This window comes from Agromyces sp. NPDC058110 (genome assembly GCF_042884735.1).
Taxonomy (GTDB): domain Bacteria; phylum Actinomycetota; class Actinomycetes; order Actinomycetales; family Microbacteriaceae; genus Agromyces.
The window spans coordinates 340348-396644 of the sequence record NZ_JBHVTI010000006.1 but is presented as its reverse complement, the minus strand read 5'-3'; the positions used below and the strand labels follow the sequence as shown (position 1 = coordinate 396644).

Annotated in this window: 53 protein-coding genes (2 of these 53 only partly in view); 25 read left to right on the top strand and 28 right to left on the bottom strand. The window is 71.5% G+C overall.

Annotated features, from left to right (window positions below; translation table 11 throughout):
* Window positions 1-614 carry the 5' portion of a Fe2+-enterobactin ABC transporter substrate-binding protein gene (gene fepB / locus ACFVS8_RS16900; RefSeq protein WP_387064827.1) on the bottom strand. It extends 379 nt beyond the left edge of the window, so 614 of the gene's 993 nt are visible here — the first part of the coding sequence; the start codon lies at window positions 612-614; the stop codon falls past the left edge of the window.
* A 60-nt stretch (window positions 615-674) separates the two neighbouring features.
* A complete protein-coding gene (locus ACFVS8_RS16895) occupies window positions 675-1481 on the bottom strand; it encodes a siderophore-interacting protein (protein WP_387064824.1) in 807 nt (268 codons plus the stop codon).
* A 127-nt stretch (window positions 1482-1608) separates the two neighbouring features.
* Here ACFVS8_RS16895 and ACFVS8_RS16890 point away from each other — a divergent pair, with 127 nt between their 5' ends.
* The 4 genes from ACFVS8_RS16890 to ACFVS8_RS16875 all read left to right on the top strand — a co-directional run bounded on the left by ACFVS8_RS16890 (window position 1609) and on the right by ACFVS8_RS16875 (window position 7225).
* Window positions 1609-2364 (top strand): helix-turn-helix domain-containing protein, encoded by a 756-nt coding sequence (locus ACFVS8_RS16890; RefSeq protein WP_387064821.1) that lies wholly within the window; start codon window positions 1609-1611, stop codon window positions 2362-2364.
* 126 nt (window positions 2365-2490) lie between these two features.
* The gene (locus ACFVS8_RS16885; protein ID WP_387064818.1) at window positions 2491-3195 is read left to right on the top strand and encodes a YceI family protein; all 705 of its coding nucleotides are present in this window, start codon (window positions 2491-2493) and stop codon (window positions 3193-3195) included.
* Window positions 3196-3407: 212 nt separating this feature from the next.
* Window positions 3408-6734 (top strand): hypothetical protein, encoded by a 3327-nt coding sequence (locus ACFVS8_RS16880; RefSeq protein ID WP_387064815.1) that lies wholly within the window; start codon window positions 3408-3410, stop codon window positions 6732-6734.
* A gap of 47 nt (window positions 6735-6781) precedes the next feature.
* Entirely contained in the window at window positions 6782-7225 is a 444-nt protein-coding gene (locus ACFVS8_RS16875) for a nitroreductase family deazaflavin-dependent oxidoreductase (RefSeq protein ID WP_387064812.1), read from the top strand.
* 6 nt (window positions 7226-7231) lie between these two features.
* Here ACFVS8_RS16875 and ACFVS8_RS16870 read toward each other — a convergent pair whose 3' ends face one another.
* From ACFVS8_RS16870 to ACFVS8_RS16845, 6 genes are all read right to left on the bottom strand, one after another.
* Window positions 7232-8401: an FAD-dependent oxidoreductase gene (locus ACFVS8_RS16870; RefSeq protein WP_387064810.1), complete on the bottom strand. Its 1170-nt coding sequence runs from the start codon at window positions 8399-8401 to the stop codon at window positions 7232-7234.
* Window positions 8394-9128 (bottom strand): methyltransferase domain-containing protein, encoded by a 735-nt coding sequence (locus ACFVS8_RS16865; protein ID WP_387064807.1) that lies wholly within the window; start codon window positions 9126-9128, stop codon window positions 8394-8396. Before ACFVS8_RS16865 ends, ACFVS8_RS16870 begins: the two co-directional genes overlap by 8 nt.
* Window positions 9125-10267, bottom strand: coding sequence for a type III polyketide synthase (locus ACFVS8_RS16860; protein WP_387064804.1), 1143 nt, complete (start codon window positions 10265-10267; stop codon window positions 9125-9127). The genes ACFVS8_RS16865 and ACFVS8_RS16860 overlap by 4 nt, the downstream gene beginning before the upstream one ends.
* 139 nt (window positions 10268-10406) lie before the next feature.
* Window positions 10407-10778 (bottom strand): SHOCT domain-containing protein, encoded by a 372-nt coding sequence (locus tag ACFVS8_RS16855; protein ID WP_387064801.1) that lies wholly within the window; start codon window positions 10776-10778, stop codon window positions 10407-10409.
* Window positions 10775-11209 (bottom strand): DUF6325 family protein, encoded by a 435-nt coding sequence (locus ACFVS8_RS16850; protein ID WP_387064798.1) that lies wholly within the window; start codon window positions 11207-11209, stop codon window positions 10775-10777. Before ACFVS8_RS16850 ends, ACFVS8_RS16855 begins: the two co-directional genes overlap by 4 nt.
* A gap of 33 nt (window positions 11210-11242) precedes the next feature.
* Window positions 11243-12409, bottom strand: a complete 1167-nt coding sequence (locus ACFVS8_RS16845) for an AI-2E family transporter (RefSeq protein WP_387064796.1) — start codon at window positions 12407-12409, stop codon at window positions 11243-11245.
* Window positions 12410-12560: 151 nt separating this feature from the next.
* Between ACFVS8_RS16845 and ACFVS8_RS16840 the strand changes: the two genes are divergently transcribed.
* Window positions 12561-12956 carry an SHOCT domain-containing protein gene (locus tag ACFVS8_RS16840; RefSeq protein WP_387064793.1) on the top strand — a complete coding sequence of 132 codons (396 nt, stop codon included), beginning with the start codon at window positions 12561-12563 and terminating at the stop codon, window positions 12954-12956.
* A 68-nt stretch (window positions 12957-13024) separates the two neighbouring features.
* On the opposite strand, the gene ACFVS8_RS16835 is transcribed toward ACFVS8_RS16840, so the two are convergent.
* From ACFVS8_RS16835 to ACFVS8_RS16815, 5 genes are all read right to left on the bottom strand, one after another.
* On the bottom strand, window positions 13025-14170 hold the full coding sequence (locus ACFVS8_RS16835) for a DUF998 domain-containing protein (protein WP_387064790.1): 1146 nt from the start codon (window positions 14168-14170) through the stop codon (window positions 13025-13027).
* 114 nt (window positions 14171-14284) lie between these two features.
* Entirely contained in the window at window positions 14285-14776 is a 492-nt protein-coding gene (locus ACFVS8_RS16830) for a DUF2017 family protein (RefSeq protein ID WP_387064787.1), read from the bottom strand.
* Window positions 14773-15063 (bottom strand): ATP-dependent Clp protease adapter ClpS, encoded by a 291-nt coding sequence (clpS, locus tag ACFVS8_RS16825; protein WP_387064785.1) that lies wholly within the window; start codon window positions 15061-15063, stop codon window positions 14773-14775. Before clpS ends, ACFVS8_RS16830 begins: the two co-directional genes overlap by 4 nt.
* A 42-nt stretch (window positions 15064-15105) precedes the next feature.
* Window positions 15106-16236, bottom strand: coding sequence for a class I SAM-dependent methyltransferase (locus ACFVS8_RS16820; RefSeq protein ID WP_387064782.1), 1131 nt, complete (start codon window positions 16234-16236; stop codon window positions 15106-15108).
* 9 nt (window positions 16237-16245) lie between these two features.
* Window positions 16246-17952, bottom strand: coding sequence for a SulP family inorganic anion transporter (locus tag ACFVS8_RS16815; RefSeq protein ID WP_387064779.1), 1707 nt, complete (start codon window positions 17950-17952; stop codon window positions 16246-16248).
* Window positions 17953-18099: 147 nt separating this feature from the next.
* On the opposite strand from ACFVS8_RS16815, the gene ACFVS8_RS16810 reads away from it, so the two are divergent.
* Window positions 18100-18810, top strand: a complete 711-nt coding sequence (locus ACFVS8_RS16810; RefSeq protein ID WP_387064776.1) for a hypothetical protein — start codon at window positions 18100-18102, stop codon at window positions 18808-18810.
* A 12-nt stretch (window positions 18811-18822) separates the two neighbouring features.
* Here ACFVS8_RS16810 and ACFVS8_RS16805 read toward each other — a convergent pair whose 3' ends face one another.
* The 4 genes from ACFVS8_RS16805 to dnaK all read right to left on the bottom strand — a co-directional run bounded on the left by ACFVS8_RS16805 (window position 18823) and on the right by dnaK (window position 22798).
* Entirely contained in the window at window positions 18823-19239 is a 417-nt protein-coding gene (locus ACFVS8_RS16805) for a heat shock protein transcriptional repressor HspR (RefSeq protein ID WP_387064773.1), read from the bottom strand.
* 13 nt (window positions 19240-19252) lie between these two features.
* On the bottom strand, window positions 19253-20251 hold the full coding sequence (locus ACFVS8_RS16800) for a DnaJ C-terminal domain-containing protein (RefSeq protein ID WP_387064770.1): 999 nt from the start codon (window positions 20249-20251) through the stop codon (window positions 19253-19255).
* A gap of 84 nt (window positions 20252-20335) precedes the next feature.
* Complete coding sequence (locus tag ACFVS8_RS16795) at window positions 20336-20920, bottom strand: nucleotide exchange factor GrpE (protein ID WP_387064767.1); 585 nt, start codon at window positions 20918-20920, stop codon at window positions 20336-20338.
* A 9-nt stretch (window positions 20921-20929) separates the two neighbouring features.
* Window positions 20930-22798, bottom strand: a complete 1869-nt coding sequence (gene dnaK, locus ACFVS8_RS16790; protein ID WP_387064764.1) for a molecular chaperone DnaK — start codon at window positions 22796-22798, stop codon at window positions 20930-20932.
* A gap of 265 nt (window positions 22799-23063) precedes the next feature.
* Between dnaK and ACFVS8_RS16785 the strand changes: the two genes are divergently transcribed.
* The 4 genes from ACFVS8_RS16785 (at window position 23064) to ACFVS8_RS16770 (ending at window position 27717) form a co-directional block, all read left to right on the top strand.
* A complete protein-coding gene (locus ACFVS8_RS16785; RefSeq protein ID WP_387064761.1) occupies window positions 23064-24311 on the top strand; it encodes a GTP pyrophosphokinase family protein in 1248 nt (415 codons plus the stop codon).
* A 77-nt stretch (window positions 24312-24388) separates the two neighbouring features.
* Window positions 24389-25435, top strand: coding sequence for a permease (locus tag ACFVS8_RS16780; protein WP_387064758.1), 1047 nt, complete (start codon window positions 24389-24391; stop codon window positions 25433-25435).
* Window positions 25425-26255 (top strand): TIGR03943 family putative permease subunit, encoded by an 831-nt coding sequence (locus ACFVS8_RS16775; RefSeq protein ID WP_387064755.1) that lies wholly within the window; start codon window positions 25425-25427, stop codon window positions 26253-26255. Before ACFVS8_RS16780 ends, ACFVS8_RS16775 begins: the two co-directional genes overlap by 11 nt.
* Window positions 26245-27717, top strand: coding sequence for a hypothetical protein (locus ACFVS8_RS16770; RefSeq protein ID WP_387064752.1), 1473 nt, complete (start codon window positions 26245-26247; stop codon window positions 27715-27717). The genes ACFVS8_RS16775 and ACFVS8_RS16770 overlap by 11 nt, the downstream gene beginning before the upstream one ends.
* A gap of 6 nt (window positions 27718-27723) precedes the next feature.
* On the opposite strand, the gene ACFVS8_RS16765 is transcribed toward ACFVS8_RS16770, so the two are convergent.
* From ACFVS8_RS16765 to ACFVS8_RS16750, 4 genes are read right to left on the bottom strand one after another with little or no spacing between them, the layout of a single operon-like run.
* Window positions 27724-28275: a hypothetical protein gene (locus tag ACFVS8_RS16765; protein WP_387064750.1), complete on the bottom strand. Its 552-nt coding sequence runs from the start codon at window positions 28273-28275 to the stop codon at window positions 27724-27726.
* Window positions 28272-29591 carry a signal peptidase I gene (locus ACFVS8_RS16760; protein ID WP_387064747.1) on the bottom strand — a complete coding sequence of 440 codons (1320 nt, stop codon included), beginning with the start codon at window positions 29589-29591 and terminating at the stop codon, window positions 28272-28274. The genes ACFVS8_RS16765 and ACFVS8_RS16760 overlap by 4 nt, the downstream gene beginning before the upstream one ends.
* Before the next feature lie 10 nt (window positions 29592-29601).
* Window positions 29602-30234 (bottom strand): SipW-dependent-type signal peptide-containing protein, encoded by a 633-nt coding sequence (locus ACFVS8_RS16755; RefSeq protein WP_387064744.1) that lies wholly within the window; start codon window positions 30232-30234, stop codon window positions 29602-29604.
* A gap of 6 nt (window positions 30235-30240) precedes the next feature.
* A complete protein-coding gene (locus tag ACFVS8_RS16750) occupies window positions 30241-30837 on the bottom strand; it encodes a SipW-dependent-type signal peptide-containing protein (protein ID WP_387064741.1) in 597 nt (198 codons plus the stop codon).
* Between the two features lie 232 nt (window positions 30838-31069).
* On the opposite strand from ACFVS8_RS16750, the gene ACFVS8_RS16745 reads away from it, so the two are divergent.
* Window positions 31070-31828, top strand: a complete 759-nt coding sequence (locus ACFVS8_RS16745; RefSeq protein ID WP_387064739.1) for a sulfite exporter TauE/SafE family protein — start codon at window positions 31070-31072, stop codon at window positions 31826-31828.
* 33 nt (window positions 31829-31861) lie between these two features.
* On the opposite strand, the gene ACFVS8_RS16740 is transcribed toward ACFVS8_RS16745, so the two are convergent.
* A complete protein-coding gene (locus tag ACFVS8_RS16740; protein WP_387064737.1) occupies window positions 31862-33445 on the bottom strand; it encodes an MFS transporter in 1584 nt (527 codons plus the stop codon).
* A 263-nt stretch (window positions 33446-33708) separates the two neighbouring features.
* Between ACFVS8_RS16740 and ACFVS8_RS16735 the strand changes: the two genes are divergently transcribed.
* Window positions 33709-34587, top strand: a complete 879-nt coding sequence (locus ACFVS8_RS16735; protein WP_387064735.1) for a serine protein kinase RIO — start codon at window positions 33709-33711, stop codon at window positions 34585-34587.
* 103 nt (window positions 34588-34690) lie between these two features.
* Entirely contained in the window at window positions 34691-35248 is a 558-nt protein-coding gene (locus tag ACFVS8_RS16730) for a hypothetical protein (RefSeq protein WP_387064733.1), read from the top strand.
* 16 nt (window positions 35249-35264) lie between these two features.
* Here ACFVS8_RS16730 and ACFVS8_RS16725 read toward each other — a convergent pair whose 3' ends face one another.
* On the bottom strand, window positions 35265-36848 hold the full coding sequence (locus ACFVS8_RS16725) for a hypothetical protein (protein ID WP_387064730.1): 1584 nt from the start codon (window positions 36846-36848) through the stop codon (window positions 35265-35267).
* Between the two features lie 177 nt (window positions 36849-37025).
* Here ACFVS8_RS16725 and ACFVS8_RS16720 point away from each other — a divergent pair, with 177 nt between their 5' ends.
* Window positions 37026-38429, top strand: a complete 1404-nt coding sequence (locus ACFVS8_RS16720) for an MFS transporter (protein WP_387064728.1) — start codon at window positions 37026-37028, stop codon at window positions 38427-38429.
* A gap of 31 nt (window positions 38430-38460) precedes the next feature.
* On the opposite strand, the gene ACFVS8_RS16715 is transcribed toward ACFVS8_RS16720, so the two are convergent.
* The gene (locus tag ACFVS8_RS16715) at window positions 38461-39120 is read right to left on the bottom strand and encodes a TetR/AcrR family transcriptional regulator (RefSeq protein ID WP_387064725.1); all 660 of its coding nucleotides are present in this window, start codon (window positions 39118-39120) and stop codon (window positions 38461-38463) included.
* A 219-nt stretch (window positions 39121-39339) separates the two neighbouring features.
* Here ACFVS8_RS16715 and ACFVS8_RS16710 point away from each other — a divergent pair, with 219 nt between their 5' ends.
* The 7 genes from ACFVS8_RS16710 to ACFVS8_RS16680 all read left to right on the top strand — a co-directional run bounded on the left by ACFVS8_RS16710 (window position 39340) and on the right by ACFVS8_RS16680 (window position 48863).
* Window positions 39340-41934, top strand: coding sequence for a beta-glucosidase (locus ACFVS8_RS16710; RefSeq protein WP_387064723.1), 2595 nt, complete (start codon window positions 39340-39342; stop codon window positions 41932-41934).
* Between the two features lie 48 nt (window positions 41935-41982).
* Window positions 41983-43644, top strand: coding sequence for an ABC transporter substrate-binding protein (locus tag ACFVS8_RS16705; protein ID WP_387064720.1), 1662 nt, complete (start codon window positions 41983-41985; stop codon window positions 43642-43644).
* A gap of 138 nt (window positions 43645-43782) precedes the next feature.
* On the top strand, window positions 43783-44844 hold the full coding sequence (locus ACFVS8_RS16700; protein WP_387064718.1) for an ABC transporter ATP-binding protein: 1062 nt from the start codon (window positions 43783-43785) through the stop codon (window positions 44842-44844).
* Window positions 44841-45821, top strand: coding sequence for an ABC transporter permease (locus ACFVS8_RS16695; protein WP_387064716.1), 981 nt, complete (start codon window positions 44841-44843; stop codon window positions 45819-45821). The genes ACFVS8_RS16700 and ACFVS8_RS16695 overlap by 4 nt, the downstream gene beginning before the upstream one ends.
* Window position 45822: 1 nt before the next feature.
* Complete coding sequence (locus ACFVS8_RS16690; RefSeq protein ID WP_387064713.1) at window positions 45823-46860, top strand: ABC transporter permease; 1038 nt, start codon at window positions 45823-45825, stop codon at window positions 46858-46860.
* Window positions 46857-47957, top strand: a complete 1101-nt coding sequence (locus ACFVS8_RS16685; protein WP_387064711.1) for an ABC transporter ATP-binding protein — start codon at window positions 46857-46859, stop codon at window positions 47955-47957. The genes ACFVS8_RS16690 and ACFVS8_RS16685 overlap by 4 nt, the downstream gene beginning before the upstream one ends.
* Window positions 47958-47996: 39 nt before the next feature.
* Entirely contained in the window at window positions 47997-48863 is an 867-nt protein-coding gene (locus tag ACFVS8_RS16680) for a sirohydrochlorin chelatase (RefSeq protein WP_387064708.1), read from the top strand.
* A 10-nt stretch (window positions 48864-48873) separates the two neighbouring features.
* On the opposite strand, the gene ACFVS8_RS16675 is transcribed toward ACFVS8_RS16680, so the two are convergent.
* The 4 genes from ACFVS8_RS16675 to ACFVS8_RS16660 are packed head-to-tail and all read right to left on the bottom strand — an operon-like array spanning window position 48874 to window position 52146.
* Window positions 48874-49377 (bottom strand): hypothetical protein, encoded by a 504-nt coding sequence (locus ACFVS8_RS16675; RefSeq protein ID WP_387064706.1) that lies wholly within the window; start codon window positions 49375-49377, stop codon window positions 48874-48876.
* A complete protein-coding gene (locus ACFVS8_RS16670) occupies window positions 49361-50176 on the bottom strand; it encodes a prolipoprotein diacylglyceryl transferase (RefSeq protein ID WP_387064703.1) in 816 nt (271 codons plus the stop codon). Before ACFVS8_RS16670 ends, ACFVS8_RS16675 begins: the two co-directional genes overlap by 17 nt.
* Before the next feature lie 4 nt (window positions 50177-50180).
* Complete coding sequence (locus ACFVS8_RS16665; RefSeq protein WP_387064700.1) at window positions 50181-50537, bottom strand: hypothetical protein; 357 nt, start codon at window positions 50535-50537, stop codon at window positions 50181-50183.
* Between the two features lie 4 nt (window positions 50538-50541).
* Window positions 50542-52146, bottom strand: coding sequence for a radical SAM protein (locus ACFVS8_RS16660; RefSeq protein ID WP_387064697.1), 1605 nt, complete (start codon window positions 52144-52146; stop codon window positions 50542-50544).
* A 245-nt stretch (window positions 52147-52391) separates the two neighbouring features.
* Here ACFVS8_RS16660 and ACFVS8_RS16655 point away from each other — a divergent pair, with 245 nt between their 5' ends.
* The 4 genes in view from ACFVS8_RS16655 to ACFVS8_RS16640 are tightly spaced (each overlapping or abutting the next) and all read left to right on the top strand, a layout consistent with a single transcriptional unit that may run on beyond the window.
* Entirely contained in the window at window positions 52392-54167 is a 1776-nt protein-coding gene (locus ACFVS8_RS16655) for a nitrite/sulfite reductase (RefSeq protein ID WP_387064695.1), read from the top strand.
* Complete coding sequence (locus tag ACFVS8_RS16650; protein ID WP_387064693.1) at window positions 54164-54907, top strand: phosphoadenylyl-sulfate reductase; 744 nt, start codon at window positions 54164-54166, stop codon at window positions 54905-54907. Before ACFVS8_RS16655 ends, ACFVS8_RS16650 begins: the two co-directional genes overlap by 4 nt.
* Window positions 54904-55869, top strand: coding sequence for a sulfate adenylyltransferase subunit CysD (cysD, locus tag ACFVS8_RS16645; RefSeq protein WP_387064690.1), 966 nt, complete (start codon window positions 54904-54906; stop codon window positions 55867-55869). The genes ACFVS8_RS16650 and cysD overlap by 4 nt, the downstream gene beginning before the upstream one ends.
* On the top strand, window positions 55869-56297 hold the start of the coding sequence (locus ACFVS8_RS16640; RefSeq protein ID WP_387064687.1) for a sulfate adenylyltransferase subunit 1. The gene runs 924 nt beyond the window's last position; only the first 429 of its 1353 coding nucleotides appear in the window; it begins with the start codon at window positions 55869-55871; its stop codon lies off the right edge, out of view. Before cysD ends, ACFVS8_RS16640 begins: the two co-directional genes overlap by 1 nt.

The following is a 56297-nucleotide window of genomic DNA, read 5'->3' as shown; positions in this document are numbered from 1 at the left end:
CCCTCGGGCACGGTGATCGCGTCGGCGACCTCGGCGACGTGCGCGTCGAAGTCGGCCACCACGTCGACGGCCTCCTGCTCGTGGCCGGTCGCCTCGCCGAGCACTCCGGCGAGGTCCTGCCAGGTGTCCGCGCCGTAGTCGAGCACGATCGTCGGGGCGATCTCGGAGAGCGCGTCGACCTCGGCGAGCGCCGAGTCGGCACCGAGCGAGGAGACCACGATGAGGTCGGGAGCGGCCGCGATGACGGCCTCCTCGTCGAACTCGAGGTTCGGGTAGAGCACCTCGACGCCGCGGTCGACGGCGACATCGGCCCACTGGCTGAAGAAGCCGTTCTCGTCGGTGATGTCGCTGACGCTCGTGGCGGCGGTCGCGACGACGGGCGCATCGATCGCGAGCAGCGTGCCCGTGAGCGTCACCGAGGTGGAGACGATGCGCTCGGGCTTCGCGGTGATCTCGGTCGTGCCGCCCTCGTGCTCGATCGTGCGCGGCCACTCGCCGCCCGATGCGGCGGTGTCGGTCGCCTCGTCGGCGGCGGACGAGGCCGCGCAGCCGGTGAGGAGGAGTGCGACGGCGGCGACGCCCGCGGCGGTCGCGAGCTTCCAGGGTCTGGGCATGGTTCTGCTCTCTGTTTCGGTGGATGGTGGTCGTGCTCGCCGGATGCCGGCGGCCGCGGTTCAGTCGTCGTCGTCTGTCGCGTGGTGGTCGAGGCCGGCGACGCCCTGCCGCCAGTAGCCGTCGATGTCGATGCGTCCGCGGGGCACGCCCGCCTCGCGGAGGCGGCGGCGGAACGGCTTCAGCGAGAGGGACTCGCCCGCCGCCCAGACGAAGGCGTCGCCGAGGGCGAGCACGCGTTCGGCGATCGCGGCGAGCACGTCGGCGCGGCCGGGTCCGCTCGGCGCGGCGATCCAGTGCACGCGGGTGCGAGGGCGGTCGGGCAGCGGGTACTCGTGCGGTTCGGCCACGACGGCGAACACCTCGAGGTCGGCGGCGAGGCCGGGCTCGTCGAGCCAACGCCCGACGGCCGGCAGCGCGGTCTCGTCGGCGACGAGCGCGTACCGGTCGAACCCGGTCGGGTAGACGTGCGACCCGCGCGGGCCGAGCACGCCGATCGGGTCGCCGACCTGCGCGTTCGCTCCCCATCGCCCGGCCGGGCCGTGGTCGTGGCGCACGAAGTCGACCACGAGCCCCTCCGGCACGACGGCGCGCACCGTGTAGTCGCGGAGCACCGGACGCTCGCCGTCGGGCATCGCGAGTCGGTCGTCGCGCACCTCGGGCAGCGCGATGCGCCCGGCGCCGTCGGGGATGACGAGCTTCACGTGGTCGGAGGGCGCCATCGCGGGCAGCGGGAACGCGTCGAGGTCGCCGCCGAGCGTGATGCGCTGCATGCGGGGTCCGATGCGCACGGTCGCGACGACGCGGAGCAGTCGCGCCCGGAGCGGATACATCACGGTGCGGGTTTCGAGGGAGGCGAGATCGGTCATCCCGAGAAGATTAGGTTTCCCTAACCTAACTTTGTTTCTAGAATCGGACAGGGGATACCGCCGAACGGACGACTTCCCCGCCTGGGCTGCCGATCGACGGCCCTCGCGCACGACTCCCCGGACGGACATGACCACGACGAACAGCGCGCTGCACGAGGTGCGACTCCGCGACCACACCTCCCATGTGCACGACGTCGACGAACTGACGTGGGTGATCTCCGGCTCCTGCTCGGTCGACATCGCCGGCCGACGATGGACCGTCGACACCCGCCAGGCCCTCGTGATCCCGAGCGGCGTCGAGCATGTCGTGATCCCCCGGCCTGACTCGCTCGTGTTCCCGGTGATGTTCCCCGACGGCATCGTCGACCAGGCGGATGCCACGACCGAACCGTTCCTCGTCGCCCGCACCCCCGCGCTGGAGCTCTGCGCCCGTGCCCTCCTGCAGCCCGGCCTCGCCGACCCCGAGGCGCTCGACGCCGCACGGATCGCCGCCCGCGCCCTCGTCGCCGAGGCCGCATCCTCCGACATGCCCGCGATGCCGACCGACGGCCGCGCCCGCACCGTCGCGCGCGGGATCCTCGACCACCCGGCGACGCAGGAGTCCATCGACGACTGGGCGGTGCGCGTGCACACGAGCGGTCGCACGCTGCAGCGCTGGTTCGTGAAGGACACGGGCATGGGCTTCCAGCGTTGGCGCGTGTGCGCGCGCCTCGCCCTCGCCCGCCGACGCATCGAGCACGGCGAGAGCGTGCTGGCTGCCGCCCGCGCCGTCGGCTATGCGACCCCGAGCTCGTTCATCACCGCGTTCCGCGATCGCTACGGCGTGACGCCGGGATCGCTCATGACGCGAGACGCCGACGCGTCGATGCGCATCGCGGGCTGAGGGCGGTGGGGCCGGGCCGCAACGGCGCCACGCCGCACCGCCGACATCCTCGGCGCATTCAATGCGAATTCATACGTTCGTGCGTCAGGCTCGAACTCCGACCACGACGAACCCCGGGGGCCCGCCATGCAGAAGCGCACCAAGATCATCACCGCCTCGATCGTCGCGGGGGTGCTCGTGCTCGGCGCGACCGCCGCGATCGCAGGCCCGATCATCTATCGCGACCTCATCGTCGGTCCGGCCGCAGACGCACCGACCGTCACGGTGACCCCGAACCCCGACGCCGGCGAGGGCGACGCCGCGGCATCCGACCTCACCGGTTCGTGGACCGTCGCCGACGGGTCGTTCGCGGGCTACCGCGTCGACGAGGTGCTGAACGGCACGGATGTCACCGTCGTGGGCCGCACCGACCAGGTCACCGGCACCCTCGCGGTCGACGACCTGACGCTCGACACGGCCGAGATCACCGTCGACGTCGCCTCCATCGCGACCGACAGCTCGAACCGCGACGACTACTTCCGCCAGAACGCGATGAACGTCGCCGCGCACCCCACCGCGACCTTCGTGCTCACCGACGCCGTCGTGAGCGACGGGCAGCCCGCGGTCGGCGAGGTGCAGACCGTCCAGGCGACCGGCGAGCTCACCCTCGCCGGCGTCACGCAGACCGTGACGGTCGAGCTCGAGGCCGTGCTCGACGGCGAGACCGGGCAGGTCGCGGGCAGCATCCCGATCACCTTCGCCGACTACGGCGTCGAGGCGCCGAACCTCGGATTCGTCTCGGTCGAGCCCGACGGCTTCGTGGAGTTCTCGCTCCAGCTCGAACGCGCCTGACCCCCGCGCGCCAACGCACGAGACGCCCCGTCTCACCCGCCTCGATGCACGGATGCATGCGTGCGCCCGGTCTGGCGCGCCAGAAACCCCCGGGTTAGCGTGGACGATACGGCGTGATCCGCGCACGGGACTTGGGGGAGTCGATGGTTCGGCGTTCGGTGTTCGTTCGGGTTCTGGCGGCCGTGGGCGCTGCCGCGATCGTCGGCGCAGGGATGGTCGCCTCCGCGCCGCCCGCCGAGGCGGCGGGCACCTCGACGCTGTCGCTGTTCAAGCGGATCGAGAACCTCGACACGGGCGCGAGCTTCGGCGACCGGGGAGCCTGGGACGTGCAGGCCGTCAACGTCGACACCGGTGAGGTGATCCGCGGCCAGGGCCTGAACGGCGTGCAGAGCGTCACCGTGCCGTCGGGGTCGTACGTGATCTCCGAGATCGAGACCGCGGCCACGCCGCCCGGCTACCGCTTCGAGCAGTGGGAGTGCGGCGGACAGGTCACCACCGATCCCACGCGCACCATCACGCTCACCGAGGGCTCGTCGCTCACCTGCACCGTGGAGAACGTGGCCATCAAGCCCAACCTCACCCTGGAGAAGATCGTCGACGGCGGCGGCGCCGACCCCGCGCTCTGGACGCTGACCGCGCAGGGGCCGAGCAGCATCTCAGGGCCGACCGGTGTCACGGGCGACGTTCGGATCGGCCAGTACACGTTGTCGGAGTCGGGCGGTCCGACCGGCTACACCGCCGGCCCCTGGCTGTGCACCGACGAGGTCACGGGTGCGAGCGTGCCGGTCGACGGCAACTCCTCGATCCAGGTCGACCTGGGCCAGTCCATCCGCTGCGCGATCACGAACACCGGGATGCTGCCCCAGCTGACCCTCGTGAAGGAGGTCGCGGGTCCCGCCGGCGTGCCGCTCGACCCGGCGACGGACTGGACCCTGACCGCCTCGGGGCCCACCACCATCTCGGGACCGACCGGCGCGACCGACGTGACTCACGCGGGCGTGGAGGCCGGCGACTACCAGTTCGACGAGACCGGACCCGCCGGCTACTCGGCCGGTGAATGGACCTGCGTCGACGAGACGACCGGCCAGACCGCGCAGGCGCCGGGCGGAGCACTGACGATCACCGACTCGTCGGACCTCGAGTGCACGATCGTGAACACGTTCGCGGGCGCGTGGCTCACGCTCGTGAAGACCGTCGACGGGGACCAGCCTCCGGAGGACTGGGAACTCAGCGCCACCAGCGCCGACGACGAGGTGCGGGGCCCGACCGGGTCAGCCGAGGTCACGCACACCGTGGTGACCCCGGGAACCTTCGACCTCGCCGAGTCCGGCCCGACGATCGGGTACCGCACCGACGGCTGGCAGTGCTCGAACGCCGACGGGTTCGTCACGACCGTGACCCTCGCGGCGGGCGACGACGTGACGTGCACGATCGAGAACGTCGCCGTCGCCTCGAAGCTGACCCTCGCCAAGCAGGTCGTCAACCGTGGCGGCGGCCCGCTCGAGGCGGGCGACTGGACGCTCACCGCGGCCGGGCCGGTCGAGACGGTGCGCGGCCCGGCCGGCAGCGACGCCGTGCGTTTCGCGAGCGTCGTGCAGGGCACGTACGACCTGAGTGAATCGAGTGCCGCGCCCGACACCGACCTGTACGAGGCGAGCGAGTGGGTCTGCGTCGACGATGCGACCGGCGAGCCGTACGCCGACTCCACGGGCGACTCGGTCACCTTCACGGATGCCGAGTCATCCGTCACGTGCACGATCACGAACACGTGGACGCAGGCGGAGCTGACCCTCGTGAAGCGCGCCGTCGCGGTCGTCGGCACACCGCCGCCGGCCACCGCGTGGCAGCTCACCGGGACCTCGGGCGGCACCACGGTCACGGGCGCCACGGGAGACCCCGCGATCACGAACGCGCGGGTGGCCGCCGGTTCGACCTGGGATCTCGCGGAGTCGGGGCCCGACGGCTTCGACCAGCTCGGATGGACGTGCCAAGGTGCGCAGCTGGACGATGCCGACACGGTGACGGTCCCCGGGGGAGCGTCCGTCGTCTGCACGGTGACGAACGTCGGCGTCATCCCGAGCATCACGCTCGTGAAGGACCTCGTCGAGGCCGCCGGCGCCACCGCGACAATCGACGACTTCACCCTCAAGACGCGCGGCCCGGGCAACGCGGCATTCGCCGGGGTCTCGGGCAGCGAGGGCGTGACGGATCGCTTCACGCCGACCGGCGAGTACGTGTTCAGCGAGGACGGACCGGCGGGGTACGAGGTGTCGTGGTCGTGCACCGGTGCGGCCTTCGACCCCGCGACCGAGACGGCCACGCTCGACTTCGGCGACGACGCGGTGTGCACGGCCACGAACACGCCGATCCCTCCGACGCTCGCGCTCGAGAAGTCGGTGGCCGGCGGCGACGCCGACCCGACGGACTGGACGCTCACCGCGACGGGTCCCTCGACGATCACGGGCAGCGGAACGGTCGGACCCGAGACGGTCGACGCGGGCGTCTACACGCTCACGGAGTCGAGCAGCGCGACCGGCAGCCCCGACTACGTGCCCGACTTCTGGGTCTGCTCGGGCGAGGGCTACGACTCCGAGTGGCTGGTGCAGACCGGCGACGGCACGGCCGAGCTGACCCTGCCCCTCGCCGTCGACGTCTCGTGCTCGCTCGTGAACGCGTACACGCCGCCCACCCTGACGCTCGTCAAGGTCGTCGACGACGGCCCCGACGGACCGGGCGGCCTGCCCGGCGACTGGGTGCTCACCGCGAGCGGCACCGGGCCGGCGAGCAGCACCGTCGTGACGGGAGCGGGCGGCAGCCCCGAGATCGTGTCGCAGGTCGTCACGACGGGCGTGTACGAGCTCTCCGAAGCACCGAACCCCGACTCGGCGCCGCCGTCGACCGACTACGGCGCGAGCGCCTGGAACTGCGTCGGCGCGGGCTTCGAGCCGGCCGACCTCGACGGCGCATCCCTCGCGCTCGGGGCCGGCGACGACGTGACCTGCACGATCACGAACATCTTCGACCCGCCCAGGCTGACGCTCGTGAAGGAGGTCGTCGGCGGCGCCCTCGTGCCCGCCGACTGGACGCTCAGCTGGACCGAGGTCGACGACCCCTCCCGTACCGGATCCGGAGTCACCGGAGACGCGGCGATCACGGACGCCCCGGTGCAGGACGGCACCTTCCGGCTGGCCGAGACCTCCACGGTCGACCTCGCCGCTGCGTACACCGCCTCCCCATGGCAGTGCACGGGAGGCGAGTTCGAGGCTCCCGACACCATCACGCTCGTCGCCGCCGATGTCGCGGTGACCTGCACGATCACGAACACGTTCTGGGACCCGGGCGAGCCCATGCCCCCGGTGCCGCCCACGACCGCGCCGGTGCCGCCGGCCGACGGAGGCGGGGCGACCGGAGGCGCCGCCGCCGGCGGCATGGCCGCGACCGGAACGGATGCAGCGGGCCGGCTCGCCGCAGCAGGGGCGCTGCTGCTCGCGGGCGCCGCCGCACTCGCGCTCGCCTCCCGGCGACGCGCGGTACGCTGACCACCCGCCGCGCAGGCGGCGGAACGACCCGATCGAAGGAGCACGTCATGCCGCTCGAAGGCGAATACGCACCCAGCACGTCGGGCTGGGCGCGCAGGCAGGCCGAGGCCTACGAGGCCAGCGGCGGCACCGAGGCGAACCTGCTCCGGGGGCGACCGGTGATCGTGGTCACGAGCGTGGGCGCCAAGACCGGCAAGCTCCGCAAGACGGCCCTCATGCGCGTCGAGCACGAGGGCGTCTACGCCGTGGTCGCGTCGAAGGGCGGTGAGCCGCAGCATCCGGTCTGGTACTGGAACCTGACCGCGCACCCGCACGTCGAGCTCCAGGACGGCGCCGAGAAGCACGACTACCTCGCGCGCGAGGTCAGCGGCGCCGAGCGCGACGTCTGGTGGGCCAGGGCCGTCGAGAACTGGCCCGACTACGAGAACTACCAGAAGAAGACCGACCGGGTGATCCCGGTGTTCGTGCTCGAACGCGCCACCGTGCTCTGACGGCGTTCACAGCCATCGCATCGTGAACGCCCGGGCGAGCACCGCCCGGAGCGGCGGCACCGCGAGCGCACGCACGGTCGCGTTGCGGAGGCGCAGCCGCCCGCCCGAGGCCGGCGCCCCCATCCGCATGTTGAACGCCGCCTGCCGGATCGCGCGAGCCGCCGACGCCCGCCGGTCACGGTCGTACCGCTCGAACGCGTCGTAGGGGGCACCCGTCTCGAGCGCGTGCTCGAGTTCGCGTTCGAGCGCGAGCGCGTCGAGCCAGCCGAGGTTCATGCCCTGCCCGCCGATCGGGCTGATCTCGTGCGCGGCATCGCCCGCGAGGGCGACCCGGCCGCGATGCATCCGCTCGGCGAGGTGCTGGCGGGCCTCGAACGCGCTCGGTCCCCCCGCGACGTCGGCACCGGCGTCGAACCGCGCTCCGTCGACCCGCGACCCGACGATCGCCGCGACCCGGTCGGCGCGCAGGTCGGGCAGCGGTCGGCGCACCCGCGCGACCCATCGGCGCCGCCCGCCCGGCATCGGGAACGACTCGACCACGCCGGCTGGCTCGAAGTGCAGCAGCGCCGTCGCGGGTTCGCCGGTGTCGTCGCGGGTGTCGCACATCACGTAGTGCGCCCGGCCCGGCTTCGCGACCCAGTCGATCTGGAGCAGGTTCCGGATGCCGCTGCGCACCCCGTCGGCCCCGACGACGTACCTGGCGAGCACCGTCGTCGGCTCGCTCGCGAACTCGCCGTCGCCCGCGAGCTCGGCGCCGAGCGCGACGTGCGTGCCGCGGTCGTGGAGCTCGTGCACCGCGATCCCGGCGCGGAGCGCTCCCGGCGCGAGCTCCCTGAGGCGGCGGCGCAGCAGTTCCTCGGTCTCGAGCTGCGGCAGCGACCACACCGAGCCGGCCCTCGCGAAGGACATCGCGCCGAGCACGCGACCGTCGCAGGTAACCCGTCCGTCGCGGATCTCGACGGCCGCCGCTCGCACCTCGGAATCGAGGCCGACCCGGGCGAGCGCGCGCAGCCCCGGCGGGTGGATGCCGATCGCCCTCGACCCGCCCGACCGCTGCCGGCGTCGCTCGAGCACGACGACGTCGCGTCCGCGCTGGGCGAGCAGGCACGCGAGGAGCAGGCCGACGGGCCCGCCGCCGACGACGGCGACCTCGTGCATCGCGGCGGACTCAGGCATCCGCCCTCCGGATCGCCTCGAGGCGCGAGGGGATGGCCCGACGCACGACCCACGCGTCGGGAAGCACCCGCGAGAGCTCGGCCGCGGTGTGGCTCCGGCGGATCGAGGTGAGCCCGTCGGGCCGGATGTACGACCCCGCGAGCAGGGTGGCGGCGAACGGCAGCGTGCCGAGCCAGAACCCGGCGTAGCCGAGCCGCGAGCGCTCGATGTCGCCGTGCACCGCGACGCCGCCGGGCGCGAGCAGCGCCTCGGTGTCGCGCAGCAGCGCGCCGAGCTCGCGCCCGTCGAGGTGGTGCAGCACGTGGTTCGACAGCACGACGTCGTACCGCTCGCCGGCGGCCACGAGGTCGCCGCTCGAGGCGCGGCGCAGCTCGAGTCCGGGAGTCGGCGGGCGCTCGGTCGCCCACGCCATCGCCCTGGCGTCGGGATCGATCGCGGTGATCTCGAGCCGCAGGCCATCGCGGTCTGCCCACCGCAGCAGCCGGCGAGGCAGGTCGGCACTGCCGGTGCCGATGTCGAGCGCGCGCGTTGGGCGCACGGGCGACAGTCGCGGACGCAGCCATCGGCGGTACACCGCACGCTCGCCGGAGACGACGGCGTTCACCAGCCGGAACCGCTCGTAGGTCTTCGCGAGCATCGCCGGGTCGGCGTCGGGCGCGTCCATGAGCTCGGCGACGCGGTCGTCGCGCTCGGCGAGCCAGGCGGACCGCGAACGGCTCACGGTCACCCGCGCACGGTCAGGAGCGCCGACTCGACCGTGAGGCCCGGCCCGAACGCCATCGCCGCGACCCGGTCGCCGTCGGCCGCGGCATCGGAGGCGAGGATGTTCGCGAGCACGAACAGCACGGTCGCGCTCGACATGTTGCCGTAGTCGCGCAGCGTCTCGCGGGCCGGCACGAGCTGCGCCTCGGTGAGCGCGAGCCTCGCCTCGACCTTGTCGAGGATGCTGCGCCCGCCGGGGTGGATGGCCCAGTGCTCGATCGCCGCGCTCGAGGTGTCGTTCGCGAGCGCCTCGGCGAGCGCGGCGTCGGGCTCGAACAACGGTTCGAGGGCGCCCGTGATGTGCGCGTCGATGATCGCCGGCACGGCGTTGGAGAGCACCATCTCGAAGCCGTGGTCGCCGATCTTCCACGCCATGTCGCCTTCGCCGACGGGCGTGATGCGCGTGGCGAACCTGTCGAGGTCGAATGCCCGCTCGCCGGGCTCGGGCTCGCGCGTGCTCACGATGCCGGCGCCCGCTCCGTCGGAGAAGAGCGACGACGCCACGATGGTGTCAGGGTCGTTCGACGACCGCAGGTGCAGCGTGCAGAGCTCGACGCTGATGACCAGCACGACCGCCGCCGCATCCGCCTCGCAGAGCTGCCTGGCGAGGCGCAGTGCCGGGATCGACGCGTAGCAGCCCATGAATCCGAGGTGGTAGCGCTGCACGCCGGCGTTCAGCCCGAGCTCGCGCGCGACCATGAAGTCGGGCCCCGGCGCGTAGAAGCCCGTGCACGACACGGTGATCACGTGCGTGACCTCGGATGCCTCGACTCCCGGCGTCGCGTCGATCGCCGCGCGGCCCGCATCGACGTAGAGCCGCGTCGCCTCGCGCGCGTAGATCTCGTTGCGCGCCTTGGTGCCCGGCAGCAGCAGCTCGCCGGTCGCCTGGTCGAAGAACACCGGCGGCTCGTCGCGCGGCTCGAGCGTGAGCTCCTCGAGCACGGTGTGCCTGCGCTCGATGCCCGAGACGCTGAACGAGGTCGTCACGATGCGCTGCGCGAGCCGGTTCAGGCCCGGCTGCGCCGCGAACACGTCGCGGACCGCGTCCTGCACGAGCACGGTGGCCGGAACCACCGTCGAGATCCCCCTCAGCGTGATGGCCATGTCCCACCTTAGGCACGCGGGCGGATGTCGCGACAGGGGTTGCCGCGCCCGTCGCCGCGTGCGCAGAACGAAGCGCCGGCACCCATGGGGGTCGCCGACGCTTCGCAGCTGCGCTCTCGCGCGAGGCAGCGCGTCGGGCTCAGCCGAGCAGCTTGGCCTTCGCGGCCGCGAACTCCTCGTCGCTCAGGATGCCCTGCTCCTTCAGCGCGCCGAGCTTCTGCAGCTCGGCGACGATGTCGACGCCCGCTGCGGGCGCGGGCGGTGCCGCCGCGGCAGCCTGCTGCTGGGCGTACTGCTGCTGGGCGAACGCCTGCTGGGCCGCCTGCTGCGCCGCGGCATCCATCTGGGCCTGCTGCTGTTGCTGCTGGTACGCGTCGGCCTGCGCCTGCTGCTGGTACTTCTCCTGCTGGTGGCGCTGCACGCTGCCGCTGACCGCGGTCGCCGTGCCTGCGACGACGGCGGTGCGCGCCGCCATGCCGATGAGGCCCGGGCGGCCCATTCGCCTGATCATTGCTCGTCTCCTTCCGATGCCTCGGAGAGCACCGCGTTCACGACGGGTGCCGGGATGCGCTCGGCCTGGATGACCTCGGAGCCCGACGCCGCGAACTTCGAGGCGAGGCGCTTGGCCCACACGAGCTCCATCGCGACCAGGGCGGCCGACGTTCCGGCCGGGATGAGCGCGGCGAGCTCCTCGATGTCTTCGTCGCCGACGAGTCCGGCCTCGAGCACCTCGATGTCGATGTCGAGCTCGTCGCCGAGGTCCTCGAACTCGACGACCGTGATCTCGTCGTCGTGGCTGCGCGAGACGAGTAGGAAGTCGAGGATGCGGATCTCGCCGCCGCCGACCAGCTCGCTGAGCGCGTCCATGACGCCCTGATCGGGCGCCTCGCCCGGGAAGCCGACCAGATACAGGTCGACCGGACCGTATTCGAACTCCGCCATTGGATCCCCCTCCGTGGTGTTGTCGAGTGCAGACTATCCCCGCGCCGCGTCCGCTGTCACCGGGCCGTCGAGGGAATCTCCCGAGAGTCGCCTGAGCGTCGTCGCACGTACATCGGGCTCGAGGAAGAGCGCACGCACGAGGAGGGTGAGCGGGATGGAGAGGATCGCCCCGATCGGCCCGATCACGAGGGTCCAGAAGACGACCGACACGAACGAGAGCGTGAGGCTCAGCGACACCGCGTCGCTCACGAACTTCGGCTGCACGAGCACCTGCAGCGTGACGTTCACGACGCAGTAGGCGAGCACCACGACGAGGGCGAGGGGCCAGCCGCCCACCACGAGCGCGAGCACCGCAGGCGGGATCAGCCCGATCACGAACCCGATGTTCGGGATGAAGTTCGTGACGAACGCGAGGATCGCCCACACGAGCGGCACGGGGATGCCGAGCCCCCACAGGATGAGCCCGTCGATGACCGCGACGATGAGCCCGAAGGTCGCGTTCACGACGTAGTACCGGCGCACGCCCGCGAAGTAGCGGCGGCCGATCACGTCGCCGGCCGCGGTGCCGAACACCGGGCGGGCGCGGGCGAACCGTGCGGCATCGGCCGACATGAAGATCACGTACGCGAGCACGAAGAAGAACGCGGTCGCGAGCCCGAGCAGCGCGTTCGCGAGGCCGCCGGCGAACCCGATGAGCTGCGCGGGGTCGAGCATCGACGAGAGGCTCGCCGTGGCATCCGTCGTCACACCCGTGCTCTCGACCCACGCGACCGCGCCGGCGACCGTCTGCTGCAGCTCGTCGAGGTAGTCGGGCAGCATCGAGACGAACTGGGCGGATGCCACGATCAGCAGCAGCGCGAGCGCCGCGAGGATCGCCCAGGCGAGCGCCACGACCGTGCTCGTGGCCAGCCATCTCGGCCAGCCGCGGCGCTCGAGCGGGAAGCGCACCGGATGCGCGATGGTGACGACCACGGCGGCGACCGCGATCGGGCCGAGCACGTCGCGCGCGAGCCACACCCCGGCGAGCGCGATCACCGCAGCGGCGAGCGCGATCACCCGCCGGGTGCCGAGTGCGAACCCCCGGCCGGCGTCGGTCCGGTCGACGGGCGCGTCGTGAGCCGCGGGCGAGGCGGCCTCCTCCTCGGCCTCCCGCACCACGGGCGCGAGGTCGTCAGCGTGCTCGGGTGCGGTGTCCGCCATGGTGGCCTCCCACGAGTCACCCTACCGATGGGCGGCGGATCAGCCCTTGCCTCCCCCGCGCGTGCTCTGGACGATGGCGTCGCAACGGCGCTACATTCGGCACAGGCGCTCGAATCTGGGGGGCGCGGAAAACTCGAGAACGGAATATGTAATGGACTTCTGGTCAAACTTCTGGAGCATCATCTGGTGGTTCCTGTGGATCTTCGTCTTCGTCGCCTACCTGATGATCCTCTTCTCGATCGTCGGCGACCTGTTCCGTGACCACAAGCTCAACGGCTGGTGGAAGGCCGTCTGGATCATCTTCCTGATCTTCGTGCCGTTCCTCACGGCGCTCGTCTACCTGATCGCCCGCGGTCAGGGCATGGCCGAGCGCTCGCAGAAGGAAGCGCGCCAGATGCAGGCGGCGACCGACGACTACATCCGTCAGACGGCCGGCTCGGCCAGCCCGTCCGACGAGATCGCCAAGGCCAAGGGCCTGCTCGACTCCGGCGCCATCAGCGCCGAGGAGTTCGCGCACCTCAAGGCGCAGGCCCTGTCGAAGGCCTGATCACCTCGCACTGAACACGAGAGGGCCGGATGCAGCGCATCCGGCCCTCTCGTCGTGTCCGGGGAGCGCTACTGCTCCGCGCCCGGCCCCGGCTGAGCCGCCGTCTCGGCGGGGACATCCTCGACGGCGCCGGCCGTGCGGAGGAACACGATGATCCAGCTGAAGATGAGGCAGGCGGCCACGAGTTCGACGGCCGTGAGGTTGTAGTAGCCGGTCGCGAAGAAGACGGCCACGACCACGATGACGGCGACGTAGACGTATCCGAGCAGCACGAACACGCGCGGGATCGACCGCACGAGCCCCGGAAGTCGGAACACCAGGATCGCGAAGCACACCGCCATGCCCGTGGCGACGGAGTTGTGCACCCAGAAGAAGTCGTCGACGTGGAAGATGCCGACGCACGCGAGGAAGATGCCGATGAGGATCAGCAGCAGCCGCACGCTGTTGCGCCCCTTGCGGTCGACGGGGTCGGTCGCGGGGAGCGCGGCCGTGGCGTACCTCGCGACGATGGTCACGATCGCGCCCGCGATGGCGAGGGTCAGGTTGAACGCCAGCGCCGAGATGTCGTCGGTCATGCCGAGCGCCGAGAGGTTCTCCTGCCACCAGTGCTCGTCGCTCGCCGAGAGCATGCTCGCGAGCACACCGACCACGAGGAACACGGCGAGCACGAGCGAGAGCAGCATGGGCGTCATCCGCACCGACGAGAGGAAGCTCGCGTAGGCCGACAGGGCGAGCGCCACCCCGGCGAGCGCCGAGGCGGGCAGCGAGAACACCACCGCGTCGCGGAAGCAGAGCTCGAGCACGGTCGAGAGCGCGAGCCAGCCGAGCAGCGCGATGATGCCGTGCGCGATCGCGAGGGCGGCGACGTCGAACCAGTGCAGCTTCGCCTCGGGGCTCGACAGGCCGGTGCCGATCTCGCTCCGGAGCGCCGGGTTGGGCGTGCGGTCGGCGACGTACCGGCCCGCGACGAACGCGAGCAGCGCGGCGACGCCGCCGCCGATGGCCGCGAACTCGCCCAGCGAGCCCGATCCCGAGATCGGCAGGTCCCTGCCCCAGAACACGACCAGCGAGACGAGTCCGCCGAGCACGAAGAAGGCCGACCCCACGAGGAGCGCCGCCGACTCGACGGTCGCCACGTCGGCCCCCGGGTACTTCAGCACCCGCCCGATCGACCGGTGCTCAGCACGTGCTCTCGCCGCCGTCGTTCCCGACATGTACGCCCCCACCCGCTCGCGCCCCCGCGCGCCTCCGTTCGGCGACACGGCGGGACGGGATCAGCATGCCACCGCGCGAGGCGGCGAGTCCACAGGCTGGCCGCTGCCGCGAGGTCAGGACGAGATCGGGTCGAGCACCTCGAGCATCGAGCCCTGCACGAACCCGGCCCACTCGTAGGCGGCGCGCAGGTAGTCGTCGCGGGTCTCGTCGGATTCGGACTCGCCCTCCTCGACCACCCCGACGCGCTCGGCCAGGATCAGCCGGAGGTCGGTGAGGAACGTGAGCCAGCCCCACGCCTCGGACTCGTCGAGCTCGATCTGCACGACGCCCTCGCCCTCGTGGGCGGCGGTCGCGTCGCGCACGCGCTGCGCCGCCTGGCGCTTGCCGTCGACGAGGCTGTCGCGCGTGTACCGCTCGAACTCGTGCGATGCGGCGCGGTCGTCGGGGTACGCGCTGGGCAGCAGGCGACCGAGCGCCGGGTCGTCGACCTCGCCGAGCAGCAGCACCGAGTCGACCTGGTCGGCGAGCTCCGACAGCAGCATGGCCTCCTCGGTCTCGAGCACGAGGCGCACCCCCTCGCCGTCGCTGCGCCCCGCGACGATCACGGCTCGGCCCTCGCCACCGTGGCCTGCAGGCCGTAGCCGTGCATGGCCTGCACGTGCCGCTCCATGGCCTCGCGGTTGCCCGTCGCGACGACCGCACGACCCTCGGTGTGCACGCAGAGCATGAGGCGCTCGGCCTCGTCGCGCGCGAACCCGAAGTAGGTGCGGAACACGTAGCTCACGTACGTCATGAGGTTGACCGGGTCGTCCCACACGACGGTCTGCCACGGCACGTCGGCCGCGACACGCGTGATGGTGTCGAGGTCGAGTTCTTCGAGCGTGGAGGTCACGTATCAAGACTGACACGAGCGGGCGGATGACGCGAGTGCGCGTCAACCCGCCCGGCGCGAGGCCGTGACCGTGAACTTCGGATCGCGGGCGACCTGCCGCGTCGGGCCGACGAGGCGCTCGAGCGCCGGGCGGTAGCGCAGGTGCGAGTTCCACACGCACCACAGCTCGCCGCCGGGCGCGAGCACACGGGCGGCGTCGGCGAACAGGTGCTCGGCGATGCCGGTGTGCAGCGCGGCATCCGAGTGGAACGGCGGGTTCAGCACCACGAGCCGCTCGCTCGCCGCGGGCAGCAGCTCGAGCCCGTCGGCCTGCGTCACGTGCACACGGTCGGCCACGCCGTTCGCCGCCGCGGTCGCACGGGCGGATGCCGCGGCCGACGCCGCGCGGTCGGTCGCCGTGACCTCGAGCCCCGGCCTGGCTCGCGCCAGCCAGGCGCCGACCACGCCGGTGCCGCACGCCAGGTCGACGGCCGTCGCGGCATCCGGAACCGCGTCGGCGAGGGTGCCGAGCAGCAGGCGGGTGCCGATGTCGACCGTGCTGCCCGCGAACACGCCGCCGTGCGCCGCCACGTCGAGCTCGAGCGCGGCATCGTGCTGCACGCGCGGCCACGCCGGCGCAGGCGGCTGCCGCTGCTCGCGCGGGCCGCTCGCGATGAGCACGCGGGACTTCTGCCTCGCGTGCGTCACGTCGACGCGGCCGAACCACGAACCCAGCACCTCGTTCATCGCGAGGGTCATGTGCTTCAGTCGTCCGCCGGCGAAGATGCGCACGTCGGATGCCGCGTGCCCGGCCACGAGGCCGGCGAGCTCGTCGAGCCGATCGAGCGAGCGCGGGAGGCGCATGAGCACCACGCGCGCACCGTGCAGGAGCTCGGGCGAGGGCTGGAGCGAGAGCGGCACCCGCTCGCCGGTCAGGCCGAATCGCGCGGCGTTGCGCGCGAGCGCCCGCTCGCCCGTCACGAGGTCCTGGTGCACGCGCACCCCGGTCGCGCCGAGCGACACGGCGCCGAGCGCGAGCGCGCCGTAGGCGTCGTCGAGCACGACCACCTCGCCCGGCCCCGCCGCCACGATCGCCGCGGCCGCCTCGTCGAGGATCAGCCGGTCGGCCGCGTCGGAGGCCTCGAGCCCGTGCCCCTCGACGTCGGGCTCACGGCGCAGCAGTTCGAAGTCCACCCCGGAACACTACCGAGCGCCCGGCTCGTCCTCGATCACGGCCGTGCCGGTGCGCAGCGCCTCGGCGCGCTCATACGCGCGCTCGACCGACTCCATCAGCCGCGGGGTCGCGTCGACGACCTGCTCGCGCCCGAGGTGCTCCACGGCTCCGCTGCGCCGGAGCAGCTCGTGGAGCTTCGGCGAGACGCCGCTCAGCACGATCACGATGCCGCGCTGCTGGAGGTCCTGCACCCGCGCGTCGAGCACCTTGAGGAACGTCGCCGACGGCACGCCCGCCCAGCCGCGCATCGAGAGCACGACGGCCGCGTCGTGCACGTCGGTCAGGTCAGGCAGGTCGTGGTCGATGCGGCTGACCTCCGAGAAGAAGCCCGAGCCGAAGTAGTGCAGCACTGTGGTGCGGCCCGACGCCAGTCGCTCGGGCGGGTCCTGGAGCGTCCATCCGCCCGTCTCGTCGCGGGCGAGCTCGATCAGCCGCCCCCTGCGGGACACCGTGATCGCGGTGAGCAGGATGGAGAGCCCCGCGCCGAGGAAGATCGCGTATTGCAACGGCATCGCGGTCGTCGCGACGAAGGTGACGACCATCGCCGCCGCCGAGGGCAGCGACGTGCGCGCCACGAGCCGGATGTCTCGGAACCGGCCCGCGATGAGCTCGAACCCGATCACGAGCATCAAGCCGCCGATCACGGCCATCGGGATCGCCCCGGCGTACGGCCCGACGAGCAGCACGATGACGGCGAGCCAGACGCCCGCGAAGATGCCGGTCCACCGCGTGGTCGCACCCGCGCTCTGCGCGACGCCGGTGCGCGAGAGCGATCCGCCGGTCGGCAGCGCGCCGAAGAAGCCGCCGGCGATGTTCGCGAGCCCTTGGGCCGTGAAGTCCTTGGAGGCGTTCGGCGGGCTCCCGTCGGGGTTGGCGACCGCGGCACCGATGCCCGCGGCCTGCGCGAGCGCGACGAGCGCGATCGCCACGGCACCCGCGGCGAGCGCGGGGATCTCGCTCAGGTCGGGGAGGGTGAACGGCGGCAGCGACCGGGGCACCGCGGCGATGTCGGCGACGCGCTCCAGGTCGGTGCCGAGCAGGGAGGTGACGACCGTCACGAGCACGAACGCGATGAGCATCGCGAGCGCACGCGTCCACCGGATCAGATGGAACACGAACCAGACGGCGACCGTCACCAGCGTGACCACCGCGGGCGAGAGCTGCCACTGCCCGACATGGACGCCCGCCTCGACGATCTTCACGAACGTGTTCGAGCTCTCGGGCGCGTAGCCCGTGGCGTCCTTCACCACGCCCGCGATGATCTGCAGGGCGATTCCGACGGTGAACCCGGTCATCACGGCCGTCGACACGAAGGACATGACCGAACCGAGCCTCAGCAGGCCCATCACGAGCATGACGACGCCGACGAGGACCGTGAGCATCGCGAGCGCGCCGAGGTCGCCGGGGTCGGAGCCCGCCGCCGCGAGCACGCTCTGCGCCGAGAGCGCGATCGCGCTCGTGAGCGTCGTCACCATCAGCACCGTGCGGGCGAACACCGATCCGATGATCGTCGGCACGATGCCCGACCAGAGGCCGAGCGGGGCCGCGAACCCGCCGATACTCGCGTACGCCATGCCCTCGGGGATCGAGAACAACCCCGTCACGAACCCCGCGAGGGCATCGCGGGGTTTCGGGCGCCCGAACGGCGCGGTGGTGCGCTTCGCCTTGCGGGTCATCCGCTCGCCCCTCGCCCGTGGACCCCGTGAGCACCATCATGGCACCGCGGCGACACGGAGGTCGAGCGCCGGTGCCGGGCGCGCGTCGAGGCGGCCGCACCCTTCCTGAGTGCGGTACGCAGACTCGTTTGCTACCCTCGGGCCCGCATGGGGAACGCACAGTCGACTGGGGAACGCAGGGCGGCACGGCAGGCAGCCGGGTCGCGCGTCAGGCGAACCCCGAGGCGGCGGCCCCGCGGCATCCGACCGCTCGCGGCCCTCTCGACGCTCGCCGTCATGGGCATCGTGGCGACGCTCTCGCTCGTGCCCGCCGCACCGATGGAGACCGCCCTCGCCGGCGGCGGCGACACCGTCGACGGCGCGCAGACCATCGAGGTCGCCGACGGCGTCGAGGCGCAGAAGGTCTCGCACGAGTCGTACACCGCGGCGACCGGCCCGCAGACGCTCGTCGCGGGCGGCACCAACGTCGACTGGGCGAAGCTCGTGCTCATCGACGGCGACTGGCCCGTCACTGAAGAGAACATCACGTTCATGATGCGCTGGACGCGTCAGGAGAACGGCGCCGACAACTGGTGGAATCGTAACAACCCGCTGAACAACGGACAGGGCTCAGGCGGCGGGTCGGGCCTCGGCAGCTACGTCGACCTCGTCGAGGCGGCCTACTACGCGGCCGAGAACCTCAAGTCGGGGCGCTACCCCGAGGTCGACGCGGCGCTGCAGCGCGGCGATTCGGCGGATGCCACGGCGCAGGCCATCTGGGCCTCGCCCTGGGCGTCGAGCCACTACGGCTACGGCACGCACTGGAGCTCGCGCCCCTACGAGGTCATCGAGGCGCCCGCGGAGGCCTGGGGCCGCTAGGCCCGCCCGACGCTACTCGCGGTCGAGCGGCCGCCAGACGACCATCGCCGTCTCGCGGCGCACGCGCGTGCCCGTGCGGAGGGTGACGACCTCGCCCTGCGAGCCGGCCGCGAACACGCGGCGGCCCGGGCGGTTCAGCATCTCGTCGGCGAGCGTCGCCTCGAGTTCGCGCACGCGGGCGCGCAGGGTCGTGACCTCGTCTTCGAGGCCGAGCACGCGGCGGATGCCCTCGAGGCTCACGCCCTCGCTCGAGAGCTGGGCGATCTCGCGCAGGCGCACGACGTCGCGCATGGAGTAGCGGCGCGACCCGCCCGACGTGCGGGTCGGCGATACGAGGCCCATTCGGTCGTACTGCCGCAGGGTCTGCGGGTGCATGCCGGCCAGCTCCGCCGCCACCGAGATGACGAAGATCGGGCTGGACTCGTCCATGCTCATGGCAGGATCAGCCCCTGGCCCGTGCGATGAGGTCGTCGCGCGGGTTCTCGTTCGGCAGCTCGGCCGAGAACTCCTCGAGCTTCTGCTCTGCCGCCTTCGACAGGTGCGAGGGTACGACCACCTGCACGACCGCGAGCAGGTCGCCCGTGGCCTTCTTGGTCTCGACGCCGCGGCCCTTGACGCGGAGCACGCGCCCGCTCGGGGTTCCGGGGGCGACCCGGAGCTTCACGGGGTCTCCGCCGAGGGTCGGCACCTGGATCGTCGCACCGAGCGCGGCCTCGGCGAACGTGACCGGAACGGTCACCCGCAGGTTCAGGCCGTCGCGCTCGAACACGGGGTGCTTGCGCACCGTGACCGTGAGCACGAGGTCGCCGGGCGCGCCGCCGTCGGGCGAGGGCTGGCCCTTGCCCGCCACGCGGATCTTCTGGCCGTCGGCCACGCCCGCCGGGATGCGCACGGTGATGTTGCGCCCCTCGCCGGTCTGCAGCGTGAGCTGGTCGCCCTTGGTCGCGGTGATGAAGTCGAGCGTGGTCGTCGCGGTGACGTCGCGGCCCTTGGTCGGGCCGCCCGCGCCGCGGAACCCGCCGGTCGACTGGCCGAACCGGCCGCCGCCGAAGAGCCCGCCGAGCAGGTCGTCGTAGCTGTCGCCCTGCTGGTAGTACTGCTGGCGCCCGCCGCGACCGCCGGCGCCGCCGCCGAACATGCCGCCGAAGACGTCTTCGAACCCGCCGTTGCCGCCGCCCGCGCCCGGCGCTGTGAAGCGCGCGCCGGAGCCCATGGCGCGCACGGCGTCGTACTCCTTGCGCTGCTCGGGATCGGAGAGCACCGAGTTCGCCTCGCTGATCTCCTTGAACTTCGCCTCGGCCGCGGTATCACCCGGGTTCGAATCGGGGTGGTACTTGCGCGCGAGCTTGCGGTAGGTCTTCTTGAGCTCCGCGTCGCTCACGTCTTTCGAGACGCCGAGCACCTGGTAGAAGTCCTTGTCGAACCAGTCCTGACTGGCCATCGACACCTCGTCTCTCGAAGTCTGGTGGAAAGGGTACGCCGGTCGAGGAGCTGAGCGCTCCCCGACCGGCTCCCGGAACAGTGGTTACGCGGGCGTCTTGACGACGACCTTCGCCGCACGGAGCTGCGTGCCGCCCAGTGTGTAGCCGGTCTCGACGACGTCGGCGACGGTGTCGACCTCGACGTCGGACGAGGGCTGCTGGAAGATCGCCTCGTGCTTCTGCGGGTCGAACGCCTCGCCGGGCTCGCCGAACTTCGAGAGTCCGAGGCGCTCGACCGACGCGCGCAGCTTCGCCGCGATCGTCGCGAACGCCGACTCGCCCTCGAGGTCGCCGTGCTTCTCGGCACGGTCGAGGTCGTCGAGCACGGGCAGCAGCACCGAGACGGCCGCGCCGATCGCGCGCTCCTTCTCGAGCTCGCGGTTGGCCTCGGTGCGCCGACGGTAGTTGGCGTACTCGGCCGTGACCCGCTTGAGATCGGCGAGGTGCTCGTCGGTGGGGTCCTCGACCTCGGCGTTCGCCGCGTTCAGGATGTCCTCCACCGTGAGCTCGCGCTCGTCGGCCTCGACCGCATCGGCGAGCTCCTCGGGGGAGACGGATGCCGCGGCATCCGTCTCCCCGTCGGTGGCGTCGGGCTCGGGAACCTGGGGGTTCTCGTTCTCGTCAGCCATGCTCGCGCCTTACTTCTTGTCGTCTTCGTCGTCGATGACCTCGGCGTCGACGACGTCCTCGTCGGAGTCGGCGGCCTGCGGCTCGCCGTCGGCCGAAGCGTCACCGGCCGCCGCGGCATCCTGTGCCTGCGACTGCGCGTAGATCGCCTCGCCGAGCTTGCCCTGCGACTGCGACAGCTTCTCGAAGGCCGACTTCACGGCCTCGTCGTCGTCGCCCGCGAGGGCCGACTTCAGCGAGTCGACGTCGCCCTGCACCTCGGACTTGACGTCGGCGGGGAGCTTGTCGTCGTTCTCCTTGATGAGCTTCTCGGTCGAGTAGGCGAGCTGCTCGGCGGAGTTGCGGGTCTCGGCGAACTCGCGGCGCTTCTTGTCTTCTGCGGCGTGCTCCTCGGCCTCGCGCACCATGCGCTCGATGTCGTCCTTCGGGAGGCTCGAGCCGCCCGAGATCGTCATCGACTGCTCCTTGCCGGTGCCCTTGTCCTTGGCGGACACGTGCACGATGCCGTTCGCGTCGATGTCGAAGGTGACCTCGACCTGCGGGATGCCGCGGGGGGCCGGGGCGATGCCGGTCAGCTCGAAGGTGCCGAGCGGCTTGTTGTCGCGCGTGAACTCGCGCTCGCCCTGGAAGACCTGGATCGCGACCGACGGCTGGTTGTCGTCGGCGGTCGTGAAGGTCTCGCTGCGCTTGGTCGGGATGGCCGTGTTGCGCTCGATGAGCTTGGTCATGATGCCGCCCTTGGTCTCGATGCCGAGGCTCAGGGGGGTGACGTCGATGAGCAGCACGTCCTTGCGCTCGCCCTTGAGGACACCGGCCTGGAGCGCGGCGCCGACGGCGACGACCTCATCGGGGTTGACGCCCTTGTTCGCGTCCTTGCCGGTCTCCTTCTTGACGAGCTCGGCGACCGCGGGCATGCGGGTCGAGCCGCCGACGAGCACGACGTGCGCGATGTCGGCGAGCTTGATGCCGGCCTCGCGGATGACGTCTTCGAAGGGCTTCTTCGTACGGTCGAGCAGGTCGCTGGTCATGTTCTCGAACTGCGCGCGCGTGAGGGTCTCGTCGAGGTTGGCCGGGCCGTTCTCGGTGAGCGAGAGGTAGGGGAGCTGGATCGACGTGCTCATCGAGGAGCTGAGCTCCTTCTTGGCCTGCTCGGCGGCCTCCTTGAGGCGCTGCTTGGCGATCTTGTCGTTCGAGACGTCGACGCCGGTCGACTCCTTGAAGCGCTTGATGAGCCACTCGACGATGCGCTCGTCCCAGTCGTCGCCGCCGAGGCGGTTGTCGCCGGCGGTCGCGCGCACCTGGATGGTCGAGAAGTCGTCGTCCTTGCCCACTTCGAGGAGCGAGACGTCGAAGGTGCCGCCACCGAGGTCGAAGACGAGGATGAGCTCGTCCTCCTTGCCCTTGTCGAGGCCGTAGGCCAGCGCGGCGGCGGTGGGCTCGTTGATGATGCGGAGCACGTTGAGGCCCGCGATCTCGCCGGCCTCCTTGGTGGCCTGGCGCTCGGCGTCGTTGAAGTACGCCGGAACCGTGATGACGGCGTCGGTCACGGTGTCGCCGAGGTACTGCTCGGCGTCGCGCTTGAGCTTCTGGAGGATGCGCGCCGAGATCTCCTGCGGCGTGTACTTCTTGCCGTCGATCTCGTCGGTCTTCCAGTCGGTGCCGACGTGGCGCTTGACCGACGCGATGGTGCGGTCGACGTTGGTGACGGCCTGGCGCTTCGCGGTCTCGCCGACGAGCACCTCGCCGTCCTTGGTGAAGGCCACCACCGACGGGGTGGTGCGGAAGCCTTCGGCGTTGGCGATGACGGTGGGCTCGCCGCCCTCGAGCACGGAGACGACCGAGTTGGTGGTTCCGAGGTCGATTCCTACTGCACGTGACATGTGTGTCTCCTCTTTCTGCCAGGGGTTCGCGTGCGGATGCCGCATGCACCCGCTGGCTGTCGATTCGGCCGTTCCGGCCCGCGATCGAAGTTCTTGCTGCGGAACTTGAGTCCCGATGACTCAAGCCTTGCAGGGCCGATTTGTCGTGTCAAGTCGGGTTCCGCAAAGTTGAGTACACCTGACTCAACTCACAGCCGGCGCTCAGTATTCCCGCCACTCGCCGGCACGACGACGGGCTGCGGGCGGCACGAACTAGCCTGCCCGTGTGGACCCACGCGACCAGGACGAAGCGCTCGTCGCCGCCCAGCTCGACCGGTACGACCGCGAGCTCCGGCGGTACCGCAAGCTGCGCAGCCGCATCGAGGCCGACTTCGCGAAGCGCCTCGAGGCCGCGGGCTACAAGTACTTCCACGTCTCGGCCCGCGTGAAGTCGCGCGAGTCCTTCGAACGCAAGGTGCGCCGCGCCCCCGATCGCGAGGTGCAGGACATCCTGGGCGTGCGCGTCGTCGCGAACTTCGAGGGCGACCTGCCCGGCATGGAGCAGATCGTACGCGAGGCGCTCATCGTCGACGACGACTCCTGGGTCGACAAGTCCGAGCTCCTGCCCATCGACGCGTTCGGGTACCGCTCGGTGCAGTTCGTCGGGCGCATCCCCGAGGCCGGCAACGAGACCGTCATGACCGGGTCCATCCGGGCGGTCGGCGGTTCGGGCACCGGCTCGAGTGGCGGCTCGGGCGCCGGAGGCGCGGCAAGCCCGGGCGCCGACGAGGCATCCGACGCCCCGCAGATCGAGGTGCAGCTGCGCACCGCGCTCTCCGACACCTGGTCGGAGCTCGAGCACGACTTCAGGTACAAGTCGGCCAGGCAGCTGCCCCGCGAGGTCGACCGGCTCTTCGCGCTCTCCGCGGCCCTCCTCGAGCAGGCCGACGACAACCTCGACCAGATCCGGCGCCAGGTCGACGACCGCGAGAGCGGTCCGACCCGGGGCGACGGCGGAGGCGAGCGCGGCTACATCGGCCGGTTCATCCAGTACGACGGCGACGCCAGAACGCTCGACCAGATCCTGACCGCCACGCTCGACCTGCCCTTCGGCGTCGTGACCGGGTCGGGCCGCGAGCTCCGGAGCGTCGTGCGGGCCGCCGGGTGGATGCAGTACGACGCGCTCGTCGACGGCTTCGCCGAGTACTCCGAGCTGGGGCGGCGGCTCGCCATCGCGTGCGCGAGCACCACGAACGACATCCTCCTCACCGACGCAGAGCCCCTGCGCCCGCCTCGCTCGTTCCGGGGCATCGGCGTCTACTGGACGGCGCTCGCGGCCGCCCTCGTCGCCGGCGCCGAGATCCGCGAGAGCCGCGTGCCCGACGGGCGGATCGCCGAGTACCGCACGGTCGCGACCTACCTCTACGAGCATCCCGATGTCTCGGCGCTCGACGTGCGCCGCCGCTACCAGGCCGTCGCCGCGCCGCCCGGATCGGCTGACGGGTCGTTCGCCGACCTCGGCGACCTCGGCTGACCGGACGGCTGCAGTCCCGCCGGGCTCCATGACGTGGGGTCAGCGCGTCACCGCGGCGATCACGTAGCGTGGAACCGATGACCGAGCCGCAGGTCCCGACGCGGCGCACCCTGCTGCGCCCGTCCGAGCCGCCCCCCGGGTGGGGCCGTTCCGCGACGGTCGGCCTGTCGATCGGCATCGCCGCCGTGCTCGCCCTGCTCGCCGTGCGGCTGTTCTCGCCCGTGTCCGCCGGCGATGCGCTCTCCGACGCCGCGCAGGACTTCATCACGCTCTCGGCCAGCGTGATCATCGAGAGCCTGCCGTTCGTCTTCCTCGGCATCGTGCTCTCGATCGCGGTGCAGCTGTGGCTGCCGGCCGACTTCCTGACCCGGCGGCTGCCGAGCAACGGGTTCCTCCGGCGGGCGATCATCTCGCTGCTCGGCATCCTGCTCCCGGTGTGCGAGTGCGGCAACGTGCCGCTGGCCCGCGGGCTGCTCCAGCGCGGCCTGACGGTCGGCGAGTCGATGACGTTCCTGCTCGCCGCGCCGATCCTGAATCCCGTCACGATCATCACCACCTACCAGGCCTTCGGCTGGGACGACGGCATCCTCTTCTGGCGCATCGTCGGCGGGTTCCTCATCGCGAACCTCGTGGGCTGGGTCTTCAGCCGTCACCCCGATCCGACCTCGATGCTCACGCCGACGTTCCAGGAACTCTGCCGACGCGAGCACGCCGACCACTCGTCGAAGGTGCACCGCGGAGCCCGGATGTTCATCGAGGAGACCTCGGCGATGCTTCCGGCCCTGTTCGTGGGCTCGGCCGTCGCCGGGCTCATCCAGGTCGCCGCCTCGCGCGACATCCTCATCACGCTGGGCCAGAACCCCGTGCTCAGCGTCTTCGCGCTCATGCTGCTCGCGTTCGTCGTGGCGCTCTGCTCGAACGTCGACGTGTTCTTCGTGCTCGCCTTCGGCTCGACGTTCATGCCGGGCGCGATCGTCGCGTTCCTCGTCTTCGGCCCGATGATCGACGTGAAGATGCTCGCGCTCATGCGCACGACCTTCACCACCCGCACGCTCGTGCAGCTCACGGCGATCGTCGCGCTCGCGAGCGCCGCGCTCGGGCTGGGGGTGAACCTTGCTGCATAGCCTCGTCGCCAGGTGGAAGGGCGTCGCACTCACGCTCGTGGCCGTCGTCGCGACGCTCTGGCTCGCGGCCACCGGGCAGCTCGGGCTCTACATCAACCCCGACTACGCGGCCTTCACCGTGACCATGACGGTCATCGGCGGTGCCATCGCGCTCGTGGCGCTGGCACTCGCCCCTGCGCACGACGAGCACGCACACGAGCACGGGCACGAGCACGAGCACGAGCACGAGCACGAGGACCGTCACGAGCTCGAGGGCGATCACGAGGGCGATGCAGCGGATGCCGCGGGCCGGCCGACGACGACCCGTCGCGTGTTCGGCACGGCGACCGGGCTCGTCGTGGTCGCCGTCGCCATCGTCGCGCTGCTCGTGTTCCAGCCGACGACGCTCACGGCGCGCACGGCCGTCGACCGCTCGGTCGAGGTCACCGCGGCCGAGCTCGCGAGCGAGGCCACGAGCCTCGCCGGAGCCGATCCGTCGACGTTCACGATCACCGACTGGGCGCTCATCGCCAACCAGTTCGACGACGCCTCGGAGTTCGCCGGCACGCCGCTCGAGCTGGAGGGCTTCGTGTCGCCGGTGGAGGGCGACCCCGACGACAGCTTCTACATCACGCGGTTCAAGATCACCCACTGCGCGATCGACGCCCGCCCGGTCGGCGTGCCCGTGCACCTGCCCGACTGGAGGGAGCGGTTCGCCGTCGACGACTGGGTCGTCGGAACGGGCGCGCTCGGCGCCGACCCGAGCGACGGCGACGGCCTCGCCCTGATCCCCGGCACGGTGGAACCGACGGCGCAGCCCGAGGAGCCGTATGTCTACTGACCGCAGCGGGCCCGCCGAACACACCGAGCTCGCCGAGCACGCAGATGCTGCCGAGCGCACAGATGCTGCCGAGCGCTCCGACGCCGCCAAGCGCTTCCGGCGCGGGCTCGCGACCACGATCGGAGTGCTCGCGGTCGCGACCGTCGCGCTCGGCGCGGCATCGCTCGCCCAGGGCCCGAAACTGGCCGACGCCGCGGTCGCCGTCGACCGGGTGACCCGCCTCGCCGACTCGCGACTGGTGCTCGAGCTCAACCAGCCCGTCGAGCGCGTCGACGGCGACGTGGTGGTCACCCCGGCAGAAGAGGCGGCCCTCGAGGTCGACGGCCGGAGGCTCATCCTCTCGTTCGAGCGCCCGCTGCCGTACGACGAGGAGATCGCGGTGAGCATCACCGGCGTCGTCGGTACCGCCCAGTCGGCCGCGTCGACGGTCGAGTACCGCTTCACGACACCCGACGAGCCTGTCTTCACCCTCCTGCGGCGGAGCCCCGACGGCCACGCCGACGTCGTCCGCCGATCGACGGTCGGCGATCCGACCCCCGAAGACGTGCTGGAGGCGCCGAGGCTGCGTTCCTTCGCGCACGCGGGGGACGTGATCGTCGCAGCCTCGATCGGCGACGACGACACCGACACCTTGCTCGTGACCGGCCTGGGCGACGAGACGCAGTCCCTCGCGCTGCCCGTGCCCGGGTGGGTGCAGTCGATCCGAGGATCGACGACCCAGCCGTTGATCGCGTTCACGGCGACGGCGCAGGACCCGGCCGACGCCGAGTGGGGTGACCGGAGCGTGCTCTACACGCTCGACGTGTCGGGTGCGGCCGCGACCCCCGAGGCGGTGCTCGGGCCGGACGGCACCCCGATGAACGTCGCCGACTGGACGTTCGTTCCCGGCACATCCTCGATGGCGGTGCTCGACCGATCGGGCGGCCTGTCGCTCGTCGACGCGCTCGGGCTGACACCCGCCCAACCGCTGGGTTCGCACGCGGAGCTCCGGGGCGTGCTCCCGGGAACCTCGGAGCTCGTGGTGGCGGACCCGGATCGCGGCACGCTCATCGACCTCTCGACGGGCGAGTCGAGCGACAACCTGCTGCCGGTCGCGGATCTCCCGGGCGAGGCGTACCCCTCCGGCGTCCAGCAGCTCGACGAGGACGGCACGCACCTGCTCGACGTCGTACTCTTCAGCACCGACCCCGATACCGGCGGGCATTCGATCGAGTCGTTGGTCGTGCGGGTCGATCAGGCGGGAACGGTCGTGCGGTACACGACGGGGCCCGACAGCCGCCTGCTGTCGTCGTGCGTCTCGCCGAACGGCCGGCTCGTCGCCGTGGAGACCGCGTCCGCCGGCGCCCCCGAAGACGACTATCGGAACGCCTCGTCGCCGACCGGACGGCTCACCACCGTCGTCGACATCGACTCCGGCGATGTCGTGCTCACGCAGAACGGCGGGTTCTCGGACTGGTGCTGACCGCACTCACGGGCAAAGGGGGGTCCAGCGCGGGTCGTTCACGTTCGTCCGGTCGGTGCGCAGCGTCCGGGCGGTCGGCGTCGAGGTCCACCCGCCCGCATCGACGGCGACGACCTGGAAGCTGCCCCGCCCGAACGCACCCTGCGCGCCTCCCGCGACCTGGTAGGTCACGGTCAACGCGCTCGCCGGGTTGCGGGCCGGGTCCGAGTAGAGGATCACGCTCGTCTCACCGGGGGGCAGCAGGGTGGACGCCAGGCGAGGTCGGTTGCCGTCATTCGCGGCCACGACCGCCACGACCGAGATCCGGTACTGCACCGCCGGCAGACCTGTTGCGGGCGGGGTCCAGCTCAGCCGCCAGCTGAACGCGTTGTTCACCGCGCACGTGAGCCCGGTCGGCGGGTTCACGACCCCCGCCTGAACGGTGCCACGGTCGAACTCCGGATCGGCCCAGGTCGCAGCCGTCGGCGCGGGCACGAGCAGGAGCAGAGACAGGCCGCCCACGAGGGCGAGCAACGCACGCCACCGGCGCAACGGGCGGGGCCCGGACCTCCCGGTCACCGGGCGGCCCTCCTGCGCCTGGCGCCGCCCGACCAGAGCACCAGGCCGAGCGCGACGGCGATCACGGCGCTGCCGACGAGGGGCAGCCCCTCCCATCCGCTTCCGGCGAGCCCGAGGGGCGAACCCGTCGGCGGGGTCGAACCACCGCCTGAGCCGCCCGTCGAGACCTCCTCGCCGAATCCTTCGGCCGAGAGGCGCACGTCGGCGGTCGCGCCGGGCGGGGCATCCGTGGCGAGCGTCACCGAGACGGCCACCCAGAGCTGGTCGCGGGCCGCCATTCGCCGCTCGAGCAGCCGACCGACCGGCGCCGGCCTCGTCTCGGGCAGCACGACCGCGCCGGTGCCGGAGCACGACAGCTCGTCGAAGCGGGTCGAGCACACGCGCACGTCGAACGCGAACCCGTCGGATGTCGCGGTGTCGGCGTCGAGTGCGACGTGCACCGACCCCGGCTCGTCGGTGAGCGCCCGGACGCCGACGATCCACCGCGCAGTGGATCCGGGAGCCATGCCCGCCATGCGTTCCGGGTCCGAGATGACCGTCAGCCGGATGACGCCGTCGCCCAGCTGCACCTCGCGCGGCGCCGCACCGGCCGGCGACGCCCCGCCGAAGGCGGTCATGGCCAGGCCGAGCAGCAGCACCGCGAACGCCGATCCGGTGGGCGCCGGTCGCTTCGCGGCCGCTTGGCTGCCTCCGCTCCCGACGACGACGGCCCCGCCCGTGCCGATCCCGTCGCCAGTGCCCTCGCCACTCCCGGCACCGCCCGCGCCGCCGCCGTGGCCGCCATCATCGTCGGCACCTCCGTCGCGCCCGCCGCGCCGCCGCTCGGCCTTCGGCCAGAAGGCCCACCCCACGAGCAGGGCGACGAACGCGACGCCCACCAGCAGCACGACCGGCTGCGCCAGCCACGCGAGCACGTAGGCGAGTCCGGGCACCGCGAACAGCACGAGCCGCACCCGGTCGACCGCGTACGGTGCGGGGTCGACGGCCTCGTTGGCGTCGCCGCGCAGCACGAGTTCGCGCGTCGCGCCGGCATCCGCCCCGGAGATCTGCACCACTCGGTGCGTGATCGGCAGCTCGCCGGGCCGGTCGACCGTGACCACGTCGCCGACGTGCACCTCGGAGGCCGGGATCTCGCGCACGATCGCCGCGGAGCCCGCCGGGATCGCGGGCGACATCGACCCCGTCTTGAACATGATCACCGAGATGCCGAACGCGAACGAGCACACGACGAGCACCGCGCAGATCGCTCCCAGTACGGCAGCGATCCAGAGCACGACGTCCCCGACGGACGTCGCGACCGATCGCACGCGGCTCATGGCACCTCGCTCAGCTCGTCGACTGGCCGGTGAACGTGAAGGTCAACGTCGAGCTCGTGCCCTGATAGGTGTTCCCCGCGTCGGCTGCGACGGACACCTCCACGCAGACCTGGGCGGGGGCTGCGCCGGCGGCCCCGACCGTGAAGGGCACGGCCGGGGCCGGCACCGTGGCGACGGGGATCGTCGCGGCCGCTCCGCCCGCGATGAACGCCGGCGCCCCACCGAACGACGTGGCATCGCAGACCGGGGCCCCGGTCGCGACGACCGCCCGGTAGGTCAGCACCGGCGTGAGACCGCCCGCGGTCGCGGTCGCCGCCTGCAACGTGACCGAACCTCCGACGGTCGAGGCCGGCGAGGTGCGCAGCCGCACCCATGCGTAGGACTTCGACCCGGCCGAGACAGCGGGCAACGAGAACACGAGCGCGGCCGGCGCGGCGGCGGTGCGGCTGGCGAAGTCGGCGTCGCCCTGCGCCATCGACTGGAGGTCGAACACGCTGGCCGTGATCGTGCCCGACGCGAACTCCTGGTCGGTCCAGGCCGCGAGCGTCATGCTCGCGCCGGCGCCGAGCACCAGCCCGCCCGCCAGCACGGCGAGCACGCGTCGTCGGATGGTCGTGCGATCCGCACGAGGTCGCTTCGGCACGTCGGCCTACTGCGACTCCGCCGCGAACTCCCACGTCGCCGTCGCCGACTGGTTCTGCGCCAGCGTGTCGAGCGCGGTGACCTCGAAGCAGAAGTAGGCCGGGTTCTCGGCCCCCGTGAGCGCGAACGTCGGATCGCTCGTCGGTGCGTCGAGCGCACGCGGCGTCAGCAGCACGGTGTCCGGCGGTGTCGAGATCGCGTCGCACCCGAAGGCGGCGGTCTGTACCACCCGGTACTGCAGGCCGCCGGCGACCCCCGTGACGGTCGGCGTCAGCAGCGACACGACGGCGTCGTAGTCGGTGTCGGCGTCGAGCTGCACGGCGAAGGGCGCCGTGACCACGTCTCCTGGCGCGAGGGCGTCGAACCCGAGCGAGAAGGTGAGCGGCGCGGCGGCGCCCGCGGTCTCGTGCTCCTCGAAGGTCGTGCCGTCGGTACTGCCCTCGAGGTTGAACGAGCCGGCCGTGAAGGTGCCGGTCGCGAACTCGGAGTCGTTCCACGCGGCCAGCGTGAGCGCCGTGCCGACGCCGAGCACGAGCCCACCGGCGAGGATCGCCAGGATCTTGCGCCGACGAGTCGACGGCGCGTTCGAAGAATCTTGCGACATGTGCCATTCCCCCAAATGGCCGACCCCCCGTCGGCCGTACGCGCGAGCCTAGCCGAGGATTCCTCGACCGGCGAGGGTCTTGACATGCGTCCGCGCCACGGGGAGGGCTCCGGCAGGGCCTGCCCTCGAGACGAAGCCGCCGACGATCGCGTCGGCGGATGTCGCACGCGACCGCGGACGCGGCATCCAGCTGATTGAATCGAAGGATGCCGCCTTCCGAACCGAGCCTCCGATGAACCCGCTCGAGTTCCTGGCCCTCATGGCCGGCGGCGTCGTCGCCGGATCGATCAACGCGGTCGTCGGATCGGGATCGCTCGTGACCTTCCCGCTGCTCATCGTGTTCGGCTACCCGCCGGTGCTCGCCAACGTCACGAACAACGTCGGCGTGCTTCCGGCCTCGCTCGCTGCCACGTTCGCCAACCGCCACGAGTTCGTCGGCGAGTGGCGCCGCCTCGGGTTCCTGCTCTGCTTCTCCGCCGTGGGCGGCGTGACCGGCGCGCTGCTCCTGCTCCGCCTGCCCAGCGAGGCGTTCGATGCGATCGTGCCGGCGCTCATCGTGCTCGCGCTGCTTCTCGTAGTGCTCGGGCCGTGGATCAAGCGTTGGACCACCCGGCTGCACGGCGAGGCGGGCCACCGCGACCACCCGGCGGCGACCGCGGCCGTCGCGGGCCTCACCGCGATCTACGGCGGGTACTTCGGCGCGGCGCAGGGCGTGCTGCTGCTCGCGCTGCTGTCGATCACCATGACGGGCGCGCTCTCGCGGGCCAACGCCTACAAGAACGCCATGGCCGCCGTCGCGAACCTCGCCGCGGCCTTCGTGTTCGTCGCCGCCACCGAGGTCGCCTGGCCGGCCGCGGCCGCGATCGCGATCGGCTCGTTCATCGGGGGTTCGCTCGGCGGACGCTACGGTCGCCGCATCCCGCAGACGGCCTACCGGGTCGTCATCGTGGTGGTCGGCCTCGCGGCGCTCGCGTACTTCCTGCTCACGTAGTGGCCGAGGTGCGGCCCCGCCCGCACGACGCGGTCAGCCGAGCATCGACCCCTCGGCCGACGAGTTCGGCGCGGGGTCGGGCAGGCGCCGCATCCGAAACCCGTTCAGGATGCCGAGCACGCCCGCGAGGATCGGCACGAGCAGCGCGACCTGCAGGGCGATGAAGCGGGAGTCCGAGTTGATGCGCAGCACCTCCTCCTGCACCTCGGGCGTCTCGTCGGCGAGGAGCTGCTCGAGGCCCGTGTTCGTCATGATCTCGGCGTCCTCCTCGAGCACCGTCGCGACCTGCTCCTGCTGCTCGGCGTTCAGCACCGTGCTCGCCGAGGCGCTCGCGATGAACGTGAACGCGAGCGTCGCAAGCATGATCGCACCTGCGAACGCGAGCCCGAACGACAGGCCGAACGAACCGGCGGCCGAGTTCACGCCAGCGGCCTCGCTGACCCGCTCGTCGGAGATCGGCGAGAGCGTGTAATTGTTCAGCTGCGAGACGAGCAGCCCGAGCCCGCAGCCCGCGATGACGAGCGGCACGGCGAGGTACCAGCCGCTGTCGGCGATCGGCACGATCGGCACGATCACGCCGACGCCGACCACGACCAGCACGAACCCCCAGAGGATGATGTTCGCCGGTCGCTGCGTGAGCCCGCGCCCGGCCATCAGGGCCACGACGAACATGCTGAGCGACAACGGGGCGATCGAGAGACCGGCCTGGAGCGCGTTGTACTCGAAGACCATCTGCAGGTAGATCGGCAGCACGATCATGGTGCCGCCGAGGGCGATCTGCTGCAGCAACTGGCCGCTCGCCCCCGTTCGGAACGGCTTCGAATCGAACAGCGTCGGGTCGAGCAGCGTCGGCTTGCCGCGCCGCTTGCGGCTGCGCAGCCAGAACACGAGCAGCCCGAGTGCGAGCACGCCGACGCCGATCAGGAGGCCGACGTAGCCGCCGCCCTCCTGCCAGACGAGGATTCCGGTCACGACGCCGCCCATGCCGACGATCGACAGCAGTGCGCCCACGAGGTCGATCGAACGCTCCCCGTGGTACGGCACGTCCTTCACGAGGCCGATGCCGATGAGCACGACGGCGATGATCACGGCCTCGAGCGCGAACCCGACCCGCCACGAGAGGAAGGTGGTGATGAACCCGCCGAGCAGCGGCCCGACGGCCGCCGCGATCGCCGCCGATGCCCCGACCAGGGCGTACACCCGCTTCTGGTGCGCGCCCTCGAAGTTGCCGTGGATGAGCGACTGCATCGCCGGCAGCAGCAGCGAGGCGCCGATGCCGCCGATGACCGCCCAGAACACGATGATCGCCGTGAGGTCGCGCGCGAAGACCATCGCGATCGCGCCCGTGGCGTACGCGAGCAGCCCCAGGATGTACGCGAGCTTGCGGCCGATGAGGTCGCCGGTCTTGCCGCCGATGAGGATGAACGCGGCCGACACGAGCGCCTCGAGGGCGATCGCGCCCTGCACGCCGCTCACCGTGGTGTCGAGGTCATGGACGACCGCGGAGATCGACACGTTCATGAGCGACGTGTCGACGACGAGCACGAACATCGCCATCGCGAGGAGCAGTGCGAGGCGGAAGTTGAACGGCGCCGTCGCACCCGGTCCCCCACTCATATCCGCATGCAACCACACCGGCCGACCCGAGAGGAAGAGGATCGCTCAGGTTCTTCCGCGTGTCGGATGCTGGACAGCCGACGCCGCAGCGCGTATCGTTTCGCGAGCCGCATTCCGCGGCATCCGTGTGAACCGGAGGGGAGTGAGAACGATGAACACCGTCATTGTCGCGCGCATCGCAGACCCCCTTCCTTGCGAGGCCTCCAGCCTGTAGCCGTCTCGGCCGGGCGCACCGGTGGCCTCCCTCTCATTCGGAGAACACCGTGACCTTCCTCTCGTCTCTCGACGACACCGCCGCACCTTCGAACGCGGCACTCGCAGCATCCACCACCACCCTCGCCTTCCAGACCACGGAACCAGGCGACGGCCAGCGCTGGTCCACCTGGCCGGCGACCACCCCCAGCGAGCGCGGCCCCATGCCGCGGCCCGACTGGCTCGTCACCTCCGCTGCCGCGATCGACACCGAGCTCGGCGTCGTGAAGACCGGCAAGGAGGGCGACGTGTTCCTCATCGAACGCGCGGTCCCCGACACCGCCGACGTGCCGGGAAACCGCGTCGTGCTCGCGGCCAAGCGCTACCGCTCCAGCGAGCACTCCGACTTCCACCGCTCGACCATCTACACCGAGGGCCGCGGGCTGCGGCGCACGCGAGACGTGCGAGCCGTCGCGCGCGGCACCTCGTTCGGCCGCGCCGTCGCGCGCGTGCAGTGGGCGAACGCCGAGTTCGAGGCCCTCTGCCGGCTCACCGAGCTCGGTGCGGCCGTGCCGTACCCGGTGCAGGTGAGCGAGACCGAGGTGCTCATGGAGTTCATCGGCGACGGTCGCGTCGCGGCACCACGGCTCGCGCAGGTGCGCGCGACGCCCGACGAACTGCGCGAGCTGTTCCACCAGGTCGTCGAGTTCATGCACGTGCTCGCGTCGAACGGCCTGGCCCACGGCGACCTCTCGCCCTACAACCTGCTCGTGCACCACGGCCGCGTGGTCGCGATCGACCTGCCGCAGGTGGTCGACCTCGTCTCGAACCCGCAGGGGCTCGACCTGCTGCACCGGGACTGCGTGAACGTGTGCGACTGGTTCACGAGGCAGCGTCTCGAGTGCGACCCCGAGCAGCTCTTCGGGGAGCTGGTCGCGGTGATCTGGTGACGGATGCCGCGGTGCGGCCTCGCTGCGGGGCCGCACCGCCGGGCATGCCGCCTCAGGGCGCACCCCGAGGCGCGAGGCCGAGCGGGCCGCTACGATCGCGCGCATGACTCCCAGACGGCACCGACTCGCGCTCCTCGCCACGCTCGCCCTGGCCGGCTCGCTGCTCACCGCATGCACCGCCTCGCCGGCCGCGGATCCGACGGCAGCCCCTTCGGCGACCGCTCCCGCGGCCGCCTCGCCGTCGGCCGAGGCCGAGCCCGCGCCCGAGACGACGCCCGAAGCGGCCGCCGCCGCGACGTGCGAGACCGTGCTCACACCCGAGGCGACGGCCGAGATCGCCGCCGACGGCCTCACCCCGGTCGAGACGACCGAGACGTTCTACCCGTTCGCCGACGACCTGGTCGAAGCGGGAGCGCTGCTCTGCCGGTGGGGCAAGCCGTCGAGCGACGTCGGCATGCTGGTCGTGCAGCTGTCGGGCGTGGCGGCGACGGACTGGGCCGACGAGCTCGCCGCCGCCGGCTACGTGCAGACCGACGATCCGGTCGCCGGCGCCCACACGGGCCCGATCGACGGCGGCACCGGCCTGCCGTCGGTGGTGGTGGTCGAAGCCGACCGGCTCACCTTCGTGAGCGCACCGGACTTCGTCGACGACCTCGCCTGAGCTCCGGCGCCACGCGTCACCGGGCGCGGCGCCTCGAGATGATCGCGGATGCGGCGAGCATCAGCCCGGCGGCCCCCAGCAGGCCCGCCCCGATGCTCGTCGCGGCGGCGGCATCGACGCCGCTCTCGGCGAGGCAGGTCTCCGAGCCGGGCGGGCACGGCCCGGGCGACGGCTGCCCGGTCGCGGGCGTCGTCGGCGTCGGGGTCGGCGCGGGCGTGGGGGTCGGCGTCGGTGTCGGCGTCGGTGTCGGCGTCACCGTGAGCAGCATCGGGTCGCCGTACACGGGGTCGAACAGGGCGCTCGTCGCGACGAGGCGCACGAGCAGGCCCGAGTTCGCGACCGTGCCGTCGACGGTCAACGACTCGCCGGAGGCATCCGGCACGTCGGTCCAGGTCGTGCCGCCGTCGGTGCTCTGCTGCCAGCGGATCTGCTGCCAGAAGTCGTCGGCGACGGCCGTGAACGTCGCCGCCGTGCCCTCGTCGACCGTGAGGTCGCCCCCGCCCGTGATGGTCGGCTTCGTGAAGACCAGCAGTTCGTCGGTGCCGCCGCTCGTGGCGTAGACGCGGTCGGCGTCGGTACCACTGGCGCTGAATGCGTCGACCGACTCGACGTTGGCTCCGATGTCGACCCTCGCGCCGACGGGCTGACCGGTCGCGTAGTCGATCGCGATGATGCCGCCCGTGAGGCACGCGACGTAGACGCGATCGCCGTTCGGCGTCGCGTCGAGCAGCCGAGGGCCGCAGGCGACGGGGTCGGTCGCGACCGGGTCGGCCGAACCAGGGGTGAAGGCGGAGATCGAGGTCGGTGTGCCCGAGTTCGAGCTCAGCGCACGGTCGACGTCCTCGACGTAGGCCGTGTCCCACGGGAAGTCGCCCGTGGGCGTGAGGGTGCCGAGCGAGAGCGAGCCGTCGCCGGCCACGTCGACCGCCTGGACGCCGCCTGCGGGGGCGGCCGCGAACGAGGTGAAGTACGCCTGGGTGCCGTCGGTGCGCACCGAGACCCCTCGCGACCCGTTGGGCACGTTGAGCGTGCGAGGGGCAGCCGAGGGGTCGGCGGTCGTGTACTGATACTGCGGATTGTTGAGGGTCGCCGCGTAGATGAAGGTGCTCGACGGGTCGGCCTCGAGGTCTACGAAGCCTCCCCCGGCCGTGATCACCGTGGGCGCGGGCGTGCCGCCGGCCACGAGGTCCGCGAGCGGGTAGACGAGGATCTGCCCCGGGTTGTAGAACGCGACCCACACCTGGGTGCCGTCTGGCGAGACCTGCACCGAGGTGGGGTTGAAGTCCGTGCCGGGTCCGAAGGTCACGGCACCGAGCTGGGCGAACGAGGTCGTGTCGTAGACCCGCAGGTCGGCGACTCCGCCGTCGCCGCGCGAGATCACGAAGACGTTCGCGCCGTCGGGCGTGGCGTCGACGTCGATCGGGTAGCGACCGGAGGGCACCGCCTCGTACGTCATCTCGGGGTCGGCCGCGGCGGGCGCCACTGAGACGAGCCCGATCGAGGCCGTTGCGAGCAGGCCCAGCGCCGCCAGGGCGGCGGCGATGCCGAGGCGGCCCCTCGGGCGCCGCCCCGCTCCACGGTCTCGGTCGATGTCGAGCATCAGTCGAGTCTTACAGGGACCCGGCGGCGGCACCACCCCTCCGGTCGGCCTCGGAGTAGTGTTCGTGCAGATCACCGACGATCGAACGCTCACCCCGAGCGCGCGGCACCGGTCGACGGGGCGCCGCGCCGCGGCATCCGTCACCGGCCGTTCACCCGACCGAACGAGGCTTGAGTCATGACGCTTCCCCCCGAGCCCCCCGCCGACGCACCCCGCAACTTCCCGCCGGCGCACCTGACCCCCGCCGACGGCGCGGCGGCGACGATCGGCGTGACGACCGAACAGGTCGAGGCGGTGACCGACGCCGGGGCTCGCAAGGGCCGCATCCTCGCGTGGGGGCTCTGGGACTGGGGCTCGGCCGCCTTCAACGCGGTCGTCACCACGTTCGTCTTCACGGTCTACCTGACGAGCGAGTCGTTCGGGCCGAGCGGAACGGTCGAGGCGCAGCTCGGCTGGGCGCTCGCGATCGCGGGCCTGCTCATCGCGGTGCTCGCGCCGATCACGGGCCAGCGCTCCGACACGAGCGGGCGTCGCAAGCTCTGGCTCGCCGTGAACACCTACATCGTCGTCGCCCTCACCCTCGCGATGTTCTTCGTGCTGCCCGCGCCCGAGTACCTCCTGCTCGGGCTCTTCCTCGTGGCCGCAGGCAACGTGTTCTTCGAGTTCGCCGGCGTGAACTACAACGCCATGCTGGTGCAGGTCTCGACGCCGCGATCGATCGGCAAGGTCTCGGGCTTCGGCTGGGGCATGGGCTACGTGGGCGGTATCGTGCTGCTGCTCGTCGTGTACTTCGGCTTCATCCAGCCCGAAGTCGGACTCTTCGGCGTGACCGGCGACGACGGACTCGACGTGCGCGTGACCATGCTGGTCTCCGCGGTCTGGTTCGGACTGTTCGCGCTGCCGGTGCTGTTCGCGGTGCCCGAGTACCGCAACCCCGCCGCGGTCGACCGCGGCAAGGTCGGGTTCTTCGCCTCGTACGCCCGGCTCGGGCGCGACGTGAAGCGGCTCTGGAAGGAGCAGCGAAACACCGTCTGGTTCCTGCTGGCGAGCGCGGTGTTCCGCGACGGCCTGGCGGGCGTGTTCACGTTCGGCGGCGTGCTCGCGGCCTCGGTGTTCGGGTTCTCGCCCGGCGAGGTCATCATCTTCGCGATCGCCGCGAACGTCGTGGCCGGCGTCTCGACCATCGCGGTCGGCGCGCTCGACGACCGGCTGGGCGCGAAGCCCGTCATCATGACGGCGCTCATCGGGCTCGTGGTGAGCGGCCTGCTGATCTTCGTGCTGCACGACGGCGGCCAGATCGTGTTCTGGACCGCGGGCCTCGCACTCTGCCTCTTCGTCGGGCCCGCGCAGTCGGCGAGCCGCACGTTCCTCGCGCGGCTGATCCCGGCCGGGCGCGAGGGCGAGGTGTTCGGCCTCTACGCGACGACCGGTCGCGCCGTGAGCTTCCTCGCGCCGACCGCGTTCGCGCTGTTCGTCACGATCGGCGGCGAGCCGTACTTCGGCATCCTCGGCATCGTGCTCGTGATCGCGCTCGGGCTTGCGCTGCTCATCCCGGTGAAGGCGGCGCCCGTGCGGCGCTAGGGTGCGGCGGCGCGGGTGTGCGACGCTCCGGCTACTCGGCCTGCACCGCCTGCGCCGCCTCGGCCCGCAGCCGCTCGACGATCTCGTCGACCGTGCGACCCACGACACGCGGCATGTCGATCGCGTCGGGGTCGAGCAGCCACTGCACCTGCAGGCCGTCCATGATCGCGATGAGCGACGACGCCGAGTCTCGCAGTTCCTGCTCGTCGGTGTTGCCCGAGACCTCGCCGAGCACGCCGGCGATCTTGGTGCGCAGCCCCTCGGTGCGGCCCTGGAAGTAGTCGTGGGCCGGATGCCCGTCGGTCACCGACTCGCCCGAGAGCACCGAGTAGGCCTGCACGACGCCGCGGCGGTGCGTGTTCTCCTCGACGGTGTCGACGAGGTGCTGCAGGAACGCCGGTCCCTCGACCTGCGCGCGCTCGGGGATACCGGCGACCTCCTCGCCGTCGCGGTACTTGAGCATCGCGACGAGCAGGCCCTCCTTCGACCCGAAGTGGTGCAGCACGCCCGCATGCGTCATGCCGGCCTGCTCGGCCACCTCGACGAGGGCGCCCTTGTTGTAGCCGCGTGCGCCGAACACGTTCATGGCGGCCTTCAGCACCGCCTCGCGGCGCTCGGTCGTGCGCGCCTGAGGGCGCTGCACGCGCTCGGCCGCGGGCTTCGGGGCCCCGGCTCGCGTTGTCTCCACCACGGGTGTTTCCTTCCTCGTGCGGCGCCGGCTCACGGCATCCGCTCCTGTGCAGGATGCCGCCTGACGCGCCGCATGTCGAGTGCAGCACTCGATTCTCGGGTCTGTTCGACGCCACCGTCCGGCGTTACCGAACCGTGACCATCTTCACTTACTTACTAGTCAGTAAGTGTGTCACGATGTCCAACGTCACTCAACGACGAGCATGGATGGAGTTCAGGCGTGACCGCTACGACGACCGCACCCGGTGCACTCGACCCGAAGGGGGCGACCTCGGCCGCCACCGCCGGTGCACCGGCGATCGACCCGGCGCAGCTCGCCGCATCCCTGCCGCTCGACGAGAAGGTGGCGCTGCTCACCGGCGCCGCCACGTGGACCCTCCGCTCGATCCCCGAGATCGGCATGCGCACCATGACCGTCTCCGACGGCCCCATCGGCGTGCGCGGCACCGGCGAAGACGGCCTCCCGTCGGCCCAGCTGCCCGCCCCCTCGGCCACGGCCGCCACGTGGGACGTCGACCTGCAGGCGCGTCTCGGCGCGCTGATGGCGGCGGAGGCCCGCCGCAAGGGCGTCGACGTGATCCTCGCCCCGGTCGTGAACCTCCAGCGCAGCCCGGTCGGCGGCCGCCACTTCGAATGCCTCTCCGAGGACCCGCTGCTCACCGCGCGCCTCGCCGTCTCGTTCATCGACGCGATCCAGGCCGGCGGCATCGCCGCCTGCGTCAAGCACTTCATCGGCAACGAGACCGAGACCGACCGCACCTCCTACCTGTCGCGCATCGACGAGCGCACCCTCCGCGAGGTCTACCTCGCCCCCTTCGAGGCGGTCGTCGACGCCGGCGTCTGGACCATCATGGCCGCCTACAACGGCCTGACGCGCGACGGCGTCGACGCGACCTCCACCGCCCACGAGCCCCTGCTCACCGGCATCCTGAAGGGCGAATGGCAGTTCGACGGCGTCGTCATCAGCGACTGGCTCGCGACGAAGACCGCCGTCGAGCCCGCGATCGCCGGCCTCGACCTCGTGATGCCGGGCCCCGGCGGTCCCTGGGCCGACGGCCTGCTCGCGGCGGTCGAGGCGGGGCTCGTTCCCGAGTCCGCGATCGACGACAAGGTCGCCCGCATCATCCGACTCGCCGACCGCGTCGGCGCGCTGAGCGGCATCGCCGGCGAGACCCTGCCCTTCGACGGCACCGGCGCCACGGTCGACCCCGCGGGTGCCGACGTCGTCGCCCTCCTGACCGATGCGGCCGCGCGCTCGACCGTGGTGCTCCGCAACCACGGCGGCCTCCTCCCCGTCGACCCCGCGCTGCGCGGCCGCATCGCCCTCATCGGCCACAACGCCGTGCAGCCCTTCACCCAGGGCGGCGGCAGCGCGTTCGTGACCCCGCCGCACGTGAGCATGCCGCTCGACGCGCTCCGCTCGGCGTTCCCCGACGCCGCCGTCGACATGCTGCGCGGCGGCGCCACTACCCTGCGCGCGCCCCTCGCCCCGGCCGAGCTGCTCACCACGCCCACGGGCGAACCCGGCGTGCTCGTCGAACTCCTCGACGAGCACGGCGAGGCCATCGGGTCGCAGCTGCTCCCCGACGCGGAGGCCCTCTGGTTCCCGATCGACGACGACGACGTGGCATCCGTGCGCATCACGACCGACCTGCGCCTCGCCCGCACCGGACGCCACCTCATCGACCTCGGCCCGGTCGGCGCGCACCGCGTGGTCGTCGACGGCGTCGAGCGCAGCGCGTCGCAGCACGTCGTCGGCGCCGAGGTGATCCTCGACTCCAGCTACGCCAACCCCGAGCACGTCGAGACGGCGATCGACGCCGACGAGGCGCGCGACGTGCGCATCGAGGTCGACGCCCAGGTCATCGACGGCGAGTCGTACGGCCGCTTCGTGCGACTGCACTTCCGTCACCTCGAGCCCAGCCCGAGCGTCGAGGAGGAGATCGAGCAGGCGGTCGCGGCCGCCGCGAACGCCGACCTCGCGGTCGTCGTCGTCGGCACCAACTCGGAGACCGAGTCCGAGGGCTGGGACCGCCCGGACCTGCAGCTGCCCGGGCGCCAGAACGAGCTCGTGCGCCGCGTGGCCGCCGCGAACCCGGCGACCGTCGTCGTCGTGAACGCCGGCGCCCCCGTGCTGCTGCCTTGGCTCGACGAGGTCGCGGCCGTGCTCTGGTGGTGGCTGCCCGGGCAGGAGGCCGGCAACTCGCTCGCCGCCGTGCTCACCGGCGCGATCGAGCCGAGCGGGCGCCTGCCGTGGACTCTCCCGGCGACCGAGGCCGACGTGCCGGTTCCCCACGGCCTCCCGGTCGACGGCGTCATCGACTACACCGAGCGCCTCGACGTCGGCCACCGCGGATGGGACCGCCTCGACCGCACCCCCGCCCGCGAGTTCGGCTTCGGACTCGGGTACGCCGAATGGGCCTACCGAGGGCTCGACCTCGTCGACGCGGCATCCGGAACCGCCGACGCAGCCGATGCGTTCGTCACCGCTCGCGTGACGATCGAGAACACCAGCCCCCGAGACGGGCGCGAGGTCGTGCAGGTCTACCTGTCGGCCCCCGCCGACCCCTCGGGCACCGGCCCGACCGACGACGCCCGCCCCCTGCGCTGGCTCGCCGGCTTCGCGGTCGTCGACGTCGCCGCAGGCGGCACCGCAAGCGTCGACATCCCCATCGCACGCCGGTCGTTCGAGACCTGGGCGACGGATGCCGAAGGCTGGACCCTCCCCGAAGGCACGTACGGTGTGCTGACCGGGCGGTCCTCACGAGATCTCCGCCTCGAGGCCGCGCACGTCGTGCGCACGGTCTCAGGCTGAGCAGCACCACAACGCACCAACCCACACACAATGCAAGGAGGCATGGAAATGCGAAAGAGCATCCTCGCCGCTGGCGCCGTCCTGGTCGCCGCAGGCTTGGCTTTCACAGGGTGCAGCGCTGACACGGGCGGCGGAGGCGGTGGCACGAGCGCGAAGGTGCTCACCGTCGGCATGCCGAACGGGCCGCAGCAGCCGAACCAGAACCCGCTCGCGACCGGATCGGCGTCGCTGTCGCTCGGCTACGCGTTCGCGGTCTACGAGTCGCTGATGCAGGTCAACGAGATCGACCCGACCGCGGCACCGACGCCGTGGCTGGCCGACTCGGTCGAGTGGAACGCCGACTCGACGCAGGCGATCATCACCGCCCGCGACGGCGTCAAGTGGTCCGACGGCGAGGACTTCACCGCCGACGACATCGCCTTCTCGATCCAGCTCCGCAAGGACAACCCCGAGCTGAACATCGACTTCCCCGACCAGTACGGCGACATCACGGTCGACGGCAACAAGGTCACCGTGAACTTCACGACCGGCCAGTACGTCAACCAGGTCAAGCTGTACAAGCTCCTCATCGTGCCCGAGCACATCTGGGAGGGCGAGGACGCCGTCACCTTCAGCGACGACGACATGATCGGCACCGGTCCGTTCACGCTCAAGTCGTTCAGCCCCCAGGCCGTCACCCTCACCCCCAACGAGTCGTACTGGGGCGGCAAGTCGAAGGTCGGCGAGCTCCGCTACGACGCCTACAACGACAACGCCGGCCTGACGACGGCCCTCACCACCGGTGAGGCGCAGTGGGGCTGGACCTTCATCCCCGACTACGAGTCGACCTACATCGCCAAGGACCCCGACCACTTCAACCAGGTCGCCGGCGGCGGCTTCGGCGTCGACGTGCTCTACCTGAACAACGAGACGAAGCCCTTCAACAACGTCGCGTTCCGCAAGGCGCTCAACATGGTCGTCGACCACGCCGACATCACGAAGACCGCCGGCTACGGCGTGTGGCCCGAGATCACGAGCGTCACCGGCCTGCCCCAGCCCTCGGGCGACGCCTTCATCTCGGAGGCGTACCAGGGCGAGGAGCTCACCGTCGACGTCGACGGCGCCAAGAAGGTGCTGACCGACGCCGGGTACACCTACGACGGCGACAAGCTGATCGACCCCGACGGCGAGGCCGTCTCGTTCAAGCTGACCAACCCCAGCGGCTGGACCGACTACCTCGACGCGCTCGGCATCATCGCCGAGGGTGCCAAGTCGCTCGGCGCCGAGGCCACGGTCGACGCGATCGTGCAGGACACCTGGTTCAACGACACCATCCCGTTCGGCAACTTCCAGGCGTCGCTGCACTGGACCGACGGCGGCTCGACGCCGTGGAACATGTACTCGAACATCATGGACGGCGCCTCGTACGTTCCGCTCGGCGACACCGCCAACTGGAACTTCGGCCGCTACAAGAACGACGACGTCACCGCCGCGCTCGCGACCTACAAGGCCGCGACGAGCGACGACGAGCGTCAGGCCGCACTCGACGTCGTGCAGCAGCACTACGTGGAGGACGTGCCCGGCATCGTGATCTGGTCGCGCCCCGCGGTCGCGCAGTACTCGACGCAGAACTACACCGGGTTCCCCACGGCCGACGACCCGTACGCGAACCCGCAGCCGACCGGCCCGCAGGCGGCGCTCATCCTGTCCAAGCTCACCCCGAGCGAGTGACCCCGACCGGGCGCAGGCCCGGAACAACCGGCACATCGGGAACCTCCCGCAACATGTGACGATGAGGTGCGGCGGATGCCTCGTGCATCCGCCGCACCACCCACTCAACGTTGAGCTCCGACCCCGAGGTGACCCCGAATGTCCTCCTCCTCCCCCTCCGCGGAACCCGCGGACGGCGATATCGTCCTCCAGGCCGTCGACCTGCAGAAGCACTTCAAGCTCCGCGGCCTCAACTCCCGCGACGTGGTGCACGCCGTCGACGGCGTGAACTTCGAACTCCGACGCGGTCGGGTGCTCGCCCTGGTCGGCGAGTCCGGCTCCGGCAAGTCCACGATCGCCCGGCTGCTCGCCCAGCTCATGCCCACGACGGGCGGCCGCATCCTGCTGCACGGCACGGATGCCACGGCCAAGGGCCGGCGCGCGTTCCGCCGCTACGTCGGCCGCGTGCAGATGATCTTCCAGGACCCGTTCGGGTCGCTGAACCCGGTGCACACCGTTCGGTACGTGCTCACCCGCAGCCTCCGCATCCATCGCGGGCGCCTGCGCGGCACCGACCTCGAGCAGGCCCTGATCGAGCTGCTCGAACGCGTGCAGCTGAAGCCCGCCGAGCGCTACATCGACAAGTTCCCGCACGAGCTCTCGGGCGGCCAGCGCCAGCGCGTCGCCATCGCACGCGCCCTCGCCGCCGACCCCGAGGTGCTGCTGGCCGACGAGCCGATCTCGATGCTCGACGTGTCGATCCGCCTCGGCATCCTGAACCTGCTGCAGGACCTGCGCGACCGCCCGCACATCGCGATCCTCTACATCACGCACGACATCGCCTCGGCGCGGTACTTCGCCGACCGCACGATGGTCATGTACGCCGGCCGCATCGTCGAATCGGGCGACTCCGAGTCGGTCACGCAGGACCCGAAGCACCCCTACACCCAGCTGCTCGTTCGCTCGGCGCCCGACCCCGACGACCTCGAGGCGCGCGCCCACGGCGCCCGCGGCGAGGCTCCCAGCCTCGTGAAGCCCCCGAGCGGATGCCGCTTCAACCCGCGCTGCCCGTTCGCGACCGAGCTGTGCCGCACGGAGGCCCCGCCCCTTCTGCCGGTGGGCACCGGGCCGACGGGCGAGGCCCGCGAGGCCGCCTGCTGGGGCTACTCCGACCGACCCGACCGACCCACGCTCAGCGACATCACGGAGGCGCTCGCATGAGGTTCTTCCTGCGCCGACTCGGCTTCTACCTGATCACCTTCTGGGCCGCGGTCACGATCAACTTCTTCATCCCGCGCATCATGCCCGGCGACCCGGTGCGCGCGCTCATCGCGAAGAACCAGGGCCGTATCTCGACCGACGCAGAGGCCGCCCTCCGCGTGCTGTTCGGCCTCGACAAGGACACCTCGCTCTGGCAGCAGTACCTCGACTACTGGGGCCTGATCCTCCGCGGCGACCTGGGCGTCTCGTTCACCTACTTCCCGACGCCCGTCGCCGACGTGATCGCGCAGGCGATCCCGTGGACCATCGGCCTCGTGGGCATCGCGACCATAATCAGCTTCACCGTGGGCACGCTGATCGGCTCCGGCATCGGCTGGAGGCGCGGCACCTGGGCCGACTCGCTGCTGCCGATCTCGACCTTCTTCTCGGCCGTGCCGTACTTCTGGCTCGCGCTCATCGCGATCTCGATCTTCTCGGTCACCCTCGGCTGGTTCCCGGCGAGCGGCAGCTACGACCGCTCGCTCGTGCCGACGTTCTCGTGGGAGTTCATCTCCTCGGTCATCTACTACGGCACCCTGCCGGCCCTCACGATCGTGGTCTCGTCGATCTCCGGCTGGATCCTCGGCATGCGCAACATGATGGTCACCGTCTCGTCGGAGGACTACGTGACCGTCGCCCAGGCGAAGGGGGTCTCGGAGCGCACGGCGCTGTTCGGCTACTCGGCGCGCAACGCGATCCTGCCGCAGGTGTCGAGCTTCGCGCTGTCGCTCGGCTTCATCGTCGGCGGCACGCTCATCATGGAGATCGTCTTCTCCTACCAGGGCATCGGCTACTACCTGTTCACGGCCGTCGCCGCCAAGGACTACCCGCTCATGCAGGGCATCTTCCTCGTGATCACGGTCGCGGTGCTGTTCGCCAACATCGTGGCCGACTTCATCTACGGGGTGCTCGACCCGCGCACCCGACAGGAGGGTTGAGATGACGATCGACACCAGCATCGTCGAAGAGGGCCAGGAGCTCGCGAAGCCGTCGCAGGCGCCCATGACCGGGGCCGTCGCCGCTTCGCGCGGTCCGGGGCGCAAGCGCGGCAAGCCGCGCAAGTTCCTCTTCCTCCGCAACTCGAAGGCGATCGCCGGCATGGTGATCCTCGCGTTCTTCTTCCTCATCGCGATCATCGGCCCGTGGATCGCGCCGTACGACCCGAGCGCGCGCAGCGACGACATCCTGCAGCCGCCGTCGTGGGAGCACTGGTTCGGCACGACCCACCTCGGGCAGGACGTCTTCTCGCAGATCGTCGTCGGCACGCGCGGCGTGATCGTGGTCGGCTTCGTCGCCGGCATCCTCGCGACCGCGATCGGCGTCATCATCGGCGTGACGGCCGGCTACGTCGGCGGCCTCGGCGACGAGAGCCTCTCGGTGCTCGCGAACGTGTTCCTCGTGATCCCGCAGCTGCCCCTCATCATCATCATCGCCGGCCAGCTGCCCTCGGTCGGCGGCGTCACCGTGGCGGTCGTGATCGCGATCACCGGCTGGGCATGGGGGGCGCGCGTCCTGCGCGCGCAGACCCTGTCGCTCCGCAAGCGCGACTTCGTCGAGGCGGCCAGGGCCAACGGCGAGCGCACGTGGCGCATCATCACGGCCGAGATCCTGCCGAACCTCACGGCCATCATCGCGTCGGGCTTCGTCGGCACGGTCGCGTTCGCCGTGCTCTCGCTCATCACCCTGTCGTTCATCGGCATCGGCAACACGGGCGAGTGGAACTGGGGCACCGTGCTCTACCAGGCGCAGTCGCAGCTCGCGCTGCAGCGCGGCGCGTGGTGGTGGTTCGTGCCGGCCGGTCTCTGCATCGCCCTCCTGGGCATGTCGCTGACCCTCATCAACTTCGGCATCGACGAGTTCGTCAACCCGCGCCTGCGCTCGACGGGCCTGAATGCCAAGTCGTTGCGCAAGCGCGGCATCCGCCCCCGTATCGGATTCACCCCAGTGGTGCGCGAGGCCGAGGAGAACCGAGCATGACCATCGCCAGCCCCATCGGACACCCGCAGCGACTCGCCCCGGCGAGCGACCCGGTGCTCGAGATCAAGAACCTCTCGGTCGACTACGGCTACGACGACGACCCCGTGCACGTGCTGCGGCAGGTGTCGCTCACGCTCGGCCGCGGCGAGGTGCTCGGCCTCGCGGGCGAGTCGGGCTGCGGCAAGTCGACGCTCGCGTACGCCGCGACCCGGCTGCTGCCCCCTCCCGGACTCATCACCGGAGGCGAGGTGCTCTTCACCGACCGCTCTGGCGTGAAGACCGACCTGCTGCGCCTGAACGACACCCAGCTGCGGGCGTCGCGCTGGCAGGACCTCGCGATCGTGTTCCAGGGCGCGATGAACTCGCTGAACCCGGTGTACCGCATCGGCCGGCAGATCGCCGACGCGATCCGCGCGCACGAGCCGAAGACGACGCAGAAGGAGGCGCTCGAACGCGCGGCCGAACTGCTCGAGCTCGTCGGCATCTCGCCCGATCGCCTGCGCTCGTACCCGCACCAGCTCTCAGGCGGCATGCGCCAACGCGTCATGATCGCCATGGCGCTCGCGCTCGACCCGCAGGTGCTCATCATGGACGAGCCGACCACCGCGCTCGACGTGGTCATGCAGCGCCAGATCGTCGAGCAGATCGCGGAGCTGCGCGACCGACTCGGCTTCTCGGTCATCTTCATCACGCACGACGTGTCGCTGCTCATCGAGATCGCCGACCGCATCGCGATCATGTACGCGGGCGAGATCGTCGAGGACGCCCCCGCCCTCGACGTCTACCACCGCCCACGGCACCCGTACTCGTCGGCGCTGCTGCACTCGTTCCCGCCCCTGCGCGGGCCGCGACGCGAGCTCATCGGCATCCCGGGCTCCCCGCCCGACCTCGCACGCCTCGGCGGCGGCTGCCCGTTCGCCGACCGCTGCGCGTTCGCCTTCGACGCGTGCACGAAGGTCAACCCCGAGCTCGTGTTCCCGAACGTCGAGGGCGACGACCCGCGCCGCTCGGTAGCCTGCCTGCGCCACGACCCCGCGGCCGTGCGCGCCGTGGGCGAGGAGCCGCTGCCGGTGCCCGCGGAGCTGTCGCTGACCTGACGAAGTCCGGGCGGCCGACGGATCTGCGAGCATTGGCGCATGCCTGAACGATCGCCCGCCCTCGTCGCCATCTCGCACGGAACGAGCTCCCCCGAGGGGCAGACCGCCGTCCGGGGTCTCCGCGACGCGGTCGGCGCAGCCCTCGCGGCACGTGCGACGGCGAACGGTGCGGATGCCTCGGGCGTGCCGTCGCTGCGCCTCGGACACGTCGACGTCGAGCAGCCCGACGTGCCCGCGACGCTCGCCTCGCTCGACGAGGGCGAGCCCGCGGTCGTCGTGCCGCTGCTGCTCTCCGCCGGGTACCACGTGCACGTCGACCTCACCGAGGCCGTCGAGGCCGAGACGTCCCGCCCGGTCGTGCTCGCCGGGGCGCTCGGTCCCGACGATCGACTCGTGACCGTGCTGATCCGACGCCTCGCCGAGGCGGGCGTGCGCGACGACGACGCCGTCGTGCTCGCCGTGGCCGGTTCGAGCGACCGTCGCGCCGTCGACGACTGCCACGACATGACCGCGCGCCTGGCCGCGGCATCCGGGCTGGCAGTCTCGGTCGGGTTCCTCTCGGCCGCCGAGCCGTCGCTGCCCGACGCGGTGGCCGCGGCCAGGGCCGACGCCGAGGTCGCGCGCGCACTCGACGCACCGGGCGCGCCCGGCGCCCTGCTCGGCATCCCCGGAGTCGCCGACATCCCGGGCCTGCCGGGCGTGCGCCGCACGAACCGGGCGACGGATGCCTCCGCGCCGCGCGTCGTCGTCGCGAACTACCTGCTCGCTCCCGGCTACTTCGACGACCTCGCACGCGACGCCGGCGCCGACGTGGTCGCGCAGCCGCTGCTGCTGCCCGATGCCCCGGCCCCCGCCGAGCTCGTCGACATCGTGCTCGAGCGCTACGACGAGGCATCCGCCCGCTGAGCGTTCGGACTCAGGCCACGCCCAGCAGGCCGATGCACGGGCCGAGGAAGACGATCCACACGGCCGCGGCGACGATGAGCACGCCGATCGCGATGCCGCGCGTCTTCTTGAAGAAGAGCATCACGATCGCCGCGAGCGCCACCAGGATGAACGGCCATGTCAGGCCGAGGAACGTCGCTCCCCAGCCGGCGAAGCCCGTGGCGACCATGAGGATGAGCGCGACCACGTGCGCGCCGCACCCGATGCCAGCGCCGATGCCGATGCCGGCGCCCGTGCTGAGCCCCGGCTTCGCCGCGGCGGCTGCCGCAGCCGCTGCTTCGGGCGAGCCGTAGGGCGGCAGGGGCTCGGCGACCGGCGGCTCGGCAGCCGGCGGCTCGGCAGCCGGCGGCTCGGCAGCCGGCGGCTGTCCGAGGAGTTCGGCGACGGGGTCGGGCTCGACCGGCGCGTTCGCCTCCGGCGTCGGCTCCTCAGGGGTCGGCTCGTCGGGTTCGGGTTGGTCAGCTTCGGGCGCCATCGGGCATCCTCTCGGGGTCGGCGGTGCGTTCGGTGAGGCCGCCGCGGGTCGCCTTCCAGGTGAGACGGCCGAGCAGCAGCGGGATCGTGACGAGCAGGAACAACTGGGGGCGGGTGAGGCCCATCCACGCGACCTCGTTGCCGCGCACGAACTCGACGAAGAACCGGAAGATCGCGTACGCGGCGATGTAGAGCGTGAGCGTCTCGCCCGAGGCGATCGGGCGGTGCCGCAGCCAGAACCAGAGCGCGACGAAGCACGCGGCCTGGAACACGATCTCGTAGACGAAGCTCGGGTGCAGCGGCACCCCGGCCGGACCGCCCACGCGTGCGGCGGCGGCCTCGTCGAGCACGATGCCCCAGTCGGCGCCGGTGGGTGTTCCGGGCAGTTCGGTGAAGAGGCATCCGAACCGGCCGATCGCCATGCCCAGGGCGACCGCGGGCGCGAAGAGGTCCCCCGTGCGCAACGGGTACCGCACGAGGCGCTTGGCGACGTGCACGCCGAGCCAGGCGCCGACGAGCGCGCTCAGCACCGAGGCGTTGCCCTGCGTGAGCTGCGTGACCAGGTCGAGGTTCTGCGACGGGTCGAGATGCTGCGCCCACGTGCCGAGCCGCGAGAGGATCGCGGCTCCGGCGAGCGCGCCGAGCACGAGTGCCCAGATGCGCTGGTCGCCCGTTCGTCCCCGGCGTCTGGACTCGACGACGAAGATCGTGCCGGCCGCGAGCATCGCGAGCGCCACGAACGCCGCGTGGGTGTCGATCGGCGGGCCCCAGCCCAGCAGGTCGTGCAGCGTCGGGAACATCGGCTCACCCCACCACGTCGACCCAGAACGAGACGACGAACGCGATCCAGAACGGCACCGCGGCGAGCGCGAGCACCTCGAGCACCACGAGGTAGGCGAGCACGTTGCGGGTGTCGCCGAGCTTGCACTTCGAGCGCAGCAGACCGGCCCGCCTGGCGCGCGAGTAGCCCGCGATCGCGATGCCGGCGAACACCGCGAGCGCGATCGGGCCGAGCAGGCACGTGATGAGCGCCACGGTCGTGAACACGCAGAGGCGCAGCGGGTCGAAGGGCACCGGAGCCGGCGGGGCGCCGACGGTCTCGTCGTAGCGGTTCAGCCCCGAGGCGTCCCACGTGCCGAAGTCGTCGCCGGTCGCGCTCATGAGATCACCCCACCGTCACCGGCAACTGGCGTCGTCCGCCGATCTCGGCGCCGCCCGTCGCCGTCGAGATGCGCGTGCGTCCGAGCGGAGCCCACGCCTGCACGGCGCAGAACGGCGCGCACTGGTGCGCGGAGGTCTCGGAGTTGACGGTCGCGACGTGCACGCAGCACTGCGTGAGGCGCTCCTCGATCATGGTGTTGATGTCCATGAAGGGCTTCACGGTGATGCGCTTCACGCGTTCCCCGAGGAACCGGCGGAGTCGCTTGTGCTGGCCCGGCAGCCCCGCGGTCGCGAGCTGCGTGAGCGTGCCGATGCCGAGGTCGCAGCCCGTGCAGATGTCCTTCCAGAGCGACCCGATCGACGGGTGCGAGAGCGAGGACTGCTCGCTCAGCAGGTCGAGGAGCGACTGCTTCACGCTCTCCTTCAGCGCCTGGTTGATGTTGCTGTCGGCGATGCGGTTCGCGATCAGGTCGGGGTTCAGGTCGAGGAACATCTTCAGCTGGTCGTGCCCGACGAGCTTGGTGAGCGAGTTCCACGTGCCCGAGTCGTCTTGAAGCAGGTAGCCGACCGAGCAGCAGTGCGGGTGGCTGCACGGCAGCGCGGTGAGGTCCTGCCAGGTGACCTCGCCGTCGGTCTGGGCCTCGAGGCGGGCGAGCACGCCCGTGTGGGTGAGCCGGTCGTTCGGGTCGATGCCCGCCGACCGACCCGAACCGAACACGGGCTGGATCGTCACGCCGCCGACGTACGGCGTGCGCATGGCGCGACGGATCACCGCGCCGATCTCGCCGTCGTTGACGCCGAGCGCCGCGGTCATCGTGAGGGTCGTGAAGACTCCGGCCTCCGACAGGCGCTCCAGCGCGCGGTCCTTGAACCGGCGGATGTCGGCACCACGGTGGAACGCGGATGCCTCGGCGGACTCGCCGTCGAACTGGAGGTACACCTCGACGCGCTCGCGGTGCTTCTTCAACGTCTCGACGAGCGCGTCGTCCTGCGCGATGCGAAGGCCGTTGGAGTTCAGGAGGATGCGCACGATGGGCCGCGCCACGAGGTGGTCGAGCAGCTGCTCGAGCCAGGGGTAGAGCGTCGGCTCACCGCCCGAGAGCATGAGCACGTCGATGCGGTCGTTCTCGCGCGCGAGCTTCGCATCGACCGACGCGAGCACCTCCGCGAGCGGGGCGACCGCGGTCGCGGCGGGACCGGACTCGGCGAAGCAGGTGGGGCACCGCAGGTTGCAGTGGTCGGTGAGGTCCTCGAGCAGGATGCACGTGTGCTGGGTCTGCATGACGGGCAGGCCGTCCTCGTAGGCCGAGGGCACGGGCTTGAAGTTGCCGGCGAGGTCGGGCGTGTGCACCTTCGTCGGCGCGGTCCACTGCTCGAGGTAGGTGAGGATCTCGGGCGACTCGTCGTACAGGGTGCTGACGAGGCCGTGAGTCGGGCAGCCGCGCTCGAGCCACACACGATCGTCGCGGATCGCCAGCCACCCCGACAGGCGCGCGACGTCGGCGAGCGGCCGCTCGGGATCCTCCTCGTGGCAGCGCGGGCAGAACGCGTTCACGTAGCGGTGGATGCGGTAGTCCCGCAGGGGCATTCCGGTACCGGCGGCAGGCATGGGCTCACGATAGCGAGCGACCTGCGGCGGCGACAGTGGCGCGCCGGGGCGACGCGCCACGGGGCACCCGAGCCGGGACGCGGCATCCGCATGTCAAGCACATGACGCAATGCGGCGTCGTGCGACCGAGCATGACGCATCGTGACGGGCTCCGATGTCACGAACGTGCCGCCCGCGAACCCCTCGCCTAGCGTCGGCACATCGGCGGAGACGTCCGCCCTCGAACTCGACCCCAGGAGGCCCTCGTGACGCTGAGCGAGACCACGCGTCCGGCCCGCCCCGAACGACCGGCGCGGCCCGAGCGCGCGGAAGGCGAGCGCCCCACGCGCCCCGCGGGCGACCGCCCCGCGCGCCCCGGCGCGAACCGCCCGAACGGGCAGTGGAAGATCGACGGCACCGCCCCGCTCAACGGCAACGAGGAGTGGAAGCAGGTCGACGACGGCCTCGCGGTGCGCGAGCGCATCGAGAACATCTACTCCAAGGGCGGCTTCGCCTCGATCGACCCGACCGACCTGCACGGCCGCTTCCGCGTCTGGGGCCTCTACACGCAGCGCAAGCCCGGCATCGACGGCGGGCGCACCGCGACCCTCGAACCGCACGAGCTCGAAGACGAGTACTTCATGCTGCGGGTGCGCATCGACGGCGGGCAGCTGACCACCGAGCAGCTGCGCGTCATCGCGAACCTCTCGATCGACTTCGGCCGCGACACGGCAGACCTCACCGACCGCCAGAACGTGCAGCTGCACTGGGTACGCGTCGAGGACATGCCCGAGATCTGGCGCCGGCTCGAGTCGGTCGGGCTCGGCACGACCGAGGCGTGCGGCGACGTGCCGCGCGTCGTGCTCGGGTCGCCCGTCGCGGGCATCTCGGTCGAGGAGCTCATCGACCCGACCCCGCAGATCGACGAGATCACGTCGCGCTTCATCGGCGACCCGACGCTGTCGAACCTGCCCCGCAAGTTCAAGTCGGCGATCACCGGACACCCCAGCCAAGACGTCGTGCACGAGATCAACGACGTCGCGTTCGTCGCCGTCGAGCACCCCGAGCTCGGCGTCGGCTACGACCTCTGGGTCGGCGGCGGACTGTCGACCACGCCGCGACTCGGCGAGCGCCTCGGCGTGTTCGTCGCACCCGAGCAGGTCGCCGAGGTCTGGCACGGGGTGGCGCAGATCTTCCGCGACTACGGCTACCGGCGCCTGCGCAACAAGGCCCGCCTCAAGTTCCTGCTCGCGGAGTGGGGCACCGAGAAGTTCCGCCAGGTGCTGCAGGACGAGTACCTCGGCGGCGCGCTGCCCGACGGCCTCGCGGCCCCGAAGCCGCCGACGCCGGGCGACCACGTCGGCGTGCACCGCCAGAAGGACGGCCGCTTCTACATCGGCGTGACGCCCATCGTCGGTCGCGTGTCGGGCCCGACGCTCGCGAAGCTCGCCGACCTGCTCGAGGCGCACGGCTCGACCCGCCTGCGCACGACGCCGCACCAGAAGCTCGTCATCCTCGACGTCGAGGGGCAGCACGTCGAGCCCCTCATCGCCGAGCTGAACGAGCTGGGCCTCGAGGCCCGGCCGAGCCTCATCCGCCGCGGCACCATCGCGTGCACGGGCATCGAGTTCTGCAAGCTCGCGATCGTCGAGACCAAGGTCAATGCGACGAAGGCCGTGAAAGACCTCGAAGACCGCCTCCGCGGGTTCGACCTGCCGCACCCGATCAGCCTGCACGTGAACGGCTGCCCCAACTCCTGCGCCCGCATCCAGACGGCCGACATCGGCCTCAAGGGCCAGCTCGTCACGATCGACGGCGAGCAGGTGCCCGGCTACCAGGTGCACCTCGGCGGCGGCCTCGCCTCGAAGGACCGCGACGAGGCCGGCCTCGGCCGCACCGTGCGCGGCCTGAAGGTCGCGGCCGACGGCATCGCCGACTACACCGAGCGAGTCGTGAAGCGGTTCCTCGAGGAGCGCGACGCGGCCACCGACGAGACGTTCGCCCGCTGGGCGCACCGCGCCGACGAGGAGGCCCTCCAGTGAGCGTCTCCCTCGCCCCGCGCGCCGCGACCCGCCGCAGCGCCGACGAACTGCGCGCCCTCGCCGAGCAGGGCGAACGCGAGCTCCGCAGCCTCGGCGACGACGAGGCATCCGCCTACGAGGTCGTCGCCTGGGTCGCACGCAACTTCGGCACGGATGCCGCGGCGGTCGCCTGCTCGATGGCCGACGCCGTGCTGCCGCACGTGGTCGCGCAGTCGCTGCCGGGCGTCGACGTGCTGTTCCTCGACACGGGCTACCACTTCGCGAAGACCTACGAGACGCGCGACCGGGTCGCCGAGGCGCTCGACGTGCGCATCGTCGACGTGCTGCCCGAGCTCACCGTCGCCGAGCAGAACGCGAGGTACGGCGCCGAGCTGTTCGCGCGCGACGCCGCCGAGTGCTGCGCGATGCGCAAGGTCGCCCCGCTGCACGAGGCGCTCGGGGGCTACGAGCTCTGGTTCACCGGCGTACGCCGCGACGAGGCACCCACGCGCACGAACACGCCGCTCGTGACGTTCGACGAGCGCAACGGACTGGTCAAGGTCAACCCGCTCGCGGCGTGGAGCTTCGACGACCTCATCGACTACTCGAGCGCCTTCGCCGTTCCGGTGAACGACCTGCTCACGCAGGGCTACCCCTCGATCGGCTGCGAACCGTGCACGAAGCGGGTCGCGCCGGGTGAAGACCCGAGGTCCGGCCGCTGGGCCGGCCTCGACAAGACGGAATGCGGGCTGCACGTATGAGCGAGACGCCAGTGATCGTCCACGACGACGCCCAGGACGCCGAGGCGGCCGCCGCCGAGGTCGTCGCCGCCGGCATCGACACGCTCGACGCCCTCGAGGCCGAGGCGATCCACATCATCCGCGAGGTCGTCGCCGAGTTCGAGCGGCCCGTGCTGCTGTTTTCGGGCGGCAAGGACTCCGTGCTCGTGCTGCACCTCGCGGCGAAGGCGTTCTGGCCGGCCAAGGTGCCGTTCCCGGTGCTGCACGTCGACACGGGGCACAACTTCCCCGAGGTCATCGAGTTCCGCGACCGCACGGTCGAGCGGCTCGGGCTGCGGCTCGAGGTCGCCGCCGTGCAGGACTACCTCGACGACGGCCGCCTCCAGGAGCGCGCCGACGGCACCCGCAACCCGTTGCAGACGCAGCCGCTGCTCGACGGCATCGCCGCGGGCCGGCACGACGCGGTCTTCGGCGGCGCACGTCGCGATGAGGACAAGGCCCGCGCCAAGGAGCGCATCCTGAGCCTGCGCGACGAGTTCGGCCAGTGGGACCCCCGCAACCAGCGGCCCGAGCTCTGGGACCTCTACAACGGCCGCCACACGGTCGGCCAGCACGTGCGCGCGTTCCCGATCTCGAACTGGACCGAGCTCGACGTGTGGCGCTACATCGAGCGCGAGGGCATCGAGCTGCCACCGCTCTACTACGCGCACGAGCGCGAGGTGTACCGCCGCGACGGCATGTGGCGCGCGGTGTCGCCCGTCTCCGAGCCTCGGGCCGACGAGGTCGTCGAGACGCGCACCGTGCGCTACCGCACGGTCGGCGACATGAGCTGCACCGGCGCGGTCGAGTCCGACGCGGCATCCATCGGCGACGTGGTGCGCGAGATCGCGCTCTCGACGCTGACCGAGCGCGGGGCCACGCGAGCCGACGATCGCATCTCGGAGGCGGCGATGGAAGACCGCAAGAAGGACGGGTACTTCTGATGGGCGCACTGTTCCGCTTCGCGACGGCCGGATCGGTCGACGACGGCAAGTCGACCCTCGTCGGCCGCCTGCTGCACGACTCGAAGGCGATCCTCGCCGACCAGCTCGAGTCGGTCGCCCGCACGAGCGCCGAGCGCGGCTTCGGCGGCGAGCCAGGGGCGATCGACTTCGCGCTGCTCACCGACGGACTGCGGGCCGAGCGCGAGCAGGGCATCACGATCGACGTGGCCTACCGCTACTTCTCGACGGGCCGCCGGTCGTTCATCCTCGCCGACTGCCCCGGCCACGTGCAGTACACGCGCAACATGGTCACCGGCGCGACCACGGCCGACGCGGTCGTCGTGCTGGTCGACGCGCGCAACGGCGTGCTCGAGCAGACCCGCCGCCACCTCGCGGTCGTCGCACTGCTGCGCGTGCCGCACGTGATC

What these genes read in the sequence shown, in the direction of transcription:
- ACFVS8_RS16895 (WP_387064824.1), bottom strand. Translation starts at nt 1,481, where the DNA reads ATGACCGATCTCGCCTCCCTCGAAACCCGCACCGTGATGTATCCGCTC.
- ACFVS8_RS16890 (WP_387064821.1), top strand. Translation starts at nt 1,609, where the DNA reads ATGACCACGACGAACAGCGCGCTGCACGAGGTGCGACTCCGCGACCAC.
- ACFVS8_RS16885 (WP_387064818.1), top strand. Translation starts at nt 2,491, where the DNA reads ATGCAGAAGCGCACCAAGATCATCACCGCCTCGATCGTCGCGGGGGTG.
- ACFVS8_RS16880 (WP_387064815.1), top strand. Translation starts at nt 3,408, where the DNA reads ATGGTCGCCTCCGCGCCGCCCGCCGAGGCGGCGGGCACCTCGACGCTG.
- ACFVS8_RS16875 (WP_387064812.1), top strand. Translation starts at nt 6,782, where the DNA reads ATGCCGCTCGAAGGCGAATACGCACCCAGCACGTCGGGCTGGGCGCGC.
- ACFVS8_RS16870 (WP_387064810.1), bottom strand. Translation starts at nt 8,401, where the DNA reads ATGCCTGAGTCCGCCGCGATGCACGAGGTCGCCGTCGTCGGCGGCGGG.
- ACFVS8_RS16860 (WP_387064804.1), bottom strand. Translation starts at nt 10,267, where the DNA reads ATGGCCATCACGCTGAGGGGGATCTCGACGGTGGTTCCGGCCACCGTG.
- ACFVS8_RS16855 (WP_387064801.1), bottom strand. Translation starts at nt 10,778, where the DNA reads ATGATCAGGCGAATGGGCCGCCCGGGCCTCATCGGCATGGCGGCGCGC.
- ACFVS8_RS16850 (WP_387064798.1), bottom strand. Translation starts at nt 11,209, where the DNA reads ATGGCGGAGTTCGAATACGGTCCGGTCGACCTGTATCTGGTCGGCTTC.
- ACFVS8_RS16845 (WP_387064796.1), bottom strand. Translation starts at nt 12,409, where the DNA reads ATGGCGGACACCGCACCCGAGCACGCTGACGACCTCGCGCCCGTGGTG.
- ACFVS8_RS16840 (WP_387064793.1), top strand. Translation starts at nt 12,561, where the DNA reads ATGGACTTCTGGTCAAACTTCTGGAGCATCATCTGGTGGTTCCTGTGG.
- ACFVS8_RS16835 (WP_387064790.1), bottom strand. Translation starts at nt 14,170, where the DNA reads ATGTCGGGAACGACGGCGGCGAGAGCACGTGCTGAGCACCGGTCGATC.
- ACFVS8_RS16815 (WP_387064779.1), bottom strand. Translation starts at nt 17,952, where the DNA reads ATGACCCGCAAGGCGAAGCGCACCACCGCGCCGTTCGGGCGCCCGAAA.
- ACFVS8_RS16810 (WP_387064776.1), top strand. Translation starts at nt 18,100, where the DNA reads ATGGGGAACGCACAGTCGACTGGGGAACGCAGGGCGGCACGGCAGGCA.
- ACFVS8_RS16805 (WP_387064773.1), bottom strand. Translation starts at nt 19,239, where the DNA reads ATGGACGAGTCCAGCCCGATCTTCGTCATCTCGGTGGCGGCGGAGCTG.
- ACFVS8_RS16800 (WP_387064770.1), bottom strand. Translation starts at nt 20,251, where the DNA reads ATGGCCAGTCAGGACTGGTTCGACAAGGACTTCTACCAGGTGCTCGGC.
- ACFVS8_RS16795 (WP_387064767.1), bottom strand. Translation starts at nt 20,920, where the DNA reads ATGGCTGACGAGAACGAGAACCCCCAGGTTCCCGAGCCCGACGCCACC.
- dnaK (WP_387064764.1), bottom strand. Translation starts at nt 22,798, where the DNA reads ATGTCACGTGCAGTAGGAATCGACCTCGGAACCACCAACTCGGTCGTC.
- ACFVS8_RS16780 (WP_387064758.1), top strand. Translation starts at nt 24,389, where the DNA reads ATGACCGAGCCGCAGGTCCCGACGCGGCGCACCCTGCTGCGCCCGTCC.
- ACFVS8_RS16770 (WP_387064752.1), top strand. Translation starts at nt 26,245, where the DNA reads ATGTCTACTGACCGCAGCGGGCCCGCCGAACACACCGAGCTCGCCGAG.
- ACFVS8_RS16760 (WP_387064747.1), bottom strand. Translation starts at nt 29,591, where the DNA reads ATGAGCCGCGTGCGATCGGTCGCGACGTCCGTCGGGGACGTCGTGCTC.
- ACFVS8_RS16750 (WP_387064741.1), bottom strand. Translation starts at nt 30,837, where the DNA reads ATGTCGCAAGATTCTTCGAACGCGCCGTCGACTCGTCGGCGCAAGATC.
- ACFVS8_RS16745 (WP_387064739.1), top strand. Translation starts at nt 31,070, where the DNA reads ATGAACCCGCTCGAGTTCCTGGCCCTCATGGCCGGCGGCGTCGTCGCC.
- ACFVS8_RS16740 (WP_387064737.1), bottom strand. Translation starts at nt 33,445, where the DNA reads ATGAGTGGGGGACCGGGTGCGACGGCGCCGTTCAACTTCCGCCTCGCA.
- ACFVS8_RS16730 (WP_387064733.1), top strand. Translation starts at nt 34,691, where the DNA reads ATGACTCCCAGACGGCACCGACTCGCGCTCCTCGCCACGCTCGCCCTG.
- ACFVS8_RS16725 (WP_387064730.1), bottom strand. Translation starts at nt 36,848, where the DNA reads ATGCTCGACATCGACCGAGACCGTGGAGCGGGGCGGCGCCCGAGGGGC.
- ACFVS8_RS16720 (WP_387064728.1), top strand. Translation starts at nt 37,026, where the DNA reads ATGACGCTTCCCCCCGAGCCCCCCGCCGACGCACCCCGCAACTTCCCG.
- ACFVS8_RS16705 (WP_387064720.1), top strand. Translation starts at nt 41,983, where the DNA reads ATGCGAAAGAGCATCCTCGCCGCTGGCGCCGTCCTGGTCGCCGCAGGC.
- ACFVS8_RS16700 (WP_387064718.1), top strand. Translation starts at nt 43,783, where the DNA reads ATGTCCTCCTCCTCCCCCTCCGCGGAACCCGCGGACGGCGATATCGTC.
- ACFVS8_RS16695 (WP_387064716.1), top strand. Translation starts at nt 44,841, where the DNA reads ATGAGGTTCTTCCTGCGCCGACTCGGCTTCTACCTGATCACCTTCTGG.
- ACFVS8_RS16690 (WP_387064713.1), top strand. Translation starts at nt 45,823, where the DNA reads ATGACGATCGACACCAGCATCGTCGAAGAGGGCCAGGAGCTCGCGAAG.
- ACFVS8_RS16685 (WP_387064711.1), top strand. Translation starts at nt 46,857, where the DNA reads ATGACCATCGCCAGCCCCATCGGACACCCGCAGCGACTCGCCCCGGCG.
- ACFVS8_RS16680 (WP_387064708.1), top strand. Translation starts at nt 47,997, where the DNA reads ATGCCTGAACGATCGCCCGCCCTCGTCGCCATCTCGCACGGAACGAGC.
- ACFVS8_RS16675 (WP_387064706.1), bottom strand. Translation starts at nt 49,377, where the DNA reads ATGGCGCCCGAAGCTGACCAACCCGAACCCGACGAGCCGACCCCTGAG.
- ACFVS8_RS16670 (WP_387064703.1), bottom strand. Translation starts at nt 50,176, where the DNA reads ATGTTCCCGACGCTGCACGACCTGCTGGGCTGGGGCCCGCCGATCGAC.
- ACFVS8_RS16665 (WP_387064700.1), bottom strand. Translation starts at nt 50,537, where the DNA reads ATGAGCGCGACCGGCGACGACTTCGGCACGTGGGACGCCTCGGGGCTG.
- ACFVS8_RS16660 (WP_387064697.1), bottom strand. Translation starts at nt 52,146, where the DNA reads ATGCCTGCCGCCGGTACCGGAATGCCCCTGCGGGACTACCGCATCCAC.
- cysD (WP_387064690.1), top strand. Translation starts at nt 54,904, where the DNA reads ATGAGCGAGACGCCAGTGATCGTCCACGACGACGCCCAGGACGCCGAG.